This is a genomic window from Nocardia sp. NPDC050413, assembly GCF_040655475.1.
Classification (GTDB): Bacteria; Actinomycetota; Actinomycetes; order Mycobacteriales; family Mycobacteriaceae; genus Nocardia; species Nocardia coubleae.
On the sequence record NZ_JBFAJZ010000001.1, the window covers coordinates 678,504 to 736,174 of the forward strand.

Here is a 57,671-nt window from a genome sequence, read left to right on the forward strand (position 1 = left end):
CCACGCACACCGGTGGCGTGGAGGATTTCGTGTACCAGTTGGTCGACCGGTCGTTGCCGTGGGAGCAGGCGCAGCGGGAGTTCATGCGCGTGCATCGCCCGCAGTCGCTGATCCAGCGGCTGATCGAACCGTCGGAAATCGCGAACATGGTCGTCTATCTGAGTTCGCCGCTGGCGTCGGCGACCACCGGCGGAGCCCTGCGCGTCGACGGTGGTTACGTCGATTCGATCCTGCCGTAGCGCCCCTGCCAGGCGGCGAGCCAGCCGATCTCCATGGCCGCGTCGAGGAGGTAGGTCTTGCGGATCGTGCCCTTCGGAACGTAGATCAGGTCGATCGCCAGCAACCAGCCCGCGGTGGTGAGACCGAGCCTGCGTGCGCTCGCCAGGCCCGCGGGTGTGCGCGCTGACGTCAGCTGCACGAGGCCGTTGCCCGCGAGCAGTCCGGCGACGGTGAACTGCAACCAGCGGTCGTACTTCGAGCCGAAGATCGCCTCGAAGCTGCGCCTGCTGACGAGCGGCCATACGCCGCCCACGACATTGAAAGCGCCGTGCGCGCGGGCCAAGGCCGCGGCCCGATTCGGCCCGGTCGGACGGTCGTCGGTGGACACCGCACTCCTCACTGAGAAGGGCTTGACGTGAGTCGCTTACCCCGGCCGAGCGCACGAAAACACCTGGTGAAGACACAAAACAGGCGGGCCGGCGCCAGGGAGTGGGTGGTGCGGGTAGTGCGGTGCCGGCCCGCCTGCACACTATTCGTGCGTGGGGGAGTCGTGGATGGGTGCAGCCTCCCGCACCACCCGGCGCGGCGACGCGTACGGGCATCTCATCGCAGGGTGAGTGGGGTCGCCGCGTCGATGTGCGTCAGCTTCTGCGGGTTGCGGACGTAGTAGATGCCGGTGATCCGGTCGTCCTCGACGCGGACGGCGAGCACACCGTCGCGCTCGCCGTCGATGGACACCGCCAGCGCGGGCCCACCGTTGACCAGCGTCGGCTCGACGACGAGGTCGACAGCGTGTTTGGTGAGGCCGCCGACGATGAAACGCGACACCTTGTCGGCGCCGACGACCGGGCGCGGGTTCGCCTGCTTGATCCCGCCCCCGTCGCTGACGGCAACCACGTCCGGTGCGAGCACATCGAGCAATCCCTGCAGGTCACGGGTCTCCAGCGCCCGCTGGAACGCTTCGATCGTGGCCTCGGCCTGCTGTGCGCTCACCGTGCGCCGCGGCCTGCGTTCCTCCACGTGCCGGCGGGCGCGACTGGCGATCTGGTGCACGGCGGCGGGCGACTTGTCGACCGCCGCCGCGATCTCGGCGTAGCTGATGCCGAACGCCTCGTGCAGCACGAACACCGCGCGTTCGGTCGGGGTCAGCGTCTCGAGCACCAGCATCAATCCCATCGACACGCTGTCGGCGAGTTCGACATCGGCGGCGACGTCCGGTGCGGTGAGCAGCGGTTCCGGCAGCCACGAACCGACATAGGACTCCCGTCGCCGCTTGAGCGAGCGCAACCGGTTCAGCGCCTGGCGGGTGGTGATGCGCACCAGATACGCGCGCCGGTCCGCCACCTCGTCCAGGTCGGCCTTCACCCACCGCAGCCAGGTCTCCTGCAGCACGTCCTCGGCGTCGGCCGCCGAGCCGAGCATCTCGTAGGCCACCGTGAACAGCAGATTGCGATGCTGCACAAAGGTTTCCGTCGCGTCGACGGGCGTGGTCATCGTCGGTTCTCCTGTCCGTGGCTCAGGCTGTGGTGATCGCGGCGCGGCGGTCGCGCAACACCTGCGGACGGTGTTTGCCGTCCTTCGGCCAGGAGTGCGAACCGGGCTTGTTCGCCTCGGTCACCAGATGCTTCACGCTGGCCGCGCACGAGAACTCCTTGAGCGCGCGACCGGCCGGGCCGGTGAAGTAGAGGCCCATCGCGGTGTCGTCCTTGTGGCCGAGCTGGAAGATGCCCGCTCGGCGGCCGAAGCTGATGCACATAGCCTGGAAAGCCAGGTCGATCGAGGTGGGTTCGGTCCCGTCGATGCGGTGCGCGATGGTGTCGGCCGCGTGTGCGCCGAGGCAACCGGCCACATAGGCGCTCATCCGGAACGGCAGGTCCGAGGGTGCCGACGAGTCACCGGCCGCGACGATCCGGTCGTCGTCGACGCTGGTCAGGGTCTCGTCGGTGAGTAGCCGCCCGGCGGCATCGGTACGCAGTCCACTGTGCGCCGCCAGTTGCGGTATCCCGAAACCCGCTGCCCAGATGGTGATTTCGCTGGGCAGGGCGGTTCCGGTCGCCAAGCGCACCGACGTCTTCGTCACCTCGGTGACGACCGATTCGGGGCCTTCGAGCAGCCCGACACCCAGTTTCGTCAGGTACTTGCGGGCGGTCCGCCGGGCTCGGGGGTGCAGGTACGGGCCGAGCGTGCCGCCGCAGACCAGGGTGACCGAACGTCCCTGTTCGGCGAGTTCGGTCGCGGTCTCGATCCCGGTGGGGCCGCCGCCGACCACGGTCACCGGCGCCGACATCGCCCGGTCGAACAGGATCGACCGCAATCGCTGCGCCGCCTCCAAAGTGGCGACCGGACAGGCGAATTCGGCGGCACCGGGCACCTGTGGTTCCGGGGTGCCGCTACCGACGGCGTAGATCAGGTAGTCGAAGTCGAGGTCCGCGCCGTCGGCGAGGGCGACGCGGCGGGCACCCGCGTCGATCCCGGTGACGCTGTCGACGACCAGCGAGACACCCTCGGCCAGTACCTCGCGGTAGTCCACGATCGCGTCGTGGGTTCCGCCGACCAGCTGATGCAGGCGCAGCCGGGGCACGAAGACGGGGCGCGGGTTGATCACGGTGATCCGCACGTCCTGGCGCGCGCTGAGCCGATTAGCCGCCATCACCCCGGCGTATCCGCCGCCGATCACGACCACGTGGTTGGTGTTCATGGTGTCTCCTTCGCTCCGAGGGGTTCGAGCACAAGACACCGCGCGGGCGAGAATCCTGACACGATGTGACTCAGATCACCAGCAGATCTACCAGGCCTCGATGAGCGGGCTGTCGTGGTCGGTGCGCTGCCACCGCTGGGCGAAACGGGCCAACCGGGCCGGGTTGGCGATGGCGCGCAGGCCCGCGATCCGGTCGTCGCGTACCTCCATGATCGCCACGCTGAGGACCCGGTCGTCGAGCGTGAACACGAGGGCCGGACAACCGTTGACCAGGGCGGCGTGGAAATCGGGTAGGCGACCGTCGAGGTGCTGTCTGATCGTGTCGGGCCGGAAGCCCGCCCGCATGGCGATCGCCAGCCGGGACGGGCCGGTGAAACGAACGAGCTTGCGGGCGGTGCCGCCCAGGCCGTCGGAAGTGCCGGTGGCGTCGGCGGTGAGCAGGGCGACGAGCTGTTCGGTCCGCCCCGACGACGCGGCGGCGACGAACGCCTCCACGATGCGCCGCGCCGCCGCGTGATCGGTGCCGGTTCCGTTGCGGGCGGCGGTGATCCGGCGCTTGGCGCGATGCGCGTGCTGCTGACTGGCCGACTCGCTGATGCCGAGAATGTCGGCGATCTCGGCATGGCTGTAGGAGAACGCTTCGCGCAGAACATAAACCGCGCGTTCTGCCGGGGTGAGCTGTTCGAGCAGCATGAGCACCGCCAGCGTCACCGACTCCCGTTGTTCGGCGGTGTCGGCGGGCCCGAGCATCGGGTCGCCGTCGAGCAGCGGCTCCGGCATCCACGCACCGACCGCCCGTTCTCGACGCACCTTCGCCGAGCGCAGCCGGTCGAGAGCCAGATTGGTGACGATCTTGGTGAGCCAGGCCTCGGGCACCTCGACGTGGTCGCGATCCGCGGCCTGCCACCGCAGAAAGGCGTCCTGCACCGTGTCCTCGGCATCGGCGGCCGACCCGAGCAGGCGGTACGCGAGCGAGGCCAACCGGTTGCGGTTGGCCTCGAAACGCGCGACGGTCGCGGTGTCCATGAGCACGACTCTAGGCGGCGAGAACCCCGCGCGACGGTGCGCCCGCGGCCGCACGGTAGTGGTGGTCGAGCTTGCCGAACGTCGGGTGGCTGATCGCCCAGCCGCTGGTCCCCACGATGGCCGACTTCACCCAGGCGGCAGGCCTGCCACACAGCGCGCCCGGCTTGGCACGGGCATCGCCGTCGACGAACTGGAAGATCGCGTCCTTACGTCCGAGGCTCACATGGTTGCCGACGTAACTCAGCGAGGTGCGCTTGATCGCGCGTCCGGTGAGTTCGCCGATGATCGTCGCCGTGGCCTGCTGTCCGGTGAACCCGGCCGACGCGCACGACATCGGCAGCGGACGACCGTTCCCGCCGATGACGAACCCACTGTCGCCCGCGACGAACACATCCGGATGCGATACCGACCGCAGTTCGCGATCCGCGGTGATCTGCCCGTTGGGCTCCACCGCGAGACCACTGGCGGCCGCGATCGGGTGGACCGCGAATCCGGCCGCCCACACCGTCGCGTCGGAGACGAAGGCGGTGCCGTCCGCCGCGAACACCGCGCTCTGTTCGACTCGCTCGACCGTGGTGTGTTCGTGCACGGCGATGCCGAGCCGGTCGAAGGCTCGCAGCAGATGCCCGCGCGCTTTCGGTCCGAGCCAACCGCCCACCTCGCCGCTGGTGGCGAGAGTGACCCGCAGGCCGGGACGGGCCTCGGCGATCTCCGTCGCGGCCTCGATGGCGGTGAGGTTTCCGCCGACGACCAGTACGTCGCCGTGCCGGTCCAAGTCGTCGAGGCGGGCGCGTAGCCGCAGCGCCGAAGGTCGTCCGGCCACGTTGTAGGCGTGTTCGGCGACGCCTGGGACACCGTGGTCGGCGATGGTGCTGCCGAGCGTGTAGAGCAGGGTGTCGTAGCCCAGGTGGTCGCCTTCGTCGAGGGTGACCCGACGCCGGCCGACGTCGAGGGCGGTTACCCTGGCCACCCGCAACCGGATGCCGGTGCCCGCGAAGACCTCGGCCAGCGGGCGATGCGGCAGATCGTGCCCGGCGGCGAGCTGATGCAGCCGCAACCGCTCCACGAAGTCCGGTTCGGCATTGACGACGGTGATCTCGACGTCGTCGCCGTGCAACCGGCGGGCGAGGAAACCGGCGCAGAAGGCCCCGGCGTATCCGGCCCCGAGAACAACGATGCGGTGCTTCATGATTCGCTCCTGTCTGGTTCGCGTACACCCTGAACGAGACAGCTCCCGAATTCCTGACAGCGCGATCGAGTGAACTGGACCACACGCTGATCGAGCGCTTAGTGTTCCCCTATGTCACACCTGGACGGCGAGCCGACTGTGCTCATCTACGGCGCCTACGGATACACCGGTGAACTCGTTGTCGCCGAAGCACTCTCGCGCGGATTGCGGCCGGTGATCTCGGGTCGCTCGGCCGAGCGGGTCGGTGAAGTCGCCGCCCGGCACGGCCTGACGGCGCGCCCCTTCGACCTCGCCGACACCGGCAATGCCGCCGCGCAACTCGCCGACGTCGACACCGTGCTGCACTGCGCCGGACCGTTCGTCCACACCTACGAACCGATGCTCGCGGCCTGCCTGGCCAGTGGAACCAACTACCTCGACGTGACCGGCGAGACGCAGGTGTTCGCCGCGATCTATGCCCGCCACGACGACGCGGTGCGTGCCGGGATCACCGTGATCCCCGGCGTCGGGTTCGACATCGTCCCGACCGATCATCTCGTCGCCCGCCTGGTCGGTGCGGTACCCGACGCGGTCGGCGCCGACGTGGCGATGATCAGCCGTGGCGGATTCAGCCGGGGCACATTGCGCACGGCGGTCGACGGCATCGCCCGCGGCAACCTCGTGCGTTCCGGCGGTGAACTGGTCGCGGTGCCGCACGCGCACCGCGCCCTGACGATCGATGTGGGCCGAGGTCGCCCCGTCGGTGTCGCCAGTACGCCCCTGGGCGATGTGTGCAGTGCGGGCCACGGCTACGGGCTCACCGAGGTGGCCACGTTCACCGCCGTGCCGTTGTCGCCGGTGGTGCGGGCATTGAGCACGCCGCTGCGGTTCGTCACCGCAAGCGGGGCCGGTCGTGCCCTCACCGACCTGGTGATCGACCGGATTCCGGTTCCCGATCAGGCGACCCGCGACGCCACCCGCAGCACCGGTTGGGCCCGCGTCTACCGCGCCGACGGCAGCGGACTTTCGCTCGCCGTCGACGTATCCAACACCTACGCCTTCACCGCGCGTTCGATGGTGCATGCGGCGATCACCCTGCACGCCCGGCCCGCCCCACCCGGCGCGCACACCCCCGCGAACGCGCTCGGCGCCGACTTCCTGCTGTCGATCCCCGGTGGGGACATCAGCTGGCCCTTCCCGGAGCCACGGCCCGCCTGAGCGGCGATTGAGGACGCCGACCCAGGGTAAGCGCGCCGTGTCAGGAAGGCAGGTGACCCCATGACCTCGATGGATCCCGACCCGCGCAATACCCCCGACCTCGAGCCGGGTGGGGGCGTACCGCCCGGCTCCACCCCGCCGGAATCGCCGCAGACCTCCGGTTTGTCGGCGCCGGAACCGAGCACCCGCCACCACTTCCCGCTCACCGGGATCGCTGCCGTGGTCGTCACGCTGGTGCTCGTCGCCGTGTTCGCTGCCGTGATCGTCGGGGTGATCGCCGCGATGTAGACACCGCGACGCGCGGAAATCCCGCAGGTCGCGGGATTTGTGCGCCAGACTGTGCGCATGCCGACATTTGCCAGGGTGTTGCACACAGTTGTGGCCGGGGCGCTGGTCGTCGCGGCTGGTCACGGCGTTGCGGGCGCCGCACCGTCCGGGAGCGCCGAGGCGCCGTGGGCGGGCGGACCCGAGGGCGTGCAGGCCGCGGGAGCGGCGCTCGCCGACGGATTCACCGGCACGGTGCTGTGGGGGCGTGAGGCGAACACACCGGTCCCGATCGCCAGTATCGCGAAGGTGATGACCGCCGTGGTCGCGATCAGCACCGGTGACCTCGAACGACCGGTCACCGTGCCGGCCGAGGCGGGCGCCTACTGCGCCCAGCACAACGGCAGCACTGCCGGACTCACCGCGGGTGAGGTGCTCACCGCCCGCCAACTCCTCTACGCGCTGCTGCTGCCCTCGGGTTGCGACGCCGCCTACGCCATCGCCGAGTCCTTCGGCCCCGGCCAGGCCGGTTTCATCGGCCGCATGAACGACGCCGCCCGTCTGATGGGCTTGGGCGCCACTCAGTTCACCGATCCCAGCGGCTTGCCCAACCCGACGGACGATTCCACGCACTCCACCCCGGCCGCGCTCGTCGCGCTCGGCGTGCGCGCGATGGCACTGCCCGCGTTCCGTGAGATCGTCGCCGCACGTGACCACCACGTCCCCGCCGACCACGACAATCGTGAACACCATTGGGAGACAACGAACAAACTGCTGCACGAATACCCCGGCGCCATCGGCCTGAAGACCGGCAACACCAATGCGGCCGGGCACTGCCTGCTGTTCGAGACAGTGCGCGCGGGCATCCCGCTGATCGGGGTCGTGCTGCACAGTTCCGACACCAGCAGCGCGGTGGCGCGCGAAGACGCCACCCGAATCCTGAACTGGGCCTACGACCCCGTGCTGAGCGTGTTGGAGCCCATCGGCGTGCGCTGAGAGCCCAGCGAGGGTCGGCGCGGTCGCGCGATCGCCAGTAACCTTTGCCCGTGATCACGTTGGGCAAAGGCGCCGCTCGGCCGAAGACGGCATTGGCCGCGGTCGTCGCGGTGGTGTTCGTAACCTTCCTCGATACGACGGTGGTGAGTGTCGCGCTCGGCGCGATCCGAACCGAACTCGGCACCGATGTGACACTGCTGCAGTGGGTGGTCAACTCCTACACGGTGGTCTTCGCCGGGCTGATGCTCGCCGGCGGATCGCTCGGTGACCGGTTCGGGCGCAAGAAGGTGATGATCGCCGGTTTGGTGATCTTCTGTGCTGGATCGGTGGTTTCGGCGATGGCGAGCACCGTCGGGATGCTCATCGCCGGGCGGGCGATCATGGGGCTCGGTGCGGCGGCCTCGGAGCCCGGCACCCTGTCGGTGCTGCGCCACGTCTTCCCCGACGACCGGGCCCGCGCGAAGGCGATCGGCGTGTGGGCCGCGGTATCGGGTCTTGCCTTGGCGGCCGGACCGGTGCTCGGCGGTGTGCTCGTGCACGCGTACGGGTGGCGGTCGATCTTCTGGTTCAACCTGGTGATCGGCGCGGTGGCGCTCGTCGCGGCGCTGTGGTCGGTGCCCGAGAGCTCCGATCCGAGTCCCGAACCCATCGACTGGGCGGGTGCCGTGCTCGGTGCCACCGCCTTCGGTGCGGTGATCTACGCCGCGACCGTCGGTCAGGACCGTGGGTACACATCACCTTCGGTGCTGGGCTTCTTCGCGCTCGGTGCCGTGGCGCTGGTGGCGTTCGTCTTCGTCGAAACGCGGGCTCGCGCACCGATGCTCGACCTGAAGTACCTGCGGATGCCCGTGGTGCGCAGTGCGCTCGTCGTCGCGTTCGCCGTGTACTTCGGGATCTTCTCGATCTTCTTCTTCACCGCGATGTATCTGCAGGTGACGCAGTCGTATTCGGCCGCGCGCACGGCCGCGATCTTCGCGCCGATGGCCGGGACCATCGTGATCGGGTCGCTGGCCGCCGGGTACTGGGTGTCGCGCCGGGGTGCCCGCGTGCCGATGATCCTCGGCTGCGTGGTCGGTGCCGGTGGCATCCTGCTCACCCGTCAGGCGATGAGCGGAACACTGCACGATCCGACGATCGCGGCGGCAATGGCGGTGGCGGGCATCGGGTTCGGGATCGCCGTCGTGCCGTTGACGTCGGCGGTGATGACGGGCGTGCCACCGCAACACTCGGGAATGGCCGCGGCCGTGACGAATACGATGCGCCAGGTCGGGTCCGCGTTCGGGGTGGCGATCCTCGGTGCGGTCGTGAGCTCGTTCCTGTCCGCGGACCTCAAGGCCAAGATGACCGAGCTGGGCGTGCCGACCACCCTGCAGCCCGATGCCGTGCAGGCCGTGGAACGCGGTCGCCTGCCCGAGGGTGCCAACCCGTTCAAGTACCTGCCCTACATCAGGGATGTCATGGACGCGGGCAAGGTGGCCTTCCACCAAGGCCTCGACGCGGCCCTGCTCGCGTCGGCGATCCTCATCCTCGCCGCCGCGGCCTTCACCGCCGTCGACGAACGACCCCGCAAACGACAGCCCGCCGAGGTCGGCTGAGGCACACCGTGGCGGCAGTTCCGGTTCGTTTCGTCGTGCCGCGCGGTCAGCGGGCCGCCGCCACCGGATCTCTACGTTCTCCCCACGAATTCCGCCGCTCGCCCGGATAGGTTTCCGGTGTGAGCGAGTCGAAACGAATGTGGGTGTGGCCAGGGGTGGGTGTCGGGGTCATGGTCGCGGCGGTGGTGGTGAGCCTGCATTCGGGATGGGTTGTGACGGCGCTGTGGATTCTGGCGTTGCCGTTGCTCGCCGCGTTCTGGTTGGCGGTGGTGGTCGTCGCGGTGACCGCTGTGTGGCGCACGGCGAGGGGTGGACGGCGATGGCCGCAGGTCGTCACCGGTCTCACGGCCGTCGTCAGTATCGGTGTGCCGGTGATGTTCTACCTCTGGCCGCAAGCGCGGGTGTGGACGCGGTTCCAGCTCGAGCGTCCCGCATTCGACGCGGCGGTGGCCAGGGATCTGAGTGTGCGTGACTACTACGGGACCGACCTGCCTGCGCATCTGTGCTGGGTGTCGGCCAATTGCAAGGTGGCCGTGGTGCGAACCGTCGACAACCACACGGCGCGCTTCGTGCCCGACTATGTCGGGATTCCCGACGGCGCGATCGGTTACGCGCACCTGGACGGTGAATCACCCGCCGAGCCGTTCGAGGTGTTCGGGGATCAGCTGTGTCCGATCATCGAATTGGGCGGCGGGTGGTGGTGGCTGGACCGCTGCGGGTAATGGCTCAACCGAAGTAGGAGCTGCGGACGGGGCCGGGGGAGCGGACGGGCGTGCGGGGGCCGAGGAGCCAGGCGTCGGCCGTGGTGGTGACGAAAGCAGTGAAGGTGGGGTCGAGGTCGGGTGGGGTTTCGCCGTCTCCGGAGTCGGGGGTGGGGTCGGCGGCGGCGATCTCGGCGGCGATCTCGGATTCGGGTCGGGCGTCCGCGGCGACCGGTTCCAGACCGTTCTCGCCGACACGCTGCGTGGGTGCCCAGGGCGCGACGACGGTCTGGTGCAGCAGGCCGCTGATGTCGGCTGTGACCGGGGGAGGCTGGGTCCAGCAGGTGGCGTGTTCGAACAGGATCTGACCAGGGATGCGCTCGTGCAGGGTGACGACGAGGTCGGGGTCCACGGTGCGCAGGTCGTAGGCGACGACGAGGGTGTCGGGAGTGCCGGGCTCGTACTCCTGGGTGGGGAGTTCGAGGACGCGGGCCGTGGCGAGACCGATAATGCGGTCCGCCCGATCGGGGAGCAACGAAACGGTCCGTGGCGCACGGCCGGCCGCCGACAGTGCGAGACCCACGCGGTGGATGCTGTATCGGCACAGGGCGGCGTTGTCGCCCAGATACGCCCAGCGCCCGGTCATTCCGGCGTCGAATCCGTACGGCGACATCGTCGCGAGGTAGCCACCGGTGAGGGTGAACTGCCAGCCGCGCAGATCCCGATGGTCCAGGGTGCTCACGCCGGCCGCACGATCGGCCCGAATAAGCATGCGGCCCACTCGATCACGGGCGAACACCCAGTCGTCGTCGGGTTCGGGCAGGTCGGCGAACTCGGCGCGGGCAGTCGCCGGATCACCCGCCAGGATCGAGTTGTACACCAGCAGATAGTGTTCCGCCCACTCACGCGGGTTCGAGGCATACCGCCCCAACACTTCGACGGCTTCGGCATGACGGTGTTCGTCTTCGAGCGCGGCGACCAGCTCCGCGAGCGCCTGGCGCACAGTGGAATCCACCCGCAACGCTTCGTGCAGAACCGGAACCGCGGCGAACGACAGGCCGTACTCCACGCAGTCGTAGCCGAGCATCGTGAGCGCGCGTGCATCGGTAGCGTCGGGGAGTGCCTCCCGCGCGCTGGTCGCCAGTGGTTCCAGCTCGGCGGCGTCGGCCAGCTCGATCAGGAAGGTCACGAGTTCGGGGAGCGGAAGCTGCTCGGCAACCGGCCGCAGCGAACGCACGGACCCACCGAGATCCCCCTGGGCGAGCAACTCGCGAGCTTCGTTCAATTCGATTGTCATCGCCACCATCCTGGGTGAGAAGCGGGTCGGCGGCAACTGAGGAATTGTCAGAACCCGGCAGCTGTCAACCGGCAATCGGCTTCCAGCAGCATCCATGCACTCAATTGAATGGAGAGGTCCTGGGGCGGTTCGGCCGCCGAGTCGCCGAGCCGGCTCAGCCCGGCAGGCAGCGCGACCGGCCGAGACCAGTCCGCTCCGAACAGCGGCAGCCCGTCGACCTCGCCGCGATGCGCCCACGCCGCCCGTGCGGACGCATGCACGATCCCCGCCGCGGTCGTATCACCGAGCGCCAGTGCGGTTTCGGTGAGATAGCGCGCGAGGATACCCATGAACAACCCGGAGTCGTCATCGTTGGCACCGCTGATCACCCCGTTGTCGGTGAGGAGTTCGGCGACGGCACGCACCAGCTCCCGCGCTCGCTCGCGATACACGGGTTCGCCTGTCCGCAAGAACAATTCGGTATCGAGGCCGATCGTGACACCCTGGCAGTAGGTGTGCACTGTGCGGTCCATCGCGCCGCCCGGCTCGTGCACACCGTCGAGAATCAGCCCGCTGGCGGCATCACGCAGCCAGGTGTGCAGGAACTCCGCGAGCCGCACGGATCGGGGAAGATCCCCGAGCCGGGCCAGGGCGATCCCCGTCGGCCCGATGGCAGGTGTGTTGTAGAAGTCGTCGCCGGAGCGCCACGGCACCGCGCCGAGCACCGGATTCCAGCCGTCGACCACCGCGGTGCGCAGGTCGCCGAGCGCGTCGTCGAACCGCACGTCGAGCAACCGTTGCGCACGTTCGAGCGCGATCAGCAACCACGCCATGTCGTCGTAGTACCGGTTCGTCCACCCGGTGACATTGCGGGTCCGGATGCCGCGTGCCAGCGCGACCACCCGATCGACCCGCTCGGGTGTGCGGGCGCGATGGGCGGCATCGATCGCACAATCGACCAGGTGGGCCTGCCACCAATAGCACCAGCGGCCGAACGACTGATCGGTGAGCGACGCGGGCCAGACCAGCGTGCCGAGCCGGCGCTGCGGCAGTCCCCACAGTGATCGCACATGCCGCGTGACGATCGCGCGCTCGGCCAGATCCGCCCGCCGCCCACACTCCCCGGGTACCGCCGCGACGCCGCGCGTGATCGCCGCGGTCCTGGTCGGCGGGGCCAGGGCGGTGAGCGCCACCGCCGCGCCCGCACCCCACAGCACCCGGCGTCGGCTGATCCCGTCGCCACGCCGTTCCACTCGACTCCCTTGCTGGACACCATCTCCGGGTCCGGCACCGTATCGCCGCTGTCCGGCGTCGGCATGGCGAGCGGCTGAACCGCGCGGGTAGCGGACGAATCGATCGGCTGAACACCGCCGCCACGACATCGTGGGAACTCCGCGACGCGCGACACGAGACACGTTCAGCCACAAGATGTCTCACCATTCGCGCGCTGGGGACGCTACGGTGGTGCCGTGGCAGGGACGAGATGTCCCACCGGCCCGCTGATCGTGCGGGTGCTCGAAGGCCACGGCGTCGAAGAAGCATCGCAGCGGTACCGAGCTCGACAGTGCGGATACACCGGCGTATTCGTCCTGCTCGGCAGCGGTAGCGTGCTGATGTCGTTGGGGTAGCCAGGATGTGACGAGCATGATGCTGACAAGTAGCCGAAGGCAGCACTTTTCGTGTCGAAGTCGTGTCTTCGCACGAGTCTTCCCCAAAAACGTCCGGGATGCGGTAACTTAGCGGCTGCTTTGCCAATGATTGTCTGTGTGAAAGGAATTGGATTCATGGGATTCGAGGCCACGGGAGCGATCGGCGACCACTACAACGAGGCCGGTGGCGCGTCGAGCCCCCTCGGTGAGCCGATCTCGGCCGAACTGGACGCCCCGGGCGGCGGCAAGTACCAGGAGTTCACCGGCGGCGTCATCTACTTCAAGCTCCCCACCGGAGCCAAGACCGTCTACGGCGCGATCCGTCAGGCGTGGGAGGCCGAGGGCGGCGCGGGCGGCCGTCTCGGCTACCCGACCTCCGACGAGCAGGACATCGAGGGTGGCAAGATCAGCCACTTCGAGAACGGTTCGATCAGCTACTCGATCGCCGACGACGCGGTGACGATCAACGCCTAGCGTGATCTTCACAGGTGGGCACCGATCCGACGGGTCGGTGCCCATCGTCGTATCCGGGCAGTGATTGCCCGATGCGTGCGTATTCGGTCCGGCTCGGGGTACACGCCACCCACCTCTGTTGTCGATGATGGGAGGCGTCATGGTGAATGTCGACGAGAAAGGCGCGGCCGGGCGCGGTGGAAAGCTGCACATCCCGCGCAGCCGCGGCGCGCTGGGCGGTCTGGCGGTGCTGCTGCTCGGTATCTGGGGCGCGCTCATACCGTTCATCGGTCCGTACTTCGATTTCGCCTACACCCCGGACGAACCGTGGGTCTGGACGACGGCGCGCGGCTGGCTGCAGGTGCTGCCCGGCGTGGTCGCCATCGTGGGCGGCCTGCTCATGCTGATGAGCCGCAATCGGGTGGTCGCGAGCTTCGGCGCCTGGCTCGGTGTCGCGGCGGGTGCGTGGTTCGTGATCGGACCGTTCCTTGCCGCCTGGTTCCGGCTCGGGGACATGGGTGAACCCGTGGCCGGTTCGGACGTCAAACGCGCACTGCTGCAGCTGACGTTCTTCTACGGCCTCGGCGCGCTGATCCTGTTCTTCGCCGCGAGCTCGCTGGGCAGGCTGTCGGTCCGCAGCACCCGCGACATCGCCTTCGCCGAACGCACCCGCGTCGTCGGTGACGATCGGGCTCGCGTCGTGGACGAAGAAGTCGTACCCACCGAGGGAGCGCACACCCGAGGGTTCGGAACGCGCGGTATCCGGCACCGCCCGGTGTGAGCGGTCAGGCGGTCTTGACCGTGACCACCGTGTCGGCGCTGGGGTAGTCGAGGACGCGCAGCCGCCCGGTGACCAGGTCGACGGTGTCGGCGACCACGCGACCGGCCCGGCGCGCGTCGTCGGCGAAGCTGGTGCTCACCACCCGGTAGCTGCGCTTGGCGGTGAGCACGATGTCACCCGCGCGCAGGTGACCGGCGGACCTGGGTGCTCCCTCGCCGTCCTCGTCCGCGCCGGTTCCCCTGATGAGCTCGATCAACTTCAGCACTGTGTTCTCCCAGTATGTGAAAACGCCGTCTGACGTCCCGCGCGCCGGGTCGGCGAGCGGTATCCAGCTCTCTGTACCCCGAATCGTGATGGTTGAACCCTCCGATTCCGGGCACTCCTCGCCATTCGCCGGGCCCACGCGCGAGGCGTCCAGGAAGTTCCCAGGTCAGACGCAGGTCTGCGCCAGTTTCGCCGGTCACTGTCGGTGTCATGACCGACACAGAGACCGCCACTCGGGCGGCAACCGTGGCCGAGGTGATCACCGCCCCCGGGGTGGACGTGGTCGTCCCGGTCTACAACGAGGAAAACAACCTGGCCGACTGCGTGCGCAGGCTGCACGCCTTCCTGCGTGACGGGTTCCCGTTCAGCGCACGCATCACCATCGCCGACAACGCTTCCACCGACAACACGCTGTTGATCGCCGAACACCTTGCCGCCGAACTCGAAGGCGTCCGGGTGGTGCACCTGGACCGCAAGGGTCGAGGGCGGGCGCTGCACTCGGTGTGGAGCAGCTCCGATGCCCAGGTGGTCGCCTATATGGACGTCGATCTGTCGACCGATCTCAATGCTTTGCTGCCGCTCGTCGCGCCGCTGATGTCGGGGCATTCCGATATCGCGATCGGTTCCCGGCTCGCCACGTCGGCCCGGGTGGTGCGCGGGCCCAAACGGGAGCTGATCTCGCGCAGCTACAACCTGCTGCTGCGCACCTGCCTGCGGGTGCGGTTCTCCGACGCTCAATGCGGCTTCAAGGCGATGCGTGCCGAGGTGGCCCGCGAGCTGCTGCCGCTGGTGCGCGATCGTGAATGGTTCTTCGACACCGAGGTGCTCGTGCTCGCCGAGCGGGCGGGACTGCGCATCCACGAGGTGCCCGTCGACTGGATCGACGACCCCGACAGCCGCGTCGACATCCTCGACACCGCGCGCAAAGATCTGCTGGGGATGTGGCGGGTCGGCCGGGAGATGGCGAGTGGGCGCCTGCCGGTCGCGGAGCTGCGGGCCGCCATCGGGCGAGAACCACTGGTCCCCGGTGTGCCGGTGGGCATGGTCGGGCAGCTGGTGCGTTTCGCCCTCGTCGGAGTGCTGTCCACGCTGGCCTATGTGGCGCTGTATCTGCTGATGCAACCGGCCGTCGGTGCGCAGGCGGCGAATCTGGGCGCCCTGCTGGTGACGGCGGTGGCGAACACCGCGACCAACCGCGCCTTCACCTTCGGCATCCGTGGCCCGGAAAGACGTGCGGCGCACCATGTTCAGGGGCTGCTGATCTTCCTGTTCGGTCTCCTGATCACCAGTGGGTCGTTGTTCGCGCTGCATCGGTGGGCGGCGGGCGCGTCGGTGCAGGTCGAGCTGGCCGTGCTGGTCGTCGCCAATTGCGTTGCCACGCTCGCTCGTTTCGTCGGGCTCCGCTGGGTGTTCCGTGGTGCGGGTGATCGCCGATGACCGCGCTGATGACGAAGCCGGATGCCGACCTCGTAGTCGAGAACCCGCTGACCCGACCGCGATGGGAATTTCCGGCTCTAGCCGTGTTGCTGATCGGCACTGCGGCGGCCTATCTGTGCAACCTGACCGCCAACGGCTGGGCCAACTCGTTCTACGCGGCCGCCGTGCAGGCCGGCTCGGTGTCGTGGAAGGCGTTCTTCTTCGGATCGTCGGACGCGGCGAACGCGATCACGGTCGACAAGACACCGGCCGCGCTGTGGCCGATGGAACTGTCGGCGCGGGTATTCGGATTCAGCAGCTGGAGCATGCTGGCACCACAGGTCCTGCTCGGTGTCGCGTCGGTGGCACTGTTGTGGGCGACGGTTCGCCGCTACCACGGTCCGGCGGCCGGTCTGCTCGCCGGCCTGGTCCTCGCCCTGACTCCGGTGGCCGCGTTGATGTTCCGCTTCAACAATCCCGACGCACTACTGGTGTTCCTGATGATCGCCGCCGCCTGGGCCATGTTGCGCGCCACCGAATCCGGGCGTTGGCGCTGGCTGGTGCTGTGTGGGCTGTTCATGGGATTCGGTTTCCTGGCCAAGCAGCTGCAGGTGTTGCTCGTGCTCCCGGCGCTGGCTCTGGTGTACCTGTTCGCGGGGCCGCCGAAGCTGGGTACCCGGCTGCTGCAACTGTTCGCCGCCGGTGCGGCGATGGTGGTGGGCGCGGGCTGGTGGGTGCTGATCGCGCAGCTGTGGCCGGTCGACTCGAGGCCGTATTTCGGTGGTTCCCAGAACAATTCGATCATCGAGCTGACCCTCGGCTACAACGGTCTCGGTCGGCTCAGCGGTGACGAGACAGGCAGCGTCGGTCCCGGTGGTGAACTTCCCGCCGGTGGCAACGGAATGTGGGGGCAGACCGGTATCACCCGATTGTTCGACTCCGCTCAGGGTGGGCAGATCGCGTGGTTGCTGCCTGCCGCGCTGATCTTCGCCGTCGTGGCCCTGATCTTCTACGGCCGCGTGGCACGCACCGACCTGCGACGGGCATCGGTAATGCTGTGGGGCGGTTGGCTGCTCGTGACCGGGCTGGTCTTCAGCTTCATGAAGGGGATCTTCCACCAGTACTACACGGTCGCCCTCGCGCCTGCGGTCGCCGCGCTGACCGCGATCGGCGCCGTCCTGCTCTGGCAGCACCGCGACCGGATGGCGGCTCGTGTGTGCGCCGCCGCGACGATGGGCGTGACCACGGCTACGGCCTGGGTATTGCTTCCGCGCACCAGCGATTTCGTGCCTTGGCTGCGATGGGTGATCCTGGTCGGCGGTCTCGGCGCGGTGCTCGCGCTGCTGCTTCCGCCCAGACCGAAGCGGTCGGCGTTCGCGGCCCTGCTCGCCGGGATACTCGCGCTGAGCGGGCCTGCCGCCTACACCGTCGAGACCATCGCCTCGGTCAATGCCGGGTCCATTCCCAGTGCGGGCCCGGAAGTCCGTGGCGGACGGGGTATGCCCGGGCCCGGTGGCGAAATGCCTGACGGTAGAGGAGGAATGGGCGGTCGCGACAATGCGCCGATGGGCGGTACCGTGCCCGCAGGCGGAGCCCCCGGCAACGGTTCCGGTGGAGGCGGTGTCCCGAGCGCGACGGCCGAGGCAACTGCGCCCGGTGGGGGTGCTGCCGGTAGTGCTGTGCCGAACGGCGGCGGCTTCCTCGGTGGCGCGAGCCAGGTGAGCGACAAGGTGATCGCGCTGCTCACCGACGACGCGGACAACTACACCTGGATCGCGGCGGCCACCGGCTCGAACTCCGCCGCCACCTACCAGCTGGCCACCGAACGGCCGGTGATGTCGCTGGGCGGGTTCAACGGCAGCGACCCGTTCCCTACGCTCGCTCAGTTCCAGCAGTACGTGGCCGACGGCCGGATCCACTACTTCATCGCGGGCGGCGGCGGTGGCCCAGGAGCGCGGGGCGACGATGCGATCGCCGCCTGGGTCGCGGCGAACTTCACCGCTGTGCAGGTCGACGGCGTCACTGTCTACGACCTGACCAACTGAACGACGGGTAAGCGACGACCACGGGGCCGTCGCGTACCCCCGTTCACAGGAAACGCCCAGTTTCCTTCCAGGTCCGTGTGCGGTGGGCCAGCCATGCTGAATCCATGACCGCCGAACCACCCGAAGCCCGCATCCTCGTCGTCGACGACGAGCCGATGATCGTCGAGCTGCTGAGCACCAGCCTGCGATTCCAGGGCTTCGAGGTGGCGACGGCCGCCGACGGTGCGGCCGCGCTCGACACCGTTCGCCGCTTCCGTCCCGATGCGCTGGTCGTCGACGTGATGATGCCGGGCATGGACGGCTTCACCCTGCTGCGCAGGTTGCGTGCCGACGGCGTCCAGGCACCCGTGCTGTTCCTGACCGCCCGCGACCAGACCGAGGCCAAACTGACCGGTCTGGGTCTCGGCGCCGACGACTACGTGACCAAACCGTTCAGTCTCGAGGAGGTGATCGCCCGCATCCGGGTGATCCTGCGCCGTGCGGGCGCGGCAGCTCCGCAACGGAATCCCCGGCTGCGCGTCGCCGACATCGAGCTCGACGACGAGAGTCACGAAGTGTGGAAGGCGGGGGAGCCGGTGAGCTTGTCGCCGACCGAATTCACCCTCCTGCGCTACTTCATGGTCAACGCGGGCAAGGTGCTGAGCAAGCCGATGATCCTGGATCACGTGTGGCACTACGACTTCGGCGGTGACGCGAATATCGTCGAGTCGTATGTGTCGTATCTGCGGCGCAAGATCGACACCACCGAACCCAAACTCATCCACACGCTGCGCAGCGTGGGATACGTGCTGCGGGAACCGAGGTGAGTGTCTCAGCTCGGGTCGCACGGCGTTTCGCCGCTGTGCCGCTGCGTGTCGGCCTGGTGGTCGTGCTGCTCGCGCTCGCGACGGTGGTGCTCACCGCGGTGGGGGTGGTGGTCACCTCGGTGATGTCGAACTCGCTCACCGACCGGGTCGACGAACAGCTGACCGATGCCGCACGAACCTGGGCGCAGCCGAGAGCGATGAAGCAGGTCACCGATTCGGCGGGCAACATCCGCTGGCTGCCCGCCGACGCACCGGACGCCATGCCGATGGAAGGGGAGCAGCCGCGCCGGTTCGCCGAGATCCGCACCGGTCCCGACGGCGAGGTCTATCTCGAGTCGCCCGGCGCCGCCGACGGCTCGTCCGGACTGCCGGACGTCACCGGTGACGAGCGCGGCCCGCGCACGGTCGGATCCCGCAGCGGCCCCGACACCGACTGGCGGGTGCTGACCACCACGAACGGCCACGGCTCGGTCACCGTCGGGCTGTCGCTGTCGGAGACCCGGCAGACGATCACCGGCCTGCTTCTGGTGCAGGTCGTCGCGGGCGTCGCCGCGTTGCTACTGCTCGGCGTCGTCGGCTATCTCGTGGTGCAGTGGAGCCTTCGCCCGTTGCGTGCGGTGGAGGAGACAGCGGCCGCCATCGCCGACGGTGATCTGCACCGCCGTGTTCCGGTGCGCGGTGTCGACACCGAGGTCGATCATCTCGCCCGTTCACTGAACGTGATGCTCACCCGGATCCAGGACGGTGTCGCCGCGACCGAGGCATCGGAGGCGGCGGCGCGGCGTTCCGAGGCGAGGATGCGTGAGTTCGTCGCCGACGCCAGCCACGAATTGCGCACCCCGCTCACCACCATCCGGGGATTCGCCGAGCTGTACCGGCACGGGCACCGTACCGACCCCGAGACCCTGTTCGGCCGGATCGAGGCCGAGTCCATCCGGATGGGCGGCCTGGTCGGTGACCTGCTGATGCTGGCCGATCTCGATGCCAACCGGCCCCTCGAGCGGGCGCCCGTCGACCTGCTGGCCCTGGCGCGCGACGCGGTGGGCGATGCCCACGCCCGCGATGCCGGACAGTCCGTCGCTCGCGCGATCGAGCTGGAAGTCGCCGGTGACGGAGCCATGGTCGTGGTCGGGGACGAGGCAAGACTGCGACAGGTCATGGCGAACCTGCTGGGCAATGCGCTCACGCATACTCCGCCCGGAACCCCGGTCACCGTGCGTCTGCGCCCCGGTGACGACGAGGTCGCCATCGATGTCGTCGACGAGGGGCCCGGTCTGCCGGCCGAGGCCGCGTCGCGCGTGTTCGAACGGTTTTATCGCACCGACGACTCGCGCACACGGTCCAGCGGGGGCTCCGGTCTCGGGCTGTCGATCGTCGCGGCACTGGTGGCGGCCCACGGCGGGCGCGTCGGCGTCGAGAGCACGCCCGGTCGGGGCGCCACGTTCACCGTGGTGCTGCCCCGCGACATGGGCTGACTACGCCGTGACCGGCGTAGGCTCCCGATGCACCGCCCGGCGGCTGATGAGCGCGCCGAACAGCGTGGCCAGGGGAGTCATCAGCACGGCGTACACGGCGGCGGGCACCGCGATGCGCGCACTGTCGAGGACGGTGATCGCCAGCGTGATGGCGATCGCGCTGTTGTGCACGCCGACCTCCATCGACGACGCGATCGCCTGCGGCGCGCTCACCCCGAACGCGAGGGGCACCAGGTAACCGGTGGCAAGGCTGGTGACACAGAACACCATGGTGATCGCGCCGACATCGAGGAAGTAGCCGCCGATCGCCGCCCGGTCCGCGATCATCGTGACCGCCACGATCACCGCGAGGATCAGCACCGACGCGATGCGCACCGGCAGGTCCATCCGGGCCGCGAACCCCGGTGCCCGCCGCCGCACCTGCATGCCGATCAGGACCGGGATCAGCACGATCGCGATCACCTGCACGGTCTTGCCGAACTGCAGTCCCAACTGGCCCGTCTCGTTCTCGGCGAACTGGTGGATGGCCAGATTGGTGACCACCGGCACGGTCACCACACACAGCATCGAATTGACCGCGGTGAGCGTCACATTCAGTGCCACGTCACCACGGAACAGGTGACTGAACAGATTCGCGGTCGCCCCACCCGGCGAGGCGGCGAGCAGCATCATCCCCACCGCGAGCAACGGCTCGAGGTCGAACAGCATCACCAGCCCGAACGCCACCGCGGGCAACACGATCACCTGACACACCAGGGCCACCGCGACGGCCTTCGGCGCCCGCGCGACCCGCGTGAAATCGGCCCCGGTCAACGACAGGCCGAGCCCGAACATGATGACGGCCAGCGCGGGCGGCAGAGCCGTGGAAAGAAACGAGGAGTTCATGCACCACCGATCGTCGCGGAACCCCTACCTTATGCGGCAACAGCTTTCGCCACACCGCTGTTCGAGCGAACCCGGGTCCGGGCAGCGTCGGACAGCGATGTGGCGACAGTCCATGAGCAGGTCTCAGGCGGCGAGGGCGTGCGAGTCGCGCGGCCACCGTCGATGTGCTGCGTCGATGACGTAGGGATGGGTGTGCTGGTAGAGCCGGTCGGTGATGCGAACGGCGTCGGCCAGGCGAGCGGGGTCGATGGTTCCGATCTCGTGCAGATGGGTGATCTCGGCCGGGTCGTGGCGGGGCCAGGACCGCAGCGCGACCGTGGTACCGAGGGCGGCCAGGCCGAGCAGTACCAGCCAGGTGGTCGTGAAACCGGCTGCGGTGGTGAGCCATCCCGCGATCGGATAGGTGAGCAACCACGCCAGGTGCGACAGCGAGAACTGCGCGGCGAACAACGCGGCCCGGTCGGCGGGTTGCGAGGACCGCCGCAGAATCTGCCCGGTCGGGGTCAGGACGGCGGCAGTGCCCGCCCCGATCACGGCCCACACGGCGCCTGCCGCGATCCAGCGCCACTGTCCCGCCGCGGCATTCGACAGCGCCACGGCCGCGCCGAGTCCGGTCATCAGGGTCGTGGCACCGCTCAGCATCACCGGCCGGGGGCCGACCCGGTCGAGCACCCGTGGCAACGACAGCGCCACGACCATGGTGCCGAAACCGTTGGTGGCCAGCAGGATCGCGACACCGGTCTGCGAACCGCCGAGCGTGTCGCGCACATAGTTGACGGTGTTGACCATGATGACCGACCCGGCCGCCGCGACCACCAGGTTCAACCCGAGCAGCCCACGCAGCCGAGGCGTCGCGGCGAAGATCCGCATCCCCACCGCGATCCGCTGCCGGAAACTGCCACCGGTGGTCGCACCCGCGTCGGGAATCCTGGTGGAGACCACGAGGACGGCCGAGACCACGAAGCCGATGGCGGTGCCGACGAACAGCCAGTGGAAGCTGATCAGGGTGAGTGCCGCCGCCGCGAGCATCGGGCTGAGCAGCGTCTCCATGGTCGCGGCCAGCTGGGCCGCCGACAGCGCCCGGGTGTAGTCGCGTTCGTCGGGCAGGATGTCGGGGATCACCGCCTGATACGTGGGAGTGAAGGCCGCCGATGCGGTCTGCAGCACGGCGATGAGTACGAAGATGTGCCAGATCTGGTCGATGAACGGCAACGCCAGCACCACGGCACCGCGCACCGCGTTGAGCGAGACGAGGAAGAGCCTGCGCGGGAACCGATCGGCATAGGCGGCGACGATCGGGGCGACGGTCACGTACACCAGCATCTTGATGGTGAGCGCGGTGCCGAGCACGGCCCCTGCCTCGGCGCCCGCCAGTTCGTAGGCGAGCAGACCGAGTGCGACCGTGGTCAACCCGGTGCCGAACAGCGCCGTCATCTGGGCGGTGAAGAGCCGGAGATAGTCGCGGTTGGCGAACAGCGAGGTGATCATGCTCTGAAGGTACGACTTCACGGCCGGAAAGTAAACCCCTAGGGGGTATAGGTATCGAATCTGCGGATCCGAGCCCGATAGCTCCCTGACCGGGTGCGATAGGGGATACTTCGCAGGTGACGATGAGTGAAGAATCAGTACCGGACGCGGTCACCGCGATCAGCCAGGTGATCGGCGCCGAGGCCTGTTCGGGCATCGGCTCGTTCCAGTTCTGGTTCGCCGACGGGCGCTGGGAATGGTCCGACGAGCTCGCCGAGATCTACGGCTACGGCCCCGGTGAGGTCGAGCCGACCACCGAGCTGCTGCTGTCGCACAAGCACCCCGACGACCAGCAGGATCTCGGCACCGCGATCACCTGCGCCATCGACGCGGGCGAACCGGTCTGCGGCAGGCACCGCATCATCGACACCCGAGGCGCGGAGCACGAGGTGATCATCGTCGGCGACCACCTCACCGACGACGACGGCACGGTGATCGGCACCACCGGGTACTACATCGACGTCACTCAGCGTCTGGAAGGGGAACGCAAGGAAACCCTCGACGAGACCCTGCCCGAACTGATCGAGGCGCGCGCCGCCATCGAACAGGCCAAGGGGGTACTTGTCCTCATGTACGGCGTCGGGCCCGACCAGGCGTTCAAAGTACTGCGCTGGCGCTCCCAGGAGACGAATACCAAACTCCGCGACCTGGCCGCCCAGCTCGTCGAGGACGCCCGCGGCCTCGAACCCCAGGTGCCGGGTTGCCGGACCCGCTTCGACCACCTGCTGCTGACCGCGCACGAACGAGTCGATCAGGCCTGACGCGGTAGCGGAATCCGGCTGTATACCAGACTTTTTCGGGTTCCCGGCGAGCCGTCGTCGCGTCGCCACGCAGTGCTAGTGTGCGAATCGTCGGCGCCCTCTGTGCCGCGTTGATCGATGGGAGTAATCGGTATGGGTGTCAGTTTGTCCAAGGGTGGCAACGTCTCGCTGACCAAGGCGGCGCCGAACCTCACCGCTGTGGCGGTCGGTCTCGGCTGGGATCTGCGGACCACCACCGGCACCGACTTCGACCTCGACGCCAGCGCCATCGCGCTCGGCGCCGACAAGAAGGTCGTGTCCGACAAGCACTTCGTCTTCTTCAACAACCTGAAGTCCCCCGAGGGCGCGATCGAGCACATCGGTGACAACCGCACCGGTGAGGGCGAGGGCGACGACGAGGTCGTCAACGTCGACCTGGCCAACACCCCGCCGACCATCGAGAGCATCGTCTTCCCGGTCTCGATCTACGACGGCCTCACCCGCAACCAGTCCTTCGGCCAGGTCCGCAACGCCTACATCCGCGTGGTCGACCAGGCCAACGGCGAGGAACTGGCCCGCTACGACCTGTCCGAGGACGCCTCGACCGAAACCGCCATGGTCTTCGGTGAGCTGTACCGCAACGGCGCCGAATGGAAGTTCCGCGCCATCGGCCAGGGCTACGCCTCCGGCCTCGAGGGCATCGCCCGCGATTTCGGCGTCAACCTCTGATTCGCCCCGCACCGGGGTCGCGCGCCGCGGCCCCGGGCGGTTGATCGGGTAGTGCGCTACGCGCGCGGAGGCGGTGGCACCGACGCACGCTGAAGCGCATGACCATCGAGAACTCTTTCACCCATACCGAGGCCACCGGTGAATTCCGCTCGGGCCCCGAGGCAGGCGCCACCCCGATCGGCAGTGTCGGACACGGTGTGCGCGAACTGCGCTACGCCGCGGTCGACGAGCTGGCCGTGTTCGAGGGCGATATCGTGCTCGGTACGCTCGCCGAGATCGACGACCGCCGCAGACTCGAAGGCATCGTTGTCACCGGCGAATTCTTCCGCTGGCCCGGCGCGGTGGTTCCATTCGAGATCGACCCCGGTCTACCCGCCCCGCACCGCGTGCACGACGCGGTCGCACAGTGGCACGAGCGAACCAGGATCCGCTTCGTCCCACGCACCGCGCAGCACCCGGACTTCGTGCGCTTCGTCCCGAGCACCGCGAGCCGTTCCCCGGTGGGCAGGCAGGGTGGTCCGCAGACGATCGAGCTCGCCGATTCCGCCCCGGTGGGCACCGTCGTACACGAGATGGCCCACGCGCTCGGACTCTGGCACGAACAGAGCAGGCAGGACCGCGACGCCTTCGTCGAGGTGCGCCTCGCGCACGTGGACCCCGCGCACCGCCACAATTTCGCCCAGCACATCACCGACGGTGACGATGTCGGCGGCTACGACTTCGGCTCCATCATGCATTACCCCCCAACGGCTTTCAGCGTCGACGGCAGTCCGACCATCGTCGCGCGCGTGCCGTTGCCGCCCGGCACCGGCATGGGCCAGCGCACCGCGCTCTCACCCGGTGACGTAGCCGCCGTCCACGCCATCTATCCCGGCTGAACGGCGGGCGTGCGGAATTCGAGTGGTGCACTACTCGTGCCCGCCACCACCTCCGGCGCCCACGCTGACCACACCAGCACACACTCCCCGGGCGAGGTGACCCCATGGATACCGAGAGCGAAGTACGCACGGACGCATGGCGCGAACAGATGGACGCCGCATCGCGGCGGTTCGCCGACACTGCCGAGCAACGCGAAGAGGTGGAACGCAGACGTGCCGCCACCGAGTCGGTGGTCGTCGACACGAAAGAGCAGATCGTTGCCCGCGCCGACCGATTGCTCGTCACCGGGGAGGTGCCCGCCACCGCGGTGATCGAGCTGGGCAGGCACGACCCGGTCGACAGCATCGGTTCCCTCGAGCGGGTGATCGGCTTCGCCAACGAGTTGCAGGCGGTGAACTTCCTGACCCGTGGTGCCCGCGCGGCGCAGGCGGTGGCCCGGATCTCGCTGAACGACAACGGCCGCCAAATCCCGATCGGCACCGGGTCGATGGTGTCGCCGCAGCTGTTGCTCACCAACAACCACGTGCTGCCCACGGTGGCGGATGCCGCGTCGGTGGTGGTCGAGTTCGGGGCCGAGGTGGCGGCGAACAACGTGCCCGGCCCGACGGTGCACTACCGGCTGGCGCCCGAGGATCTGTTCGTCACGAGTGAGCACCTCGACTACACCCTGGTGCGGGTCGCGCCGAACGCCGACGGTTCGTTCCCGGGTGGGGAGTTCGGCTGGAACAAGTTGATCGCCGAGCCGGGCAAGATCGTCATCGGCGAGGCGATGAACGTGGTCGGGCATCCGTCGGGCAGGCTCAAGGAGATCTCGATCCGGGACAACCGGCTCGACCTGCAGCTCGAGCATTTTTTGCACTACCACTCCGACACCGAACCGGGTAACTCCGGTTCGCCGGTCTTCAACGACCAGTGGGAGATCGTCGCCCTGCATCACGCCGGGGTGCCGAAGAAGGACGACAAGGGCCGGGTGCTGCGCAAGGACGGCAAGCTGTGGCAGCGCGGCGACGGTGACGACGCCATCGAGTGGATCGCCAACGAGGGCACCCGGGTGAGCGTGCTGCTGCGCGACCTGGGCTCCCGCAGCTTCGATCCAGCCCAGCGCGCACTTCTCGACGAGCTCGGCCCCACTGCGGCCCTGCCTGTCGTCGAGACCACGACAAAAGCTGTGCCACAGCCTGTTCCGGTACGGGAGAGCACCGTGCGTGGGCTGCGCGGACGACCGGTCGGGGCGGCCGGGCGCAGCGTGCTGTTCCTGCACGGCCGCGGTCAACAGGGGCGCGATCCGGTCGAACTGCGCCGCACCTGGACCGCGGGCCTGAACAAAGGACTCACCCTGGCCGGTCTCGGCCCGGTCGACCCCGCCGACGTCTACTTCCCGTTCTACGGTGACCGCCTCGTCGAGAGCATGGACACCCGCGAAGGCGTCGACACCGGCCCCGCCCTCTACGAAGACCTGGTGGCCGAGGCCGCCCACCGCGCTGGCATGCCGACCGACCTGCCCGCCGACCCGCAGACCCGCGAACTGTTCGGCGGTTTCGGTGCGGTCCTGCTCGACCGCTTGCATGACCAGCTCGGCTGGATCGCCGCCCGCAGCGGACTCGATTCGGCGCTCATCGGCGCCATCTTCAAGGACGTCGCCGCCTACCTCGACGACGAACGGGTCCGCAAGGGCGTGCTCGACGCGGTGCTGGCCGACGTGCCGAGCGGCGGCGAGCTGGTTCTGGTGAGCCACAGCCTCGGCACCGTGGTCGCCCTCGATCTGCTCACCCAGCTGCCGCAGGAAGTGACCGTGCGAATGCTGGTCACGGCGGGAAGCCCACTCGGTCTCGACGGTGTGTACCGCAAACTGCTCACCGGTGGGGCGAACCGGCCCGAGCGCGTCGGTGAGTGGCTCAACACCTGGTACGCGGGTGACCCCATCGCCATCGGCTGCCCGCTGAGCCAGGCGTGGGGTGCCGGCCTGCGTGAGGTTCCGGTGGAGAACCCGAAGGAACGCGCGCACGACATCGCCGAATATCTCGCGCACGCCGCCGTCGCCGCCACCATCGGTGGCGCGCTGTCCGCATAACTCTCACGAAGGCAGGTGCACCATGACACTCGAACTCGGCGACCACGTCTGGTACTGGAACGGCCGGATGTCGACGGACAAGAACATTCCGAGGGCGCAATGGTTTCCCGGCACGAACCCGCACGATCCCACCGACTACGGCGGGCACGGCAAGGAGATCTTCCACTACGTGATCCATGCCGACGAAATCGCCCGTGGCCGACCGCACATGCGCAATCACGAGGGCAGTTTCGCCTGGCTGAACAACAATCCCGGCAATATCACCGGTGTGCCGGGCGGCCCGGACTACGGTCAGTATCCCGGCAAGTTCAACTGGCACAATTTCCTGGTCTTCCCCTCGTGGGGCGCCGGCTATTTCGCGATCGCGCAGCTGCTGCGCTCGGCGTCGTATCGCGATCTGTCGATCCTCGACGGCTTCGCCCGCTACGCCCCCGCCTCCGACGGCAACGATCCCGCCACCTACGCCCATGCGGTCGCGAACGCGCTCGGCATCTCCGTCGACACCCGCCTCGGTGATCTCGACGACGACCAGATGCGGGTGGTGCAGGACAAGATCCAGGAGATCGAGGGCGCGGTGCCCGGCGCCGGCCTGGCCTGGGATTCGGAAGAGGTGCCGCCCGAGATCGCCGCTCAGCTGCCGGCGTTCCGCCGGGTCCGGCGTCCGCGTGCGCTCGCGCGCGGGGCGTTCACCGTCGACATCTCCGCCCCTGTGGACCCGTCGGGCTACACCCAGGCGCACGGCGGACCCCATCAGGGCGGGCATCAGGGACCGAACTGGTACATCGAGTACGGCATGGACCTAGGTGGCGTGGCAGGCACGCCGGTGTTCGCCGCCTTCGACGGTCACATCACCCGCTTCACCCCGCACAACCCGGCCGTCGACAGCGGAAAGGTCTACGGCGCCCAGATTTTCGTGCGTGCGCCCAACGACATGATGGGTGGTTTCTACACCCACCTCACCGATGTGCCGGCGGGTCTCGGACCGGGTTCGACGGTCTCGCGCGGCGACTTCCTCGGCACGGTGCTCGGATTCGGCGGAATTCCGCCGCATCTGCATCTCGCGCTGGTGGAGATCATCGGTGGTGCGCCCGGCGGCCAGTATGTCGGCGTCGACCTGTACCAGACCTTTCTCGCGCTCGAGACTTCCGAGCCGGGGTCGGTGGTGACTGTGACCTTCTCCCAGGACGGATCGGCGCCCGGCGAGGGTATGAGGGCCGGGCCCGCCGAATCCGTGCCGGTCGGCTAGCGCACGGGTCTGCGGAGGGACGACCGATGCGATACGTGCTGCTGATCCGCCCCGAGGATCACCTGGTTCTCGGGGTGAGCTGGACCGGATGCGTTCCCGACGGCACCGGCACGCTCACCGCCGAGGACAACGCCCGGCTCACCGTGCTGTTCCCGCCGCAACATGTGGGGGAGGAGTGCTCGCCGCCGTTCTCGGACGCACCGGTGACCCTGGCGGCGGGAACGACCGGAGCCCTGGTTCCCGGCTGGCGTGCGGTGCTCGCCGGACCCAGCCGGATCGTCGTGGCGGTGCCGTCGGGGCAGCGAATCCCTTTGACTGTCCAAGGGATTCTGGATGCGGTGATGAATGTGCCACTGGTCGTCGACTCGGGCGCAACCGCCATCGAGATTCCCTGGCGCACGATCCTGGTGCCCGAAACATCCGCGACCACCTCCGGCCGAGGGCGCGCCCGGTTCGACGGTCGTGGCACGAGCAGGTCCGGCGACGGATCGGTGGTCTGCAGGCATACCGGTGCCACCGCGCCGAACGGGGTGCGTGCGCTCTGGCGCACCAGGCTGGTCGACGCGGGAACAGCCGAGGCAGTGACTCTTTCGGATGCGCGGTTGGCGGTGCGCGTCGTCGACCACGACATCGCGAACACCCTCGATCCCGACTTCGCCGACAACACCCTCGGCACCCCGCGCGCGGTACGCACCCGCCTCGTCGCGGAGACCGCGAGCAGCCCGGCGACCGTGTCCCGTCTCGAATTGAGCACCCTCGGTGGCACCCTGCACGCGAAGGGCGCCTGGACGGCATTCGAATGGGAGCAGCGCGCGGTACTCGGCCGGGACATGCTGGTGCGCGCGCGATTCGAGGGTGTGCTGTACCCGCTGGGACATCGAGCGGAATACCTCGAGGTCGTGACCAGGGAGTTCGACCCGTCGGCGGGCGGGGCGGCGGTGCTGCGGCGGATCGGGGTGCTCACTGTTCTCGAACCGGTGCGCCACCCACCCGAGGACGCCGCGCTGCGCCGCCGGTTCCCGCTCGGCACCGTAGAGATAGAACAGACGACCTTCACCGACCTCGAATCGCCCAATGCCGGTGCGGGTTGGCAGCTCACCGGCCTGCCAGGAGTGGGCGAGCAGGCCACGCATTTCCAGCCGACCACCACGGCCGGATCGCCGGTGCGGTTCCCGATCCGGTGCGTCACCTCGACCGGTGTGCTGACCTTCGGGGTGCCGCTGCTGTTCGTCGCCGAGATCGACCTCAGCGGTGGCACCTCGCTCACCGACCCCGGTCTCGCGCAACGGCTTCGAGACGATTACGGCAGCGTCGCGGTGTCGGTCGCACCGACACCCCTGGATCTGGCGGGGGCAGGTGGCCGTGGCCGCGGCGACATCCACGAGGTCCACGGCCTGACCCTCACCGGCCTGGCCGAGCATGCCCTGGCCGACGGGTACCGCGCCGGGCTCGCCCAGCTCGACATCGCCCTACCCGCACTGCGCGTGTTGCGCGGCGACGACCGCCTCACCTCGGTTCGCCTGTCGGAGAACTACTTACGCGACGGCGCCGCCGACATACTGCTGGAAATGCTGCCGGATCAGGCCCGCGATATCGACTTCGCCGGCGACGCCGCACGCTCGGGTGGCCTACTCACCCCGAAGTACGTCACCGACGCCATCTCCCGCACGCTCGGCCCGGTGAACCTGCGAGCACTGCCCAACCCGGCGACCGGACTCATCGACCCGGCCGCCCTGTTCCCGTCGGATCAGGCCCAGCTGCTCGGCTTTCCGCTACGCACCCTGCTGACCCAATTGCGACTACCACCCGAGATCACCGCCGTACCACGGGTCGGCGCACCACCGGAAGTCCAGATGAACTGGCGCGATATCGCCCTGCGGTCGGTCGGCACGTTCGTCGCAGGACCGGGCACGCGACTCGGCCTGACCATCGTCGCCGCACCCGGCCGCAACGAAACCCGGTGCACTGTCGAGGAATTCACGCTCGAACTGCCGCCGGGCCCCAAGCGAGTGCTGCGCCTGAGCTTCGCGGCACTGACCTTCACCCAGCGGGGCGGCGCCGCACCCGAGGTCGCCGTCGACGGCCTTCGGGTCGAGTTCGTCGGCGCCTTGAATCTGCTGAAGGAACTCCAGGATCTGGTTCAGCTCGGTGACATCGGCAAGATGCTCGACGTCAGCGCTCGCGGTATCACCGTCCGCTACGCCCTGCCCTTGCCACCGGTCACCGCCGGGGCGTTCGTGATGCGCAATATCGCCCTCACCTCGGCCGTCGACATCCCGTTCGACGGCAGACCGGTCGGGTTCACCTTCGGGTTCGCCAGTCGGGCGAACCCCTTCCAGCTCGCGGTGATGATGTTCGGTGGCGGCGGCTACCTCGAGATGCAGCTCGACCGCGACGGACTGCGCCGCTTCGAGGCAGCCCTGGAATTCGGGGCGTTCGTCGCCGTCGACTTCGTCGTCGCCTCCGGTGAGGTGCACGCGCTCGGCGGCGTGCGGTTCACCCTCGAACCCGACGGCGCGGTCACCCTGTGCGGGTACCTGCGCATCGGCGGCTGTGTCGAGGTCCTCGGGCTGATCAGCGTCTCGATCGAACTGTGCCTGTCGCTGACCTACCGGTCCGAACGCAACGCCCTCGTCGGCCGAGCGACCCTGGTGATCGAGGTCGACCTCACCCTCTGGTCGGACAGTGTGGAGATCGACAGCGGCGAATGGGTGCTCGCGGGCGGGGCCGCCCGCAGACCGGCGCTGCGCGACCGCGACACCGCACTGGCTCAGTGGCTCGAATACCGGGCCGCGTTCGCAGGAGTAGGGCAATGAACGAAGCCGAACACTTCCGGATCGTCGCCGATGTGGCACTGCCCCACTCGGTGAGCCGGGTCGCGGTGAGTCGCGACGGCAGGCGGGTATTCGCGGGCACCGGGTGGTCGCTGTTCGGGAACGACGGCGGCGGCACACCGGGATCGAGCATGCTCGACGGGACCACGGGGCAGGTGCTCTGGAGCGATGCGGGCGCCAGGTGCTTCGATGTGGCCTTCACCCCCGACGGCGAGGCCTTCGTGTTCACGGGCGTGAACGACGCCGAGGAGCGGTGGGTGTCGTTGTTGCGCACCGCGAGCGGCGACGAGGTGTGGTCACACCGGGGTGGTGGCTTTCTGGAACTCGGTCCGGACGGTACCCGGCTCGCCCTCATCGGGATACTCGACGACGGCGCGGACGGCGAGTACGCACAGAACATCGTGTTCGACGTGGCGAGCGGCGCGGTGCTGTACCGGCAGGGAGGTTCCATGACCCGGCCCCGATTCCGGTCCGATTCGACGCTGCTGTGCACGGGCTGCCCGTCGCTGGTCGACCTGGCGACGGCAACGCCGCGCTGGTTGCTGGGAGACCACACGAACATCCCGTCGGCCGCCGAATTCACCCCCGGCGGTGACGGAGTGATCTTCGCGAGCGCCACTTGGGGCACCATCACCACCTACGAACTCGAGGTCGACGCGACCGGTGCGGCTGTCGCGCGTGGCGCCGTCGACGCACCGGAACTGGCGAACATCAACACCTGGTTCGAGAGCCTGTTTTACAGTCCCCGTCGCGAAACCCTTGTGCGCGTGGGCAACAACGACATCGCTCTGCTGTCGGTCGTCGACGGTGGCGTGCGCAGGACGCTGCCGGTTCCGGGGAGCGGTCCGTTCGCCGGTGCCTTCCTGCCGCACGGCGAGCGGCTCGCGGTGAACGTCGCGATCCCGCCCGCGACGGATCCGGCAGGGGTGAGCGTCATCGAGACCAGCGGTGAGTCGGTCGTCTGGTCGGATCCGGGGCACACCGTGTGGCACCTCGCGGTCACGGGCGACGGCGCCGGGCTCGTCACCGGCGGTGAAAACGCCGTCCGCATCTACGAATTGGGCACCCCGGCGCGGTCACGACGTGACTGCGGCGCTCGCATCGGCGCCGTGGCGGCCAGTGCGGGCGCGGCCGGGATCGTCGCCGCCGCGGCCGAAGCGAAACTCGTCGTCTTTCGCGCCGCGACCGGTGAGCTGATGCTCGAACGGGTGCACCCCGGTCCGATCGGTGCCGTGGCGGTGAGCCCCGACGGACACGGCGTGGTCACCGGCAGCAGCGACGGCCGGTGCAGGCACTTCGACACGCTGACCGGTGCCCGGTGGACCGCGCGCCACAACGGAGCGGTCAACGCGGTTGCCTTCAGCGACAACGGAACCCGGATCGCCACCGCGAGCGCCGATCGCACCGCCCGCTTGTTCGATCGGGTACCGGGAGCCGATCCGGAGAATGTCACCGAGCTGTGGGCGCATCAGCATCCACTCGCCGTCACCCACGTGGTGATCGGTCCGGGGGCCGCCTGGGTCGCCACGGTGGCCCTGGATCGTAAAGTGCGCATCCTGGCCGGGACGACCGGCACCGAAGCGCATCCACCGTTCGAACACGACGCCAAGATCCGGGGGCTGTGTGCCCGCGCGAACACGCTCGTCACCGCGAGCGAGGACGGCAGCACCCTGGTGATCGATGCGTCGACCGGGGTACGGCGCCTGCGGATCGAGCATCCGGGCCCGGTGACGGTGCTCGCGCTCACACCCGATACCGGGCTGCTCGCCACGGCACGCGGAGAGGTTGTCGATCTGTGGCGTATCGACGGCGAGCGGGAAGTCCTCGTGCACCGGCTCACCGCGCGGGCCACCGTCAACGACCTGGTGTTCGCGGCGAACGGCACTCTGATCGTCTCCGCCGACGACCCGGTCGTCGCGGTGCTCGACCCGGTCACCGGACGGGAGATCGACCGGTTCCTGCAGCCCATGCCGATGAGTCGGCTGGCCGCGGGCGCCGACGGCCGGGTGGTCGTCGGCGCCTGCACCGACAATGTCGCACGCGTGTACGAGGTGGACGATGAGTGAAATGCTCTGGGTGGCAGTACCGTCCGGCCGCGACGGCGCCGAACTGTCGTTGCGGGTGCTGGTCGTCCCCAGGCTCGCCGAAGGCACCCTGGTCGACTTCGGGCTCGCGGACTGGCCGTCGCTGCTGAACGACCAGACGGGCTTCGAACTGCGCGTGCGCACCGACGCGGGGGAGCGGGTCGTCGCCACGGCGCCGCGCCTGGTCAGGCGGGCCCGTTCGGAGCTGTGGCACGAATTCTTCGGCGGCGACGCGGGTTTCGTGCGCCAGTGGGAGGACCGCACAGTGCGCCCGCCCCAGGTGTCCGATACGGCGGCGACCGCGACGAAGGTCGCCGCGACCTTACGCACCGTCACCCGCACCGGCGCCGAACGCCCACCGGAGGAGACCGAGGCGGCGGTGCGCGAGCAACTCGCCACCTGGGACGGCACCGCCACCCCGCCCGTCCCCGACGACAACGAACCACCCCCGCCGGTGGTCGCCGACTTCCACCGCACGGTCGCCAACCTCCGCGAACATCCGGCGGTGCTGCTCGAACTCGGCCTCGTCTTCGAACTCCGCTGTTCCGCGACCGACCTGGCCGAGGGGACCGCGCTGCTGAGTGTGCGCTGCGTCGACCCGCCGTTCCTGCGCAACCTGGTCACCGCACCGTTGACCCGTTACGAACTCACCACGACCGGCTTCCGGCCCGCGCCCGATCCCGCGGCGTCCTCCGGCATCCGCGCGGGCATGCTCGACCTGTCGGACTCGGTCTCGCTCACCGACCCCGCCGCTTCCGCCGCGCCGCGTCGCTGGGCCGTCGCGACTTTCGACATCGACGGTGGCGCCGACGCTTTCCGCCAGGCTGCCCACGATTTCGCCGCCAACGCCCCGGCGAATCCGGTGCTGCCACCGGTCCGTTCCAGCGGCATCACCCTGCTGCAGCCGGGTCGCGGCCGTGAGTACCGCGCGCGCAGCGGCGCCGGTGCGCGACGATCCCGCGACCTCGGTGACGCCGTGTTCACCGCCGAGGACCTCGTGCTCGGCTACCGTGTCGACATCCGGCGCGAGGGCACCCCGTGGCTGTCGGTGTGCGCCCGCGACGCCGGTTACCGCGTGAACGGTGTCGACATCGTCGCAGGCCGGGAAGAGGGGCATGTGAAACCGTTCGCCGCCGTTCGCGGTGCCGACGGGCAGCTGCGTGCCGACGAGGTGGTGTTGCGCTGGGACGGATGGAGCCTCGCGCTTCCGTCGCCCAACCTGCGCGGCGACACGACCGGCCCTGCGCGTAACCCCGCGCATCCCTTGCCTTTCGACTTCACCTGGAACTACTCGGTGCCGCCGCGCAGCATGCCCGCGTTGCGTTTCGCCGACCTGTATCAGGTGCGGGTGCGCATCGCCGATATGGCCGGTGGCGGGCTCACTGCCGCCGAACTCGACGACGCGACCGTGGCGAGCACGGCGGTGAGCTATCTGCGGCACGACCCGGTGCCGCCGCCACAGGTGCACGGGCCCGCCGCGCTCGCGGCAGGTGCGGCGGTCACCCGGCTGGTCATCCGCAGCGATGTGGACCGCGGCGTCGCCGACCTGCACGCCGAAAACCCGGACTACCCCGTTCGCGATACGCGAGTCCTGCGCGCACCCACCGCCGCGCTGTCGCTGATCGAACAGCACCGCGTGCTCGATGAACGCACCGACGAGGAATCCTTCCAGCTCGCCCAGCGAGCCATGGACACCGACGGCAGCGGCGCGGGCCTGCCCGATCCGGTCGCCAGCGGGGTGCGCGCCCAGGTGCGGGCAGGCGAGGCGGGGCTCGGCGCGCCCATCGGCGACCACAGCGCCTGGTCGCCCGCATGGCCGCAGTACGCGCCCAAAACAGTTGAACTGCACGACAATCGGGGTGCCGAACCGATCACGGTCCGCTGGAACGGTGACGTGCTGAGCGTGGGGCTCGCGAAGGGAAAACAGGCCAGGATCGAGCTGAGCTCCACCCTGGACGGGGAACTGTCCAACCACCTGGCCATCAGCGACGCCCTCGCCGGCGGAGCAGGCGAACCGACGATCTCGCCCGACAGCACCAAGCTCGGCCGCAATCCCGCCGTCACGCCACCGGTGCGGGTCGACGTGGTCCACGCAGTGAAGCATCCGCTGCGCGAACCTGTCTGGGAGCTGCCGGAAGGCATCGTCCATCGGGAACCCAACGACCCGACCGCGTTGCTCACCCCGACGTTCACCGACGCGGGTCTCGATCCGCACAGCACCGGCCGGCTCGGGTTCTCCGCCACCTGGACCGATGTCACCGACACCGGAACCCACGCCACCGCCGCACACACCCCGAGGACGCACACCGACCTGCACAGTCAGGTCGTCGAGCCCGGCGAGATGCCGTCGGTGCGGCTCAGACACGAATTCGGTGACACCCGCCACCGCACCATCACCTACACACTCGAGGCGGCGAGCCGCTACCGGCAGTACTTCGCGGCCACCGATCCCGAATCCGACTTCGCCGTCGCCCACACGCAGGCCCCCGTCGTCATCGCTTCCAGTGCGCGGCCCACGGCGCCGACGGTGCTCGGGGTCGTACCCGCCTTCGCGACGCACATCGCCAGGACCGGAGCCGATCGACTCGAATTCAGCCGGGACAGAGGCCGCATTCGGGTCGAGGTCGCACGCCCCTGGTACGAAACGGGCGAGGGGGAGCAGCTGGCGGTGGTGCTCGCACCGACCGCCGATCCGACTCCGACGGTGGCCGCCACCGTGAGCCGGGCCGGACGCGACCCGCTGTTCGGTACACCGGATCTGCCGTCGTTCCCGCAGACCGCATGGTTCCCGTCGGCCGTCGAGCCGGAAGAGGTGGTCGTTCCCGAGCTCGGTGAGTTCGTCGCTGTCGCACCGCATTCGGTGTCGCCCGGAGGTGACCGGTGGTTCGCCGACGTGGACATCGCCGTTCCGGAGGAATATCAGTCCTATCACCCGTTCGTCCGGCTCGCGGTCGCCCGCTACCAGCGACACAGCCTCGACGGCATGAGCTTGTCGCCGATCGTGGTCACCGACGCGGTGCCGTTGCTGCCCGACCGGCAGGTGGTCGTCGATCGGTCGGGGGACGAATTGCGCGTCGGTGTCGAGGGTACGTCACCGAATCCGCTGAACCGGCTGGAGCTGCGCCTGGAGTCCTGCCCGGCGGGCCTCACACCCGAGTCCGTCGATCTCGTCGTCGATGATCCGGCCGAACAGCAGGGCCTGGCGGTGTGGCGGCCGGTCGGCGCTGCGGTCGAACGGGCCGAGGACGGCGGCATCGCGCCGCTGACGATGCCCGCGACTCCCGATCATCTGCGCCTTCGCCTGTGGGAAACCGAGAATCTCGTGGGACCGGAAGTCGCGGAACTGCCCGGTGAATTGCGGACGCGCACAGTCTTCGTCGCCACGATGATGATTCCTCCGGAGTGGTACCGAGCGTGAGAGAGGGTGCGGGCGCCACCCGCACCCCCCGATTTTCACGGTGTGAACGGTCGCTGTTCGAGGAAATCGGCACCCGCGTTGAGCGGGTACAGGTTCGGCACCTGATCCGGCGGCATGATGTTCATGATCTGCCGATGGAACTGGGTGTACCCGCCCGTGAAGGCACCGTTGGCCCACACCTCGAGCAGCGACCCGGTGAACTGGCCGTTGACCGGCCCGTCGTAGGACAGCTGCGAATCCTGGCAACCCGACAACAGCACCACGCTCGCGCGCAGATCCGAACGCGACTGCGGACCGCTCAAGCGCTGCACGAAGGAGTACAGCTGCCTGCGCCGCTTGTTGTCCTCGGACTGCACCTCACGCGGCATCGCCTTCGGGCTGCCCTGCACCACCGTCGGCGCGGCCGGTGCGTCGGCGTAAGCGCTCTCTGCCACGTTCGCGATGGCCGCGCGGCTGTCGCGCGTGAAGGCGTCGCGCACCACGGTGCCGCTGTGACAGCTGTCCGAGCACACCACCACCCGCACGCCCGCCGCGAACTGACGCCACATCTGGAACAGTTCGTCATCGACGATCTGGCGGTCGAATGCCACCCAGGTCTCGTCCTGATTGTCGTCCTCCTCGCCGTCGACGTCCCACGCCTGACCGCCGTGCCCGGAATAGGTGATGAGCACGAGATCGCCCGGCTGCGCGTTGGTCGCGAGCTGACCGATCTCGCCGATGATCGCGAACGAGGTGGCCGCGCTGTCGAGCAAGGTCACCGAGGTGGCGAAGCCTTGCGCGGCGGCCAGCGCCGCCATGGAATTCGCGTCGTTCACGCAACCCGCGAGTGCGCCGTCCCAACCGCCGTAGGCGCCGGGATCGACCCGATTCAAACCGATGTGCAACGAATATCCGCTCACTGCCGTTCCTCCATCCGAGCCGGAATTGTCGAAAGTCGCCGAATTGTTCGGCACTTCTCATCCTCGGGATGCGGCGCCGAGGCCGATAGCGTGGCGGACTACCCGAATACGGCGGTGCGAAATCGGGTAGTGGATTACGCATTCGATGGACCGGGTCCGCGCGCGACCATCGATGGACAAAGATTCTCCCGCCGAGAAAGGGCAGAGAAATGTTGCAGGCAGACAGCAGTGACGCGGTCGTCGCGGCGAGCGCGGACACAGTGGAAGAAGCGGATTTCGAGTCGACCAAAGCGGGATACTCCGCCGTCGAGGCGATGGGCACCCGGGCAATCGGGGAAACGAATATCACCTCGATCTTCTGGGCGCAGAAGGGTTTGCTCACCCATGGCACCGGCGCCTGGGTGTTCGGTTTCCCGAATGCGACGGTGCGCGCCGACAGCCAGGTCTCGGTGAGCCTGACCGAGCGGGACAACAACGGCACCCCGTTTCTCGGTTTGGCGACCACGCAGGTGCTCAATGTGGTCCCGCATGCCGACGGCACCATTTCGGTGCGCTATCACGTCGGCTGGAGCAGCAATATCAGGGTGCTGTTCAACTTCATCATCGTGAATTGAACGCCCGGCAGTGTCGCGGTACACCGGGCCGGCCCGACAGCGTGGTCGGTTCCGGTCGCCGGTGTTCTGCGGCAGTCGCGGCAGCGCTTGTCGACGACAACGAGGTCGATCGCGAGCGGGCCACGACGTCCTGCCGTCTAGGATCTCGGTCGTGTTCGGGCCGATGCGGCGAGAACCTGCTCGGTCTTGGTGGCGCCGGTCGCGATCGCGAGGCCGAGCCCGTGCACGGCGTCCTCGAGGGCCTGTTGCGCGGCGGCGGCGCGCAGATGCAGGCCGACGGGTGAATCGCCGGGTGCCGCAGTGATTTTCATCGCGAGCTCGAGCAGATCGAGCTCGCCGGTCTGCCAACGTTCGACATCGGCGTACAGGGCACCCAGCGCGACACCGGTCCACCGCAGGGCGGTCACCGGGCCCCGCGCGCGCAGCCGGTCGACCGCGACACCCGGTGGCGTGCAGCTCACCAGGAACTGTCGCTGCGCGGAGGCGAGCGCCTCGGTGACATCGACCCCGCGGTCGACGAACGCACCGAGGGAACCGGCGGGCCACCCACTGATCGCCGACGCCGACAACATGCGCCGGGAACCGCACCAATCGCGTTCGATGCGGTAGCGCACCCCGTCGTCGAGGAACGGGCGTGCCCATCGGCCGGTCAACTGGGCGGGCGCACACGGTCGCAGCTTCACGGTGAGGTCGTCGTCGGCCCCGCTGCGCAACCGGATGACCATCCGGCCCGCCAGCAGGTCCGGTGAGCCGGCCAGGGTGGGTTCGGCGAACCAGATGTCGCGGACAGCGGCCGCCGCCGGGTCGCAGCCGAGGTGCCGCAGCGCGAGCGCGACGTCGGTGTCGAGGTTGACCTTGATTTCGATCGGCGTGATCACCCGGAGCCCCTTCGGTCGCTGGTAGCGGACACGGCGCGATGTCCACGGATCAGCGTCGCCCACCCCGGCCCGGCCGCGCGCGCGTAGTCCGCTACCCCAACGCGGCGCACTCCGCTCACCCGCGGCGCTGAAGTAGTCGACTACTCGTGACAGCCGGGTACGCGCGGCGGAAACTGAGTCGATCCGGTCCCGTACGCGTGGAGTTCGTGGAGGTTCCCGATGATCGACGCCACTCACCAGACCAGCGCGCGTGACACCGCGCCCGATCGATCTCGCATCACGAATGCCCTGGTCACGGCGGCGGAAGTCCTCGACCGCCGGATCGGTTGGTTCCGTTTGCCGACGCCGCTGGGCCTGGCAGTGCTCGTCGGGTTGCGGGCGAGACTGCGGGCTCGGAACCTCTTCGACACCGGCCCGCACCCCGACGGCCCGCTCCCGCCCGGCCGGCCCGGCGAGCACCGCACGCGCACCATGGACGGCACCTACAACACTCCTGGCGATCCGCGCGCGGGCTCGATCGGCTGCCGATTCGGCCGCAACATTCCCCTCGACCACACTCGTCCCGAGGACAGCGCCCGCATTCTCGACCCCGATCCACGCACCGTCAGCACCGCGCTGCTCGCTCGCGAGGAGTTCCGGCCCGCGACCACCTTGAATCTGCTTGCCGCGGCGTGGATCCAGTTCGAGGTACACGATTGGTTCAGCCACCGGCCTGCCGATGCCGAACCGTTCACGGTCACGGTGGCCGACGGCGATTGGCCCGAACCCACGATGACGATCCCGCGTACGGCAACCGTGCCCGCACCCGATCCCGCCGACCCGCCGACCTTCGTCACCGGCGAATCGCACTGGTGGGACGCCTCCCAGATCTACGGCGGCACAGCCGAAGCAGCTGGCCGTCTGCGCTCGGGCAAACTCGGTCAGGTCGTCATCGACGAGCTGGGCCTGCCACCGCTGGACGCGGAGAACCTGGTGGCCAGATCGCCTGCCGCCGCCAACGCTTGGGTGGGGCCGGCCCTGCTGCACTCGCTGTTCCTGCGCGAGCACAACGCGATCTGCGAGCGCCTGGTCGCCCGCTATCCGGACCGCCGTGACGACCAGTGGCTCTACGACACCGCCCGCCTGATCAACGCCGCCCTGATCGCCAAGATCCACACCGTCGACTGGACACCGGCCGTGATCGCCCACCCCACCACCGTCGCCTCCTTGCGCGCCAACTGGTTCGGGTTGCTCGGTGAACGGATAGCGCGCCGCTTCGGCAGGCTCGTCGACAACGAAGTCCTCTGCGGCATACCTGGTTCCGCGCGCGAAGACCACGGCGTCCCGTACTCGCTGACCGAGGAATTCGTCGCCGTGTACCGGATGCATCCGCTGATCCCCGACGAACTCGCTGTGCGCAGCCTCGCCGACGACAGGGTGCTCGCCCGCCTTCCCTTCCCGGAGCTCGGGGTGCGCCACATCCGTCGGCGTCTGGCGGAAAACCCGATGGACACGCTGCTGTATTCCTTCGGCCGGGCCAACCCGGGCGCGCTCACCCTGCACAACTACCCCGAACACCTGCGCCGCCTCGACCGGGGCGAAGACCAGCCACTGGACCTGGCGACCATCGACATCCTCCGCGTCCGGGAACGAGGTGTGCCGCGCTACAACGAGTTCCGGCGGCAACTGCGCCTGAGGCCCGCGCGTTCGTTCGACGATCTCACCGACGACCCGCGGTGGGCGCGTGAACTCGCGCAGGTGTACGACACCGTCGAGGACGTCGACCTGCTGATCGGCCTCTACGCCGAGCCCAAACCGCCCGGCTTCGGCTTCGGCGACACCGCTTTCCGGATCTTCGTGCTGATGGCCTCGCGCAGACTCTCGGCCGACCGGTTCTTCACCACCGACTTCCGGCCCGAGATCTACACCGAGGCGGGCATGGCCTGGGTGCGCGACAACACGATGCGCACCGTGCTGCTCCGCCATTTCCCCACCCTCGCCCCGGCCCTGACCGGCGTCGCGAACCCCTTCGCCCCGTGGAGGTCCCGATGACGACCTACCTGCGCTACCGCGACGATCTCGAACACCCACGTGCCGACGAGGAGCGCGATATCGACCGGATCATCGCGGTACTGCGCACCAACAACGAACGTGCCTTCCGAAAGTACAAGCGGGGCCTGCGCGACGCGCACGCCAAGAGCCACGGCATCCTGCGCGGCGAACTCACCGTCCACGCCGGCCTGCGACCCGAACTGGCACAGGGCATGTTCGCCAGGCCCGCGACCTATCCGGTGATCGCCCGGTTGTCGAGCACCTCCGGGGCCATCCGCAGCGACCAGTTGCGCGGCGTGCGCGGGCTCGGCATCAAGGTGCTCGGTGTGCACGGCCCGCGCGCGCTACCCGACGACGACGCGACCACCCAGGACTTCATCATGGTCACCCATCGGGAGTTCCTCTTCGCCGACGCACACGCCTACCTCACCAAGGGCATGCCGACGGCCTGGGTGCTGGCCCGCCTGCCCGATACCGCTCTGCGGGTGGGCAGCGACCTGATGTCCGCGCTCGACACCCACGTGCTGCGCCGCGTCGGCAAGGGCGTGCCACCCAATCTCGCCGTCTTCGTCGCCCCGAACACCCATATCCTCGGCGAGACGTTCTACACCTCGGCGCCGCTGCGCCACGGCGACTACGTCGCCAAACTGCTCTACGCCCCGGTGTCGCCGGAAGTCGTTGCGCTGCAGGGCCGCCCGATCGCGACATCGGCTGGCGTGAATGCCCACCAGAACTCGGTGATCGACTTCTTCGCCAACCACGGCGCCACCTACGAACTACGCGCCCAGCTGTGCACGAACATCACGAGCATGCCCATCGAAGACGCCACCGTCGACTGGCCCGAAACCGAGTCCGCGCATCAGACGGTGGCGACCCTGCGCTTCGACCGGCAGGATCCCTACACTCCGCAACGCCGCGCCTACGGCGACGAGGTGCTCTCGTTCAATTCCTGGCGCGGGCTCGACGCGCACCGGCCCCTCGGCTCGATCAACCGGCTCAAGAAGCGGGTGTACGAAGCGTCGAGCAACTACCGCCACGACGTGGGCAACGCGCCACGCATCGAACCACGCGACGCCACCGAGCTGCCGCCGTGACCAGCACCGCACCCACCCGTGCAGCGCCCGTGCCCGGCGCGTTTCGTTGTGGCGTCGTCGCAGGACAACTACACTTTTCGCCCATGGGCGGACTGTGGCAGCTGCTCGATCGCCCCACCGAGTACGAAGCTGTCCACCGCGCGCTGACGAGCGGCGAATCCGGTGGCGTGGTTCTCGTCGGCGCGGCAGGCGTCGGCAAGACCACACTCGCGCGGCTCGTCACCGCCGCCCTCCCCGATCCCGTGCGCTGGGCGGCGTGCACCGCCTCCTCCCAAGCCATCCCGCTCGGAGCCTTCGCGCCCTGGATCGCCGCCTCGGCGTCACGCGACCCGCTCGCGCTTCTGCATTCCGCACGCGAGAACCTGCTGACCGTGCCCGGCACCGTGCTCGGCGTGGACGACGCCCACCTGCTCGACACCTTGTCGGCCACCCTCGTGCACCAGATCGCCGTCGACCGGGGCGCCCGCGTTGTCGCCACGGTCCGCAGCGGCGAACCGGTACCCGACGCGGTCACCTCGCTGTGGAAGGACGGCTACCTCGAACGAATCGAGCTGGCGCCGTTCACCAAACAGCAGTGCACCGGCCTCGTGCAGTCCGTACTCGGCGGAACACTCGAAGGGCTCAGCGCCGATGTGATGTGGGAATCCTCCGGCGGTAACCCGCTGTTCCTGCGCAATATGGTCGAGGGCGCGGTGGAGGCGAGCACCCTCACCGACGTCAACGGGGTCTGGCAGCTGCGCGGGCCGACCGCGGTGCCCTCCGGGCTCGTCGCGTTGCTCGACGAACGGCTCACCAGGGCGGGTAAACCGGTGCTCGACGTGCTGGAGATGCTGGCCGTCTACGAGCCGCTCGATATCGACATCCTCAGCGAATTGGTTGGTGTGGATGCGGTCGACGCGGCCGAATCGACCGCGTTGATCCGGGTGTGCAGGCACAACGGTGCCGTCGATGTGCGGTTCAGCCATCCGCTGCTCGGCGAGGTGGTGCGCCGCCGCGTCGGCACCGCAGCCGCACGCGCCCGGCGCGGACGCCTCGTCGATACGCTGCGCGACCGGGATCTGAGCACGCCCGCGCATCGCATCCGCTTGGCCAGGTTGTGTGTCGATAGCGACCGGCCCGTCGACGTCGACCTGCTCATCGACGCGGCCAAAGACGCTGTGGCACTGGCGAATCTGCCGCTCGGCGAGCAGCTCGCCCGGGCCGCCTGCGAACGCGGAGGCGGGCTGCGCGCGGCCGAACTGCACTCCCGTGCGCTGCTGTGGGAGGGCAGACCACGCGAGGCCGACAGGATCCTCGCCCGCTTCGACCCCGACCGGCTCGACCCCCTGCAACTGGTCCAGTGGGGAGTGGTGCGGGCGAGCCTGCGCTTCTGGTCGCTCGGCGACGTCGAACACGCCCGCGAACTCGTCGACCTGCTGCGGGCGCGGGTCGAATACCCCGCCCTGCGGTTGACCGTCGATGCCGCGGCGGCGGCGATGGCCGTCCACGAGAACCACATCGCCGAGGGCATCGATGCCGCGCAGCGGGTCATCGCCGATCCCGAATCACCCCGCCAGGCGGTCGATTTCGCTGCCTTCGCGCTCGGTCTCGCCTTGCCGGTCGCCGGTCGTGGCGCCGACTTCGCGCCCATCGCGGCACGCAGCCGTGCGCAGCAGAAGGCGACCGACGGGCTCATCCGGGTGATGGTCCGCTACGGCGACGTGCTCGCCCTCACCACCATCGGCGACCTCGACCTCGCCGAACAGCGGGCCACCGAGTACCGCGAGTTCTCCTCGGCCGGGCAGTTCGCCGGCTGGGCGGTGGCCCGCATCGCCGCCGGGGTGGTCGCCACCTATCGCGGCCGGTTCCGCGACGCGATCACCGCCTTCGAGCAGGCACTGGCCGCCCTCAATGCCGAGGCCTCGTTGCCGTGGAAACTGCCCGCGCGGTTGCTGCTGGCCCGCGCCTACGCGGCACTGGGGGAGGTGGAGAATGCCGAGCGCGTCCTCGGTGACGCCGAAGAACACAGGGGGCCGCATATGGCTCTGCACGAACCGCAGCGCGTCATCGCCCGCGCCTGGCTCGCGGCGGCGGAACACCGACCCCACGCGGCGGTGGAGCTCGCCCGCACGGCAGCCGATATCGCCCGTCGCGCAGGCCAATTCGCGTTGGAGGCCGAGGCGCTGCACCACGCCGCGCGTTTCGGCGACCGTACCGTGGCCACCCGGCTCGCCGCTCTCGCCGCCCGCGTGCAGGGCCCGATCGCCGGGCTCTACGCCCGGCACGCGGCGGCGCTGGCCAAGGCCGACCCCGCCGCCCTCACCGAGGTGAGCGAGGAGTTCGAGGCCGCAGGCTTGTTGTTGTCGGCCGCCGACGCCGCCGCCCAAGCCGTCCCCATCTACGACCACGCCGGACGGCGCCACCCCAGCGCCGAGTCCGCCGCCCGCGCCTCGGCCCTCGCCGCCCGCTGTGACGACGCGGGAACCCCCGCCGTCACCGCCGCCGCCCGCCCACTGCCCATCACCGAACGCGAACGCGAAATCGCCGCCCTGATCGCCCGAGGCCTGTCCAACCGGGCCATCGCCGAACGCCTGTGCGTCTCCATCCGCACCGTCGAAGGCCACATCTACCGGGCCTGCATCAAACTCGACGTAGCCGACCGAGACCAACTCGCCCGCCTGATCCGCAGCCGCTGAAGTCGCGACACACCGCCCAGAGCTATCGGTGCTCAGGGCATTTCGATGGTTTCGGCGCGGGCGACTTCTTCGATGGCGCGGGTGATGCTGTCTTCGGTGGGGATTCGGGTTGCTTCGGAGAGGTGGGCGATCAGGAGAATGGCGGCGGGGTGGGGGTTCGTCGGTGGGTGGTCGGGGTGTTCGTCGATGCCGAGGGCGCCCGTGAGGGCGGTGGCTACGGTGGTCGGGTCGAGGGTGGGGAGCCAGGGGAGCGAGTGGCGCAGGACGTCGGTCAGGACGGTGCGGATGTCGTCGGCGGCGAGACCGTCGGGATGGGCGGCCTCGAGGAGTTCACGGATGACGGCCGACAAGACGATGGTCACCTGGTCTGCGGGCAGGTCGGCCAGATCAGCAGTGTGTTCGAGGAAAGCCGATTCGTCGCTGGTGCGTGCGGCGGCGACGCACGCCGCGACAGTGGTCGCGATGGCGCGGGCAGGCGACGGCCAATCGGACGGCCACATGGTGCTCCTCAGGGTAGATCGCGCACGGGTTCGCGCGGGGGCGCCGCCAGCCTAGCGAGCGGGGCATCAGATTCTCGCAGTATCAGAATCTAGTCGCAGAACGTTAGTTTTTGAGAACGCGATAGACAGTTGCGCGCGACACCCCGAAGCGCCGGGCGAGTTCCGCGGCGTCGACTCCGGAATCGCGCGCCCTCCGCGCCTGCTCGGCCTGTTCCGCCGTGAGCGCTGTCGGTCGCCCGCCGTTGCGCCCACGGGCCGGGCCACGTGCCGTCCGAACACCCGTGTCGCCGAGCAGAGCCCGCGCGCCGTCCAGGATCAGGGCACGCAGCCGTTCGATCGGTGCGTCGCGGAACAGCACCACCGGATCGGCCAGCCCGGCCACCACCTGGCACGCCCGCACACGCTGTTCCAGTCCGGCTCCCGGCCCCGCCACGAGGTCGTTGGCCAGCGCGATCGCCGCCCGGAAACGGTCCGCGATCGGCGCCTGGACGAGCAGGCTCATGTCTTTGACGAGCATGGTGAGTGTCTGCCGGTGGCGCAGATGCACATCGACATACCCCTCGATGGTCCGCCACCGCACGTCCTCGGCATCGGTGCCCGCCTCCGCCTCGGCCAGGGTTGCTTCCAGCTCGTCGAGCAGGGGCACGGTGAGCTGGTGCAGGATCGCCTCTTTGGAGTCGAAGTGGTAGTAGAGGGCGGCCTTGGTGATGCCCACCTCGTCGGCGATGGCCTGCATCGAGGTCGCCCGGTAGCCGCGCGCGGCGAACAGGGAACGCGCGGCCGCAAGAATTCGCTCGGATGTCATCGCACCACTTACCTCGGGTCAGTCTGGACGCTACGATTACTTACCAAGAGTCAGTCTAGTGAGGCGGGAGCAAGTCCTGTGCGAACCCGAGTGTCGTTCCCCTCCGGAAACAGCCGGTGCGTCGGCTACCTGGAGCTCCCCGAGGGCGGGAGAGCCCTGCCCTGTGTCGTCCTGTGCCACGGGTTCAGTGGGACGATGGACCGCCTGTTCGACCACGCGCGACAATTCGCCGAAGCGGGCTGGGCCACACTGGTTTTCGACTACCGAAGCTTCGGCGAGAGCGACGGCGAGCCCCGGCAGGTCCCCGACATCGCCGGACAACTCGACGATCTGCGCGCCGCGGTCGCCTTCGCCCGCGCGCACGACTGCATCGACCCCGAGCGCATCCTGCTGTGGGGCAACTCGCTCGGCGGCGCCCACGCGATCACCGTCGCCGCCACCGACCCGCGCATCGCCGCGGTCGTCGCGCAGATCCCGTTCAACGGATTTCCCGAGAAGGTCGAAGGCCGCTCGGCCGCAGACAACCTGGCATTGCTGGCCGCCATCATCTTCGACGCCGTGCGCGGCAAACTCCGCATGCGGCCCTACTACATCCGGATGGTCGGCGCGCCGGGCGAACTCGCCGTCACCGCCTCCGCCGACGCCGAGCGGCACATCGCCACCCTCACCGGCGGTGGCGAAACACTCTGGCGCAACAGCATCGCCCCGCGCGCCCTGCTGTCGATGATGCGATACCGCCCGGCCGAATCCGCCGCACGCCTCACCTGCCCGCTGCTCGTCTGCGCCGCCGCCGACGACCGGGAGACACCCCTCGACACCAGCCGCGAGCTGGCAGAACGAGCACCCGACGGCCGATTGCGCGTCTACCCTGGTACTCACTTCACCTTCTACACCGAACCGGCGCTGCGCACCCGCGTCGTCGCCGATCAGATCGAGTTCTTCCGCCACGCCTGCGATCGGGTGTGACGTGCAGGGTTGGCGCTGATCACACCGGGTATCCGCGTGGTACCCCTGAGTGGGAAGGATGCGATGACGATGCGCGGACGACGTAACCGACGTGATCGAGAAGTACGCGAAGTACGAGAAATCCAGGCCCGACCACCTCATCAGACCATCAAGTCACTGTTCTCGCTGCTGGTTCTCGCCTGGCTGCTGGCCGGGTTGGTCGCGGCGTTCCAGCGGGACTACTTCACCGACACCCCGACCAACTGCGGCGACTGGGGGACCATCGCGCTCACCGTGGCGGCGGGTCCGCTGAACTATCTCGGCATGAACCCCAAGGTCGGCGAATGCCAACTGCCCGAACCCAGCCAATGACCTGACTATTTGGCATCCCCGTAGCACTGCACCACCGCCGTGGTGAAGGGGAACCGCACCGGAGTCTCCCCGAACGTGAGCCTGCCCGCCAGGTCGGCCGCCGCAGCGATCGCCTCGGCGACCACCGGCGCCTCCTCGGCTGGGCAGTGCACGATCACCTCGTCGTGCTGGAAGAACACCAGCTCGGCGCGCATCTGCGCGATCGCCTGCCGCAACGCGGCCAGCACAAGCAGGGCCCAGTCGGCCGCGCTGCCCTGCACCACGAAATTGCGGGTGAAGCGGCCCCTGGCGCGCGCCGCCGAACCGCTGCGCTCGGCAGGGGGCACATCGATCTCTTCCGGAGTGGCCGACACCGGTGGGCAGGTCCGGCCCAACCAGGTGCGTACCAGCCGACCCTCCTCCCCGGCGTAGGCCGCGTCGTCGACATAGGCCACCGCGGCCGGATATCGGCGCCGTAGACCGGCGAGATGGGTGAGCGCGTCGCCGGAGGTCTGGCCGTAGATGGCGCCGAGCAGCGCGAGCTTGGCCTGGGCCCGGTCGCCACCGAAACCACGCGCCGCCAGATCCGCGTACAGGTCCTCGCCGCGACCGGCCACCTCCATCAAACCGCGGTCACGGGAGATGGCGGCCAGCACCCTCGGCTCCATCTGATCGGCATCGGCCACCACCAGAACCCAACCGGGATCGGCGCGGATCGCCTGCCGGATCACCTTCGGAATCTGCAGGGCGCCACCACCATTGGTCGTCCATCGCCCCGACACCGTTCCACCCGGCAGATACTCGGGCCGGAATCGGCCACCGTGCACCCACTGCTCGAGCCAGGCCCAACCGTGCGCGGTGTGCAAGCGGTAGAGCGTCTTGTACGCCAACAGGGGCGCGACCGCCGGATGATCGATGCGTTGTAACTCCCATTTACGCGTGGAGGACAACGCGACTCCCGCCCGCGCGAACGCCCGGATGATGTCCTGGGGAAGATCGGGCCGCACACGGGTGCCGAAGGCGCGCGACACCTCGTCGGCGAGTTCTGCCATCCGCCGGGGTTCCGCCCCACCGGGAAAACGTTCACCGAGCATGGTGTCGAGCAGTTCGCGGTGCACGTCGGCCCGCCAGGGAATACCCGCGCGCGACATTTCGGTCGCCACCAGCATGCCCGCCGATTCGGCCGCGATCAGCAAGCGCATCCGATCAGGATGTTCGGTCCGCTCGGTCCTCGCGAGCTGCGTCGCGTACACCTCGACCAGCGCGGTGAGCTCGTCGGTGCCGGGCGGCAACGGCACCGGACCCGAATCGAACAGCGAGGGTTGCGTCTCGGCGCTCCGCACGGGCGCGTCGGGTGGGACGGGCAGGTTCCGCAGCCGCGCCCAGGCCGCCGCCAACGACCGAGGCTGACCGGATTGCCCCTGCTCGTACCCGATCAGCAATGCCTCGGCCGCCTGCACGTCGTAGCAGCGTTCCACGCGCACACCCGCCGCGAGCAGCGGCCGGTAGATCTCGGCGGTGGACCGCCACACCCACCGGCCCACGTGCGGGCGTGCGCGGATCGCCTCGACCAGCGACGGCTCCGTGACGACCGGACCGGCCGGACGCCCGTCCTGGTCGAGCGGGCACAGGCGAGCGCCACCGTCACCCGTCTCCGCCACCGCCCACCGCATGCGCAGAGTCTGTCAGCAGGGTCCGACAACCACTGTTTACCGGCCCGGGTGCCGGGTAAGCGGCCCACGATCGGGAGAACCCGGACAGGAGGTAACGCGATGGCGCACACGCAGACCGGCCCGCCCACGCAGCACACCCGGTCGGTCACCGAACTCGTCGACGACGCCACCAAACAGATCACCCGCCTCGTGCGCGACGAGCTGCAGCTGGCACGCGTCGAAATGCAGGACCGCACAAAAGGAATCGCCCGCGGCGCGGGCATCGCCGGAGCGGGCGGACTCGTCGCGTTCTACGGCGGCATCGCGCTGACCGTCGCGGCGATCTTCGCGCTGGCGCTGGTACTGCCCGAATGGGCGGCCGCGCTGATCGTCGGCGCCGCGCTGCTCGTGATCGGCGCGATCCTGGCGCTCGTCGGGAAGAAGAACGTCAGTTCGGCCGCACCGCCCATACCGCAGGAAGCCGTGCACGGCATCAAGGACGACATCGACACCATCAAGGACGGGAGCAGACGATGACCGACGACCCGGAGGCACTGCGCCGGGACCGTGACCAGGCCCGCCGGGAACTCGGCGAGACCGTCGCCGAGCTGACCGACAAATTCGACGTCCCCGCCCGCACCAAGGACAAGGTCCACGAGACGACCGAAGCGGCCAAGCACCGCGTCACCGACGCCAAATACCAGGCGCTCTACACCGCCGACAAGGCACGGGACAAAGCCGAACAGGTGGTCGGCAAGGTCGAGTCCTCGGTCCCCGACCCCGTGGTCGACCGAGGCAGGCAGGCCGCGGACCTGGCCGCCCGCAAACCCCAGGTTCCGGTCGCGGCGGCCGCGGTGTTCGCCGCCCTGCTGGTCTGGTTCCTCGCCCGGCGGCGGCGCGCATGAAAACGCTGTACAAACCGCTCGGCATGGTCGTCGGCGTGCTCGGCGGCATCGCCGCGAGCGCGGTGTTCAACCGGGTCTGGGGCGCGGTGGCCGACGGTGGCGACCCGCCGACCTCGACCACCCGCAACGCGACCTGGCGGGAAGTGCTGCTGGCCGCCGCTCTCCAAGGCGCCATCTTCGGCCTCGTGAAAGCCGCCGTCGACCGGGCGGGCGCCACCGGCTACAAGTCGCTCACGGGAACGTGGCCCGACTGACGAGGACAGGAGAACCATGTCGGAACAGGTAGGCGATTACGTGCTGCGCCGGCTGCGGGAATGGGGTGTCGAACAGGTCTTCGGATACCCCGGCGACGGCATCAACGGCCTGATCGCCGCCTTTGGACGGGCCGACAACACACCGCGTTTCGTGCAGAGCAGGCACGAGGAGATGTCGGCGTTCCAGGCCGTGGGTTATGCCAAGTTCAGCGGCCGGGTCGGCGTGTGCGCGGCGACATCGGGCCCCGGTGCCATCCATCTGCTCAACGGTCTCTACGACGCCAAGCTCGACCACGTGCCGGTGGTGGCGATCGTCGGGCAGACCGCCCGCAGCGCCATGGGCGGCAACTATCAGCAGGAAGTGGATCTGCAGGCGCTGTTCAAGGACGTGGCATCCGAATACCTGGTCGAGGTCAATGTCGCCGACCAGCTGCCCAACGCCTTGGATCGAGCATTTCGCACTGCCCTCGCCCGGCGCGCGCCGACGGCGGTCATCATTCCGGCCGACCTGCAAGAGGAACCCTACGAGCCGCCCGCGCACGCCTTCAAGGAGGTGCCGTCCAGCCCGCCGAGCGCACCGCTGACAACCTCGGTGCCGGTGCGATCCGAGCTGGAACGGGCGGCGGCCGTGCTCGATGCGGGCACCAAGGTGGCCATGCTGATCGGGCAGGGTGCGCGCGACGCGGTGGACGAGGTACTCGAGATCGCGGAACTGACCGGTGCGGGCATCGCCAAAGCACTGCTCGGCAAAGACGTACTCAGCGACGAATTGCCGTTCGTCACCGGCTCGATCGGCTTGCTCGGCACCCGCCCCAGCTACGAACTGATGCGCGACTGCGACACCCTGCTCATCATCGGCTCCAACTTCCCCTACAGCCAGTTCCTGCCCGAATACGACCAGGCCCGCGCGGTGCAGATCGACCTCGACGGCGCCCTGATCGGAATGCGATACCCGACCGAGGTGAACCTGGTCGGTGACGCGAAAGCCACACTGCGCCAGCTCATTCCACTGCTACAGCGCAAGGACGACCGCTCCTGGCGCGAGACGGTCGAAGCGAATGTGGCGCAGTGGTGGCAGACCGTGGAGAACCAGTCCATGCTCGATGCCGAACCGGCCAATCCCATGCGGATCGTGTGAGAACTGTCGCAGCGCATCCCCGACGACGCGATCGTCACCGCCGACTCGGGCTCCTCCACCACCTGGTATGCCCGTTGCCTTCGCATGCGCGGCACCATGCGGGGATCGCTGTCGGGCACGCTGGCGAGCATGGGCGAGGGCGTGCCGTACGCGATCGGCGCCAAATTCGCGCACCCGGACCGGCCGGTGATCGCCATCGTCGGTGACGGCGCCATGCAGATGAACGGACTCAACGAACTGCTCACCATCCAGCGCTACCAGGACCTGTGGCCCGATCAGCGGCTGATCGTGTGCGTGTTCCACAACAACGACCTCAACATGGTCACCTGGGAACTGCGCGCCATGGGTGGTGCGCCGAAATTCGAGGAATCGCAAACGCTTCCGGACGTCTCCTACGCCGATATGGCGCGCTGCGCGGGCATGGTCGGCATCAGCGTGGACAGGTCCGAGGACATCGGCCCGGCCTGGGACCGTGCGCTGGCGGCGGATCGCCCGGTGCTGCTCGACATCCGCTGCGATCCCGAAGTGCCGCCCCTGCCGCCGCACGCGACCGCCGACCAGGTCAAGGACCTGGGACGTGCTGTGCTGCAAGGTGACCCAGGCGCATGGCGGCTGCTCGTGCAGGGAGTGAAGTCGAAGGCGCAGGAACTTCGCCGGTGAGCGTGGTGGCCGACCGAAGGCCGGCCACCACCGCCTCGCTACGGCGTCGAGTAGCCGATCAGCGCGCCGATGCCCGCACCGATCGGGATGGTCACCAGCGCACCGACACCGCCGAGGAAGAAGCCGAGAACAGCGCCGATTCCGGCGCCGATGAGCGCGCCGATCCCCGCATTGTGCTGCTTACGGGCTTGGGTCTCGGCGGCCTCGTCGACGAACTCGGCTGTATTGGCCGTGACGGCGGCCGGTGCGCCCACCGGAGTGAGGGTGAGCGAGCGGCCGTCGGCCGCGATCGCCGCTGCCAGGTCGAAGGTGCCCGCGGTCGAGGCGATTCGGGTCGGAATGGACGCGACCGCACGGCCCTCGCGATCGGTGAGGGTCACGGTGCCACCCGCGAGGGTGAAGGTGCCGTCGACCACCGAGGTGGTGAGCCCTGCACCGTCGGACGAGGGGCCCGCGGTGAACGCCACCCCGTTTTCGGTGCCCTGGACAACCGGGGCCGCCGTCGGTGCGGCATGAGCGTTGGTGGTGGCGGTGAGACCGACGGCCCCGACCGCGAGGACAGCGACCGCGCAGAATTTCTTCATCTTGCCCCTCCAGTCTGCCCGCCGGAGTCCGGCGGAACATCCTCTGCCGGACCGGATCTCGGCCCGAGATCATCTTCACACTGTCCCCACCGGATGTGAACCCACCAGCGGTCATACCGGAAAAACATCACCGAATGGGCGCATTCGCCGAATGAGATTGCCACACCGTAGGTTTCGCTATGCCGTCGAAATTCCTATATGCCGGATCCGGAATTTCTCGGCAGGATGAGGATTCAGGGAATCGAGCGGAAGGAACGTCATGACGATCCTGGTGACAGGAGCTACGGGCAGTGTCGGACGCAAGGTCGTGGACCAACTGGTCGCGCGAGGGGTCTCCGATATCCGGGCGCTGACGGTGAATCCGGACCGGGCGGCGCTGCCCGCCGGGGTGGTGCCGGTGCGCGGCAATCTGCGTAAGCCGGACAGCCTGGACGGAGTATTCGACGGCGTGGACCGGATCTACCTCGCGCCGGCACCCGAAGTCGTCGGTGCGGTGCTCGAGCGAGCGGCAGCGGCCGGCGTCCGCCACGTCGTGGATCTGTCCGGCGAACCCGACAGCTGGTGGGGGACCGTGAGCAACGCCGTCGAGGACAGTGGGCTGGCGTGGACGCACCTGTGGCCCGCCGACTTCATGGAGAACAGCGTCAGTTGGTCGCAGCAGATCCGCGCTACGGGTACGGTTCGCGAACCGCGCCCCGAGACGGCCACCGCACCCGTCGCGATGGACGATATCGCCGCGGTCGCCGCTACCGCTCTGCTCGACGACGACCACCTCGGGCGTGCCTACCCGCTGGCGGGACCCGAAGTCCTCACCCGCGCCGAGCAGCTCGCCCAGATCGCCGCCGCCATCGGCCGCGAGCTCACCTTCCGCCGATCCGATCGGGCCGAAACCATTGCCGCCCTGGCACCGAGCATGGGCGACAACACCGAGTGGTACGTCGACAACGTCCTGCTCGGCTACAGCCCGCCGACCGACACGCTCCCGATCACCAGCGTCCAGGACATCACCGGCCGCCCGGCGACCACCTTCCGCGACTGGGCGAAAGCCAACGCCGATCAGTTCCTCGACGGCTGATCCACCTGCCTACCGCACCTCGGAAGCTCGGCGCGGTCGAGCTCATCCGAGGGCGCGGACCCGCAGCGCGCGGGCGAGATGATCGCGTTGCTCGACGACCAGGCGGCGCAGGGCAGCGGGGGCGCCGGTATTCGTCGCGAGCCAGTCGTCCACGGCTGCCAGGGAATCGGCGGCGGGAAAGAGGCCGATGACGATGCGGCGGGCGATCTCGATGCTGCGCTGCTCCCAGGTCGGACGCAGTCGGGCGAAGTACTCGTCGTCGTAGGAGCCGATCAGGTCGCGACGGTCGCCTGCGCGGAAGCCGTCGATCACGGCATCGAGGTGGTCGTTGGTGAGCGCGGTGTCGTCGAAGATGCGCGTCCACGCGGCGGCTTTCACGTCCCGGTCCGGGCGGGCGGCCAGGGCGTGCAGGTGGGCGGTGCGGCCCGAGGCGGTGTCGTCGCGGGCGAGTTCGGTGTCCAGATCGTCGGTGGTCGCGGCGCCGGTCGCGGCCAGTGCCGTCCAGAGGGCCCACCGCAGGTCAGGGTCCAGGGCCAGACCCTTCGGGGCGGGGTTTTCGCCGAGCAAGACGGCGCGGATATCGGCGGCCCGCCCCGCGTCGACGGTGGCGGCGGCCGCGGTCGCGCGGGCGAACGCCAGCTGCTCGCCGGAACCGGGCGCAGCGGAATGCAGTGCCGTCCAGCATGATTCGAGCCATTCCTGCCGCCACCTGTCGCGCTCGGTGGTCGGCAAATAGTGACCGATGGCGAAGGAGGCGTTCGAGAGCACCGCCGTGAGCAGGGCCGTATTGGACTCGGCGGGAGCGAAGTCGCGGGCCATCGTCAAGTAGCGGCCGACGGCGAGTTCGCCATCGCGCGTGGCATTCCACAGCGCCGCCCAGATCAGCCCGCGTGCCAGCGGATCGACCACGCGGTCGAGTGACCGCTCCACGGTCACCAGGGAATCGGCGTCGAGACGAACCTTCGCATAGGTGAGATCGCCGTCGTTGAGCAGCCGCAGGGGAGCGGGGGAGAGGGTGACCGGGGTGCGCTCCTCGACGATGTCGACCTCCACGCGGTCACGGCGGACGAGGTCGCCGTCGGCGTCGAAGTCGTAGAGACCGACCGCGAGCCGGTTCGGGCGCGGATCGGTCTGCACGATGTGGTCTTCGTCGAGGGTCACGGTGGAGACGCCGGTGGTCTGCAACCAGGCCCGCGCCCACACGTCGAGGTCGCGGCCGGACTCGGCGGACAACTCGGTCAGCAGGTCATCGAGGGTCGTGTTGCCGAACGCGTGGGCCCGGAAATAGCGGCGGACGCCCGCGAAGAACGCCTCCCGGCCGACATAGGCGACGAGCTGCTTGAGCACGCTGGCGCCCTTGGCGTAGGTGATGCCGTCGAAATTGAGCTTGGCCGCCTCGAGATCGGTGATGTCGGCGACGATCGGATGCGTCGTCGGCAACTGATCCTGCAGGTACGCCCACGCCTTACGGCGGTTGGCGAACGCCACCCAGGCGTCGGTCCACTCAGTGGCCTCGGCGCTGGCCAGCGCGCCCATGTAGTCGGCGAAGGACTCCTTGAGCCACAGGTCGTCCCACCACACCATGGTGACGAGATCACCGAACCACATGTGCGCCATCTCGTGCAGGATCGTGTTCGCACGACCCTCGTACTGCGCCGCCGTCGCCGCACCACGGAACACGTAGGCCTCGGTGAAGGTGACCAGGCCCGGGTTCTCCATGGCACCCAGGTTGTATTCGGGCACGAACACCTGGTCGTACTTGCCCCAGGGGTACCGGTAGGCGAAATGCTCGGCGAAGAAGTCGAGCCCCTGGCGGGTCACCTCGAGAATCGTGTCCGCGTCCAGGTGGTCGGCCAGCGAGGCGCGGCACAGCACGCCGAGCGGGATCGTCAGTTCTCCACGGCTCCAGGAGGATTCGACGCGGTGATACGGACCGGCCGCGACCGCGGTGATGTAGGTGGAAATCGGCAGGGTCGGTGAGAACTCCACCGTCTGATTCGGGCCGTCGACGGTCACGGTATCGGCGGGCCGATTCGACACCACCTCCCAGCCGTCGGGCGCCGTAACGGCAAAGGTGAACGGCGCCTTCATATCGGGCTGCTCGAAGCACGCGAATACCCGGCGCGCGTCCGCCGGCTCGTACTGGGTGTAGAGGTAGGTGCTGTCGTCGACCGGATCGAGGAACCGGTGCAGGCCCTCACCCGAGCGGCTGTACTCGCCGATCGCCCGCACAACGACGACGTTCGATGCCGACAGCCCGGTCACCGAAATCCGCGCGCCGTCGTAGTCGACCGGCACTTCCCGTCCGTTCACGGTGACCGATTCGACTGCGAGGCCGAGGAAATCGAGCCACGTCGCGGTCGCCGTGGCGTCGAAAGCGACCGTCGTCGTGGTGGTGAATCCCGGGCGAGTGTGGTCGGCTGCGCCGGACAGATCGAGTTCGACGCGGTAGTCACGCACGGTGACCGTGGCGGATCGCGCGGCGGTCTCGGAGCGGGTCAGGTTGGCGGTAGTCACGTCCCGATCCTGCCAGTCATGTGGTGGGGGAGGGGAGTGGTTATCGCGGCCCCGATCTATTCGTCTGGGGGGCAAGGTAATTCGAGTGGCCTGGGCCGACGGTCGATGTGCTTGCCGGGGCGGTGCACGCCTCGGACCAGGCTTAGGTCAGTAAATAACATGCCGATAGCGCGATATGCGCATCTATTTATGAATCACCTTCATTCTCAAATAAAACAACCGGGCTACGCCGGCCTTCGTAGGACGGCAGGGGGTAAAGCCACCTTCGGCTCAGCGTGAACAGAATGCTGTTCGCGGTATCCGCCGACTGGTTTCGTAGGTCCTGTTCGCGCAGGTTCGATCGAAAGGCCCTCGAATGTCCGTTCCAGCCGATGCCGTGCGTGTGGTGAAGCTCGGCGCCCACATCGGTGCCCGCATCGACGGCATCCGCCTCGGTGGCGACCTCGACGGGCGTACGGTCGACACCATTCGCGCCGCGCTCGCCGAACACAAGGTGATCTTCTTCCGCGGCCAGGAGCATCTGAGCGAGGACGGGCAGTACGAATTCGCCGAGCTCCTCGGTGCGCCGACCACCCCGCACCCCACGGTGACCTCGGCGGGGGCCAAGAGTCTGGCGATCGACTCGCATCAGACCAGGTCGAATGTGTGGCACACCGATGTCACGTTCGTCGACCGGGTGCCGAAGGCCTCGATCCTGCGGGCGGTGACGCTGCCCGAGTACGGCGGCACGACCACCTGGGCGTCTACCGTCGCGGCGTACGATTCGCTGCCTGCCTCGCTGAAATCGCTCGCGGAGAATCTGCGCGCCAGGCACACCAATCGGTACGACTACGCGGCCGACGTCGTGGACCGAGCCGATGATTTCGAACGCGCGTATCGGCGCGAATTCGAGTCGACGTATTTCGAGACCGAGCATCCGGTGGTGGAAGTTCACCCGGAAACCGGTGAGCGCGCCCTGCTGCTCGGTTGCTTCGTGAAGGAAATCGTCGGCGTCTCCGGTAGCGAATCGCGGGCCTTGTTCCGGCTTTTCCAGGATCGGGTGACGCGCCTCGAGCACACGACCCGCTGGAATTGGTCGCTCGGCGATGTCGCGATCTGGGACAACCGGGCCACCCAGCACTACGCCGTGGACGATTACGACGGCGCGCATCGCAGGCTCACCCGGATCACGCTCGGGGGACCGGTCCCGGTCGGTGTCGACGGGCGGCCGAGCACGGTGATCGCGGGCGACGCGCGCGACTATGTCACTGCGCCCCACCGTGCGGCCTGAGGCGAATCCGCCGTCGAGCGAGCGGTATCGGTTAGTCTGCGACCGCAGGTTTATCCGGCGATCGCGCGCGAATCGGTCCAGCCCGACGATGGGAATGCCGTGAATTTGTGGAGCTATATCCAGGGTCGGGGCGAGGTGCTGACCTTTCTCACCTATCAGCACGCGTCGCTGGCCTTCCAGACCGTGCTGGTGGGAACCGTTGTCGCGGTGCTGATCGCGGTGGCGGTGTACCGGCTGCCGCTGGCGTCGGCATTGACGCTCACGTCGAGCCGGGTGGCGTTGACGATTCCGTCGCTGGCGCTGCTGGCCCTGCTGCTCGTGCCGTTCGGGCTCGGTGTCGTTCCGTCGTTTCTGATGCTGG

50 protein-coding genes and 1 pseudogene (2 of these 51 cut by a window edge) are annotated in these 57,671 nt (G+C 68.8%); 34 read left to right on the forward strand and 17 right to left on the reverse strand.

Annotated features, from left to right (window positions below):
• Positions 1-239, forward strand: the end of a protein-coding gene (locus AB0I19_RS03260) for an SDR family oxidoreductase (protein ID WP_357143820.1). It extends 550 nt beyond the left edge of the window; the window shows 239 of its 789 coding nt (coding positions 551-789); the start codon falls outside the window, past its left edge; it ends in the stop codon at positions 237-239.
• Here AB0I19_RS03260 and AB0I19_RS03265 read toward each other — a convergent pair.
• From AB0I19_RS03265 to AB0I19_RS03285, 5 genes are all read right to left on the reverse strand, one after another.
• The gene (locus AB0I19_RS03265; protein ID WP_357143822.1) at positions 215-607 is read right to left on the reverse strand and encodes a hypothetical protein; all 393 of its coding nucleotides are present in this window, start codon (positions 605-607) and stop codon (positions 215-217) included. The genes AB0I19_RS03260 and AB0I19_RS03265 overlap by 25 nt on opposite strands.
• Before the next feature lie 215 nt (positions 608-822).
• Positions 823-1,713 (reverse strand): RNA polymerase sigma-70 factor, encoded by an 891-nt coding sequence (locus tag AB0I19_RS03270; protein ID WP_357143823.1) that lies wholly within the window; start codon positions 1,711-1,713, stop codon positions 823-825.
• 22 nt (positions 1,714-1,735) lie between these two features.
• Positions 1,736-2,917: an FAD-dependent oxidoreductase gene (locus tag AB0I19_RS03275; RefSeq protein ID WP_357143825.1), complete on the reverse strand. Its 1,182-nt coding sequence runs from the start codon at positions 2,915-2,917 to the stop codon at positions 1,736-1,738.
• An 87-nt stretch (positions 2,918-3,004) separates the two neighbouring features.
• On the reverse strand, positions 3,005-3,943 hold the full coding sequence (locus AB0I19_RS03280; protein ID WP_357143827.1) for a sigma-70 family RNA polymerase sigma factor: 939 nt from the start codon (positions 3,941-3,943) through the stop codon (positions 3,005-3,007).
• A 10-nt stretch (positions 3,944-3,953) separates the two neighbouring features.
• The gene (locus AB0I19_RS03285; protein ID WP_357143829.1) at positions 3,954-5,132 is read right to left on the reverse strand and encodes an FAD-dependent oxidoreductase; all 1,179 of its coding nucleotides are present in this window, start codon (positions 5,130-5,132) and stop codon (positions 3,954-3,956) included.
• A gap of 111 nt (positions 5,133-5,243) precedes the next feature.
• Between AB0I19_RS03285 and AB0I19_RS03290 the strand changes: the two genes are divergently transcribed.
• The 5 genes from AB0I19_RS03290 (at position 5,244) to AB0I19_RS03310 (ending at position 9,906) form a co-directional block, all read left to right on the forward strand.
• On the forward strand, positions 5,244-6,329 hold the full coding sequence (locus AB0I19_RS03290) for a saccharopine dehydrogenase NADP-binding domain-containing protein (protein WP_357143830.1): 1,086 nt from the start codon (positions 5,244-5,246) through the stop codon (positions 6,327-6,329).
• Between the two features lie 60 nt (positions 6,330-6,389).
• Positions 6,390-6,617 carry a DUF6480 family protein gene (locus AB0I19_RS03295; RefSeq protein WP_067638667.1) on the forward strand — a complete coding sequence of 76 codons (228 nt, stop codon included), beginning with the start codon at positions 6,390-6,392 and terminating at the stop codon, positions 6,615-6,617.
• Positions 6,618-6,692: 75 nt separating this feature from the next.
• Positions 6,693-7,589 carry a D-alanyl-D-alanine carboxypeptidase gene (locus tag AB0I19_RS03300; RefSeq protein ID WP_357143832.1) on the forward strand — a complete coding sequence of 299 codons (897 nt, stop codon included), beginning with the start codon at positions 6,693-6,695 and terminating at the stop codon, positions 7,587-7,589.
• 50 nt (positions 7,590-7,639) lie between these two features.
• Positions 7,640-9,184, forward strand: coding sequence for an MFS transporter (locus AB0I19_RS03305; RefSeq protein ID WP_357143834.1), 1,545 nt, complete (start codon positions 7,640-7,642; stop codon positions 9,182-9,184).
• Between the two features lie 119 nt (positions 9,185-9,303).
• Positions 9,304-9,906 (forward strand): hypothetical protein, encoded by a 603-nt coding sequence (locus tag AB0I19_RS03310; RefSeq protein ID WP_357143836.1) that lies wholly within the window; start codon positions 9,304-9,306, stop codon positions 9,904-9,906.
• Positions 9,907-9,910: 4 nt separating this feature from the next.
• Here AB0I19_RS03310 and AB0I19_RS03315 read toward each other — a convergent pair whose 3' ends face one another.
• Together AB0I19_RS03315 and AB0I19_RS03320 are read right to left on the reverse strand one after the other, a co-directional pair.
• Complete coding sequence (locus AB0I19_RS03315) at positions 9,911-11,182, reverse strand: hypothetical protein (RefSeq protein ID WP_357143838.1); 1,272 nt, start codon at positions 11,180-11,182, stop codon at positions 9,911-9,913.
• A 47-nt stretch (positions 11,183-11,229) separates the two neighbouring features.
• On the reverse strand, positions 11,230-12,414 hold the full coding sequence (locus tag AB0I19_RS03320; protein WP_357143840.1) for a glycoside hydrolase family 76 protein: 1,185 nt from the start codon (positions 12,412-12,414) through the stop codon (positions 11,230-11,232).
• 216 nt (positions 12,415-12,630) lie between these two features.
• Here AB0I19_RS03320 and AB0I19_RS03325 point away from each other — a divergent pair, with 216 nt between their 5' ends.
• The 3 genes from AB0I19_RS03325 to AB0I19_RS03335 all read left to right on the forward strand — a co-directional run bounded on the left by AB0I19_RS03325 (position 12,631) and on the right by AB0I19_RS03335 (position 14,044).
• Entirely contained in the window at positions 12,631-12,789 is a 159-nt protein-coding gene (locus AB0I19_RS03325; RefSeq protein WP_357143842.1) for a hypothetical protein, read from the forward strand.
• A 156-nt stretch (positions 12,790-12,945) separates the two neighbouring features.
• A complete protein-coding gene (locus AB0I19_RS03330) occupies positions 12,946-13,284 on the forward strand; it encodes a hypothetical protein (RefSeq protein ID WP_067489573.1) in 339 nt (112 codons plus the stop codon).
• A 139-nt stretch (positions 13,285-13,423) separates the two neighbouring features.
• Positions 13,424-14,044, forward strand: coding sequence for a hypothetical protein (locus tag AB0I19_RS03335; protein WP_357143844.1), 621 nt, complete (start codon positions 13,424-13,426; stop codon positions 14,042-14,044).
• Positions 14,045-14,048: 4 nt separating this feature from the next.
• Here AB0I19_RS03335 and AB0I19_RS03340 read toward each other — a convergent pair whose 3' ends face one another.
• Positions 14,049-14,309 carry a hypothetical protein gene (locus tag AB0I19_RS03340; RefSeq protein ID WP_357143846.1) on the reverse strand — a complete coding sequence of 87 codons (261 nt, stop codon included), beginning with the start codon at positions 14,307-14,309 and terminating at the stop codon, positions 14,049-14,051.
• 209 nt (positions 14,310-14,518) lie between these two features.
• On the opposite strand from AB0I19_RS03340, the gene AB0I19_RS03345 reads away from it, so the two are divergent.
• The 4 genes from AB0I19_RS03345 (at position 14,519) to AB0I19_RS03360 (ending at position 20,050) form a co-directional block, all read left to right on the forward strand.
• Complete coding sequence (locus AB0I19_RS03345) at positions 14,519-15,745, forward strand: bifunctional glycosyltransferase family 2/GtrA family protein (protein WP_357143848.1); 1,227 nt, start codon at positions 14,519-14,521, stop codon at positions 15,743-15,745.
• Positions 15,746-15,753: 8 nt separating this feature from the next.
• A complete protein-coding gene (locus AB0I19_RS03350) occupies positions 15,754-17,769 on the forward strand; it encodes a glycosyltransferase family 39 protein (protein ID WP_357143850.1) in 2,016 nt (671 codons plus the stop codon).
• A 104-nt stretch (positions 17,770-17,873) separates the two neighbouring features.
• A complete protein-coding gene (locus tag AB0I19_RS03355; protein WP_357143852.1) occupies positions 17,874-18,575 on the forward strand; it encodes a response regulator transcription factor in 702 nt (233 codons plus the stop codon).
• Complete coding sequence (locus AB0I19_RS03360) at positions 18,572-20,050, forward strand: HAMP domain-containing sensor histidine kinase (protein ID WP_357143854.1); 1,479 nt, start codon at positions 18,572-18,574, stop codon at positions 20,048-20,050. The genes AB0I19_RS03355 and AB0I19_RS03360 overlap by 4 nt, the downstream gene beginning before the upstream one ends.
• Here the strand turns inward: AB0I19_RS03360 and AB0I19_RS03365 are convergent, their stop codons facing one another.
• Both AB0I19_RS03365 and AB0I19_RS03370 read right to left on the reverse strand, forming a co-directional pair.
• Positions 20,051-20,935, reverse strand: a complete 885-nt coding sequence (locus AB0I19_RS03365; protein ID WP_357143856.1) for a bile acid:sodium symporter family protein — start codon at positions 20,933-20,935, stop codon at positions 20,051-20,053. It lies immediately after the preceding gene.
• Positions 20,936-21,058: 123 nt separating this feature from the next.
• On the reverse strand, positions 21,059-22,423 hold the full coding sequence (locus AB0I19_RS03370) for an MFS transporter (RefSeq protein ID WP_357143858.1): 1,365 nt from the start codon (positions 22,421-22,423) through the stop codon (positions 21,059-21,061).
• Positions 22,424-22,545: 122 nt separating this feature from the next.
• On the opposite strand from AB0I19_RS03370, the gene AB0I19_RS03375 reads away from it, so the two are divergent.
• The 8 genes from AB0I19_RS03375 to AB0I19_RS03410 all read left to right on the forward strand — a co-directional run bounded on the left by AB0I19_RS03375 (position 22,546) and on the right by AB0I19_RS03410 (position 36,463).
• Positions 22,546-23,223 carry a PAS and ANTAR domain-containing protein gene (locus AB0I19_RS03375; protein WP_357145104.1) on the forward strand — a complete coding sequence of 226 codons (678 nt, stop codon included), beginning with the start codon at positions 22,546-22,548 and terminating at the stop codon, positions 23,221-23,223.
• 132 nt (positions 23,224-23,355) lie between these two features.
• Entirely contained in the window at positions 23,356-23,931 is a 576-nt protein-coding gene (locus AB0I19_RS03380; protein WP_067489596.1) for a TerD family protein, read from the forward strand.
• Between the two features lie 98 nt (positions 23,932-24,029).
• A complete protein-coding gene (locus AB0I19_RS03385) occupies positions 24,030-24,809 on the forward strand; it encodes a M12 family metallopeptidase (RefSeq protein WP_357143859.1) in 780 nt (259 codons plus the stop codon).
• Between the two features lie 104 nt (positions 24,810-24,913).
• Positions 24,914-26,881 carry a serine protease gene (locus tag AB0I19_RS03390; protein ID WP_357143861.1) on the forward strand — a complete coding sequence of 656 codons (1,968 nt, stop codon included), beginning with the start codon at positions 24,914-24,916 and terminating at the stop codon, positions 26,879-26,881.
• 22 nt (positions 26,882-26,903) lie between these two features.
• Complete coding sequence (locus tag AB0I19_RS03395; protein WP_357143863.1) at positions 26,904-28,127, forward strand: peptidoglycan DD-metalloendopeptidase family protein; 1,224 nt, start codon at positions 26,904-26,906, stop codon at positions 28,125-28,127.
• Positions 28,128-28,153: 26 nt separating this feature from the next.
• On the forward strand, positions 28,154-30,943 hold the full coding sequence (locus AB0I19_RS03400; RefSeq protein ID WP_357143865.1) for a hypothetical protein: 2,790 nt from the start codon (positions 28,154-28,156) through the stop codon (positions 30,941-30,943).
• Positions 30,940-33,027 (forward strand): WD40 repeat domain-containing protein, encoded by a 2,088-nt coding sequence (locus AB0I19_RS03405; protein WP_357143867.1) that lies wholly within the window; start codon positions 30,940-30,942, stop codon positions 33,025-33,027. The genes AB0I19_RS03400 and AB0I19_RS03405 overlap by 4 nt, the downstream gene beginning before the upstream one ends.
• Positions 33,020-36,463, forward strand: coding sequence for a hypothetical protein (locus AB0I19_RS03410; protein ID WP_357143869.1), 3,444 nt, complete (start codon positions 33,020-33,022; stop codon positions 36,461-36,463). Before AB0I19_RS03405 ends, AB0I19_RS03410 begins: the two co-directional genes overlap by 8 nt.
• Before the next feature lie 35 nt (positions 36,464-36,498).
• On the opposite strand, the gene AB0I19_RS03415 is transcribed toward AB0I19_RS03410, so the two are convergent.
• A complete protein-coding gene (locus tag AB0I19_RS03415; protein WP_357143871.1) occupies positions 36,499-37,362 on the reverse strand; it encodes a caspase family protein in 864 nt (287 codons plus the stop codon).
• 209 nt (positions 37,363-37,571) lie between these two features.
• Between AB0I19_RS03415 and AB0I19_RS03420 the strand changes: the two genes are divergently transcribed.
• Positions 37,572-37,976 carry a hypothetical protein gene (locus tag AB0I19_RS03420; protein WP_357143873.1) on the forward strand — a complete coding sequence of 135 codons (405 nt, stop codon included), beginning with the start codon at positions 37,572-37,574 and terminating at the stop codon, positions 37,974-37,976.
• Positions 37,977-38,113: 137 nt separating this feature from the next.
• On the opposite strand, the gene AB0I19_RS03425 is transcribed toward AB0I19_RS03420, so the two are convergent.
• Positions 38,114-38,854 carry a hypothetical protein gene (locus AB0I19_RS03425; protein ID WP_357143875.1) on the reverse strand — a complete coding sequence of 247 codons (741 nt, stop codon included), beginning with the start codon at positions 38,852-38,854 and terminating at the stop codon, positions 38,114-38,116.
• A gap of 219 nt (positions 38,855-39,073) precedes the next feature.
• On the opposite strand from AB0I19_RS03425, the gene AB0I19_RS03430 reads away from it, so the two are divergent.
• The 3 genes from AB0I19_RS03430 (at position 39,074) to AB0I19_RS03440 (ending at position 44,654) form a co-directional block, all read left to right on the forward strand.
• The gene (locus AB0I19_RS03430; protein WP_357143876.1) at positions 39,074-40,885 is read left to right on the forward strand and encodes a peroxidase family protein; all 1,812 of its coding nucleotides are present in this window, start codon (positions 39,074-39,076) and stop codon (positions 40,883-40,885) included.
• Entirely contained in the window at positions 40,882-41,979 is a 1,098-nt protein-coding gene (locus tag AB0I19_RS03435; protein ID WP_357143878.1) for a catalase family protein, read from the forward strand. Before AB0I19_RS03430 ends, AB0I19_RS03435 begins: the two co-directional genes overlap by 4 nt.
• A gap of 83 nt (positions 41,980-42,062) precedes the next feature.
• The gene (locus tag AB0I19_RS03440) at positions 42,063-44,654 is read left to right on the forward strand and encodes a LuxR C-terminal-related transcriptional regulator (RefSeq protein ID WP_357143880.1); all 2,592 of its coding nucleotides are present in this window, start codon (positions 42,063-42,065) and stop codon (positions 44,652-44,654) included.
• A gap of 32 nt (positions 44,655-44,686) precedes the next feature.
• Here AB0I19_RS03440 and AB0I19_RS03445 read toward each other — a convergent pair whose 3' ends face one another.
• Together AB0I19_RS03445 and AB0I19_RS03450 are read right to left on the reverse strand one after the other, a co-directional pair.
• Positions 44,687-45,154 carry a hypothetical protein gene (locus tag AB0I19_RS03445; protein WP_357143882.1) on the reverse strand — a complete coding sequence of 156 codons (468 nt, stop codon included), beginning with the start codon at positions 45,152-45,154 and terminating at the stop codon, positions 44,687-44,689.
• A gap of 103 nt (positions 45,155-45,257) precedes the next feature.
• Positions 45,258-45,959: a TetR family transcriptional regulator gene (locus tag AB0I19_RS03450; RefSeq protein ID WP_357143884.1), complete on the reverse strand. Its 702-nt coding sequence runs from the start codon at positions 45,957-45,959 to the stop codon at positions 45,258-45,260.
• Between the two features lie 90 nt (positions 45,960-46,049).
• On the opposite strand from AB0I19_RS03450, the gene AB0I19_RS03455 reads away from it, so the two are divergent.
• Together AB0I19_RS03455 and AB0I19_RS03460 are read left to right on the forward strand one after the other, a co-directional pair.
• Positions 46,050-46,925, forward strand: coding sequence for an alpha/beta fold hydrolase (locus AB0I19_RS03455; protein WP_357145107.1), 876 nt, complete (start codon positions 46,050-46,052; stop codon positions 46,923-46,925).
• A 147-nt stretch (positions 46,926-47,072) separates the two neighbouring features.
• Positions 47,073-47,276 (forward strand): hypothetical protein, encoded by a 204-nt coding sequence (locus AB0I19_RS03460; protein WP_357145110.1) that lies wholly within the window; start codon positions 47,073-47,075, stop codon positions 47,274-47,276.
• A gap of 5 nt (positions 47,277-47,281) precedes the next feature.
• Here the strand turns inward: AB0I19_RS03460 and AB0I19_RS03465 are convergent, their stop codons facing one another.
• Positions 47,282-48,928, reverse strand: coding sequence for a bifunctional 3'-5' exonuclease/DNA polymerase (locus AB0I19_RS03465; protein ID WP_357143886.1), 1,647 nt, complete (start codon positions 48,926-48,928; stop codon positions 47,282-47,284).
• A 99-nt stretch (positions 48,929-49,027) separates the two neighbouring features.
• On the opposite strand from AB0I19_RS03465, the gene AB0I19_RS03470 reads away from it, so the two are divergent.
• From AB0I19_RS03470 to AB0I19_RS03485, 4 genes and pseudogenes are all read left to right on the forward strand, one after another.
• Entirely contained in the window at positions 49,028-49,444 is a 417-nt protein-coding gene (locus tag AB0I19_RS03470) for a phage holin family protein (protein WP_357143888.1), read from the forward strand.
• Positions 49,441-49,812: a DUF3618 domain-containing protein gene (locus AB0I19_RS03475; protein ID WP_357143890.1), complete on the forward strand. Its 372-nt coding sequence runs from the start codon at positions 49,441-49,443 to the stop codon at positions 49,810-49,812. The genes AB0I19_RS03470 and AB0I19_RS03475 overlap by 4 nt, the downstream gene beginning before the upstream one ends.
• Entirely contained in the window at positions 49,809-50,066 is a 258-nt protein-coding gene (locus tag AB0I19_RS03480; RefSeq protein ID WP_067489661.1) for a DUF4235 domain-containing protein, read from the forward strand. The genes AB0I19_RS03475 and AB0I19_RS03480 overlap by 4 nt, the downstream gene beginning before the upstream one ends.
• A 16-nt stretch (positions 50,067-50,082) precedes the next feature.
• Positions 50,083-51,864 (forward strand): annotated as a pseudogene (locus tag AB0I19_RS03485) (thiamine pyrophosphate-requiring protein).
• Positions 51,865-51,902: 38 nt separating this feature from the next.
• Here the strand turns inward: AB0I19_RS03485 and AB0I19_RS03490 are convergent.
• On the reverse strand, positions 51,903-52,448 hold the full coding sequence (locus AB0I19_RS03490) for a hypothetical protein (protein WP_357143893.1): 546 nt from the start codon (positions 52,446-52,448) through the stop codon (positions 51,903-51,905).
• Positions 52,449-52,707: 259 nt separating this feature from the next.
• On the opposite strand from AB0I19_RS03490, the gene AB0I19_RS03495 reads away from it, so the two are divergent.
• Entirely contained in the window at positions 52,708-53,523 is an 816-nt protein-coding gene (locus AB0I19_RS03495) for an NAD(P)H-binding protein (RefSeq protein ID WP_357143896.1), read from the forward strand.
• 42 nt (positions 53,524-53,565) lie between these two features.
• On the opposite strand, the gene pepN is transcribed toward AB0I19_RS03495, so the two are convergent.
• Complete coding sequence (gene pepN / locus AB0I19_RS03500; protein WP_357143899.1) at positions 53,566-56,040, reverse strand: aminopeptidase N; 2,475 nt, start codon at positions 56,038-56,040, stop codon at positions 53,566-53,568.
• Positions 56,041-56,395: 355 nt separating this feature from the next.
• Here pepN and AB0I19_RS03505 point away from each other — a divergent pair, with 355 nt between their 5' ends.
• Together AB0I19_RS03505 and AB0I19_RS03510 are read left to right on the forward strand one after the other, a co-directional pair.
• On the forward strand, positions 56,396-57,310 hold the full coding sequence (locus AB0I19_RS03505; RefSeq protein ID WP_357143902.1) for a TauD/TfdA family dioxygenase: 915 nt from the start codon (positions 56,396-56,398) through the stop codon (positions 57,308-57,310).
• Between the two features lie 99 nt (positions 57,311-57,409).
• Positions 57,410-57,671, forward strand: partial view of an ABC transporter permease gene (locus tag AB0I19_RS03510; protein ID WP_067489676.1) — the 5' portion only. The gene runs 383 nt beyond the window's last position; the window shows 262 of its 645 coding nt (coding positions 1-262); it begins with the start codon at positions 57,410-57,412; the stop codon falls past the right edge of the window.

Excerpts from the sequence above, each read along its gene's own strand:
- AB0I19_RS03270 (WP_357143823.1), bottom strand. The coding sequence starts at position 1,713 with ATGACCACGCCCGTCGACGCGACGGAAACCTTTGTGCAGCATCGCAAT.
- AB0I19_RS03275 (WP_357143825.1), bottom strand. The coding sequence starts at position 2,917 with ATGAACACCAACCACGTGGTCGTGATCGGCGGCGGATACGCCGGGGTG.
- AB0I19_RS03280 (WP_357143827.1), bottom strand. The coding sequence starts at position 3,943 with ATGGACACCGCGACCGTCGCGCGTTTCGAGGCCAACCGCAACCGGTTG.
- AB0I19_RS03285 (WP_357143829.1), bottom strand. The coding sequence starts at position 5,132 with ATGAAGCACCGCATCGTTGTTCTCGGGGCCGGATACGCCGGGGCCTTC.
- AB0I19_RS03290 (WP_357143830.1), top strand. The coding sequence starts at position 5,244 with ATGTCACACCTGGACGGCGAGCCGACTGTGCTCATCTACGGCGCCTAC.
- AB0I19_RS03295 (WP_067638667.1), top strand. The coding sequence starts at position 6,390 with ATGACCTCGATGGATCCCGACCCGCGCAATACCCCCGACCTCGAGCCG.
- AB0I19_RS03315 (WP_357143838.1), bottom strand. The coding sequence starts at position 11,182 with ATGACAATCGAATTGAACGAAGCTCGCGAGTTGCTCGCCCAGGGGGAT.
- AB0I19_RS03330 (WP_067489573.1), top strand. The coding sequence starts at position 12,946 with ATGGGATTCGAGGCCACGGGAGCGATCGGCGACCACTACAACGAGGCC.
- AB0I19_RS03335 (WP_357143844.1), top strand. The coding sequence starts at position 13,424 with ATGGTGAATGTCGACGAGAAAGGCGCGGCCGGGCGCGGTGGAAAGCTG.
- AB0I19_RS03345 (WP_357143848.1), top strand. The coding sequence starts at position 14,519 with ATGACCGACACAGAGACCGCCACTCGGGCGGCAACCGTGGCCGAGGTG.
- AB0I19_RS03350 (WP_357143850.1), top strand. The coding sequence starts at position 15,754 with ATGACGAAGCCGGATGCCGACCTCGTAGTCGAGAACCCGCTGACCCGA.
- AB0I19_RS03355 (WP_357143852.1), top strand. The coding sequence starts at position 17,874 with ATGACCGCCGAACCACCCGAAGCCCGCATCCTCGTCGTCGACGACGAG.
- AB0I19_RS03365 (WP_357143856.1), bottom strand. The coding sequence starts at position 20,935 with ATGAACTCCTCGTTTCTTTCCACGGCTCTGCCGCCCGCGCTGGCCGTC.
- AB0I19_RS03370 (WP_357143858.1), bottom strand. The coding sequence starts at position 22,423 with ATGATCACCTCGCTGTTCGCCAACCGCGACTATCTCCGGCTCTTCACC.
- AB0I19_RS03375 (WP_357145104.1), top strand. The coding sequence starts at position 22,546 with ATGAGTGAAGAATCAGTACCGGACGCGGTCACCGCGATCAGCCAGGTG.
- AB0I19_RS03380 (WP_067489596.1), top strand. The coding sequence starts at position 23,356 with ATGGGTGTCAGTTTGTCCAAGGGTGGCAACGTCTCGCTGACCAAGGCG.
- AB0I19_RS03385 (WP_357143859.1), top strand. The coding sequence starts at position 24,030 with ATGACCATCGAGAACTCTTTCACCCATACCGAGGCCACCGGTGAATTC.
- AB0I19_RS03390 (WP_357143861.1), top strand. The coding sequence starts at position 24,914 with ATGGATACCGAGAGCGAAGTACGCACGGACGCATGGCGCGAACAGATG.
- AB0I19_RS03395 (WP_357143863.1), top strand. The coding sequence starts at position 26,904 with ATGACACTCGAACTCGGCGACCACGTCTGGTACTGGAACGGCCGGATG.
- AB0I19_RS03400 (WP_357143865.1), top strand. The coding sequence starts at position 28,154 with ATGCGATACGTGCTGCTGATCCGCCCCGAGGATCACCTGGTTCTCGGG.
- AB0I19_RS03405 (WP_357143867.1), top strand. The coding sequence starts at position 30,940 with ATGAACGAAGCCGAACACTTCCGGATCGTCGCCGATGTGGCACTGCCC.
- AB0I19_RS03410 (WP_357143869.1), top strand. The coding sequence starts at position 33,020 with ATGAGTGAAATGCTCTGGGTGGCAGTACCGTCCGGCCGCGACGGCGCC.
- AB0I19_RS03420 (WP_357143873.1), top strand. The coding sequence starts at position 37,572 with ATGTTGCAGGCAGACAGCAGTGACGCGGTCGTCGCGGCGAGCGCGGAC.
- AB0I19_RS03430 (WP_357143876.1), top strand. The coding sequence starts at position 39,074 with ATGATCGACGCCACTCACCAGACCAGCGCGCGTGACACCGCGCCCGAT.
- AB0I19_RS03435 (WP_357143878.1), top strand. The coding sequence starts at position 40,882 with ATGACGACCTACCTGCGCTACCGCGACGATCTCGAACACCCACGTGCC.
- AB0I19_RS03440 (WP_357143880.1), top strand. The coding sequence starts at position 42,063 with ATGGGCGGACTGTGGCAGCTGCTCGATCGCCCCACCGAGTACGAAGCT.
- AB0I19_RS03445 (WP_357143882.1), bottom strand. The coding sequence starts at position 45,154 with ATGTGGCCGTCCGATTGGCCGTCGCCTGCCCGCGCCATCGCGACCACT.
- AB0I19_RS03450 (WP_357143884.1), bottom strand. The coding sequence starts at position 45,959 with ATGACATCCGAGCGAATTCTTGCGGCCGCGCGTTCCCTGTTCGCCGCG.
- AB0I19_RS03465 (WP_357143886.1), bottom strand. The coding sequence starts at position 48,928 with ATGCGGTGGGCGGTGGCGGAGACGGGTGACGGTGGCGCTCGCCTGTGC.
- AB0I19_RS03470 (WP_357143888.1), top strand. The coding sequence starts at position 49,028 with ATGGCGCACACGCAGACCGGCCCGCCCACGCAGCACACCCGGTCGGTC.
- AB0I19_RS03475 (WP_357143890.1), top strand. The coding sequence starts at position 49,441 with ATGACCGACGACCCGGAGGCACTGCGCCGGGACCGTGACCAGGCCCGC.
- AB0I19_RS03480 (WP_067489661.1), top strand. The coding sequence starts at position 49,809 with ATGAAAACGCTGTACAAACCGCTCGGCATGGTCGTCGGCGTGCTCGGC.
- AB0I19_RS03490 (WP_357143893.1), bottom strand. The coding sequence starts at position 52,448 with ATGAAGAAATTCTGCGCGGTCGCTGTCCTCGCGGTCGGGGCCGTCGGT.
- AB0I19_RS03495 (WP_357143896.1), top strand. The coding sequence starts at position 52,708 with ATGACGATCCTGGTGACAGGAGCTACGGGCAGTGTCGGACGCAAGGTC.
- AB0I19_RS03505 (WP_357143902.1), top strand. The coding sequence starts at position 56,396 with ATGTCCGTTCCAGCCGATGCCGTGCGTGTGGTGAAGCTCGGCGCCCAC.